The sequence below is a fragment of the Aquiflexum gelatinilyticum genome (assembly GCF_024741135.1).
Classification (GTDB): Bacteria; Bacteroidota; Bacteroidia; order Cytophagales; family Cyclobacteriaceae; genus Cognataquiflexum; species Cognataquiflexum gelatinilyticum.
Genome location: NZ_JANSUY010000021.1, coordinates 1 through 57671, shown reverse-complemented (window position 1 = coordinate 57671; position 57671 = coordinate 1). Strand labels below are relative to the sequence as shown.

Below are 57671 nucleotides of genomic sequence, written 5' to 3'. Positions count from 1 at the left end.
AGTTTTTCATCTTCCATGCGAGAGTCAAATCTTGGTTGGGAGATCTCATTATTGATCAACAGATCAGCTAATAAAGTATAGCGTTCCTTGCGGTTTTGAAGAAAATTATTGGCAGGAGTTTTTACTTCATCCCAGTTTTCGGCCACATTTTGCTTGATGGCATCTGTCATCTGAAACAGGACTTCATTGATATCAAAGTTCATTTTCTAAGAGGTTAATTTGGTGGATTATCAGCTATCGCTTTTCCTTTTTCGGCAATCAGCATGGCATACATGAGGTCATTCATGGCCAGCATGTTTAATTTGATCAAGCCATCGGGAATGGCATCGTCTTCCTTGTGTTCCTGTTTGTATTTTCTCCAGATTTGCAATGTGATCTCACATATCCTAGTAGAGTGGGTATTCAGTGGCCTTACCTTATTCTTATTTAGAAGGGAAAGCAATTCAACTTCAATATTGATATATCCCTCCCTGAATTGGTCATAAGCCCGGCCACCTTCCGCATTGGAAGTCATGTCCATCATATTCAGGTAAAACCTGTCAATCTCTTTGGAAGTACTTTCAATCTGTTCTTTGAGCTGTGCATCATAACTTGGGACAAGTGTGATTTTACAACCTGAAATTCCAAAAAATAACCCCAAGAAAAATAAGGCTAAGGATCTATTTAGAAGTACTGTTTTCATAAGATTACAAAATATAGGAGCTTTTTGTATTACACAATCTCTTTCCAATACGGTCAGCTAAAGCCAAAATGACCATCAAATAAATATATGAAAATCAACAGATTAAAAAAAACAAAAACTTGATCAACCTTTTTCCCAAACGAAAACCCCCATTGCCCTTTGGCCATGTACCAAAACACTCTTGGCAGGTTCTAGGTATTGGAGTTTGTATTTTGAAACAATCTCTTTTTCCAATGAATCAGTCAAAAGAAACCGCTCCGATCCATCCGGTAACAAATAAACCCCATCTCCTAAATGCGGAGATTTTTCCTGAATTTCTCCCTGGCCTGTAGTCATTCTCAAGAAAAAAATGCCTCCGGGCTTCAATACACGCATCATGTCATCCATCATTGTCAAAAAATGGGTTTCACTTGTGGCAAAATGCATCACTGCTGAACTGATGACAACATCAAATGCTCCTTTATGAAATGGCATGTTCCCTACCAAAGATGTCTGAAACCTGAAAACATCATATTCCTTCTGTATGGTCTGGGCATAGATCCGCGCCATTTGGATGGCAATAGGATTACTGTCTACACCAAATATTTGGTAGCCCCCTTGCAGAAAATAGATCGTGTTTCTACCCTCTCCGCAACCTGCATCGAGGATCTTCATTTCCTTTGTAAATCTCCCTTTCAGAATTTGGTCAAGCAGATAGATGTCAATATTGCCGAGAAGTCGGTTGAGGGAATTAATGTCCATTTTCGTATTTTTCTATGGCTGCAAAGGCCTTTTGTCTTCCGATTTCAATCAATTCGGCTGCCCTGTGAAATTCCAGAGTTCCTGCCTGGGTTCGTGAAATTTCAACAATTATATCTACTTGGTGTCTTTCTAATACCAACTCCGAAAGTTTGTCCTGGAGAAGATCAAAAGAATAATTGAGCAGGTCTAAGGAACTCATTCCTTTAATTTTTTCCTCTTTCTCATTGGAAGAAAAATAGGTGGAAAACTTTTGCCGGTATTCTGTCAGCCAATTGGGAAGCTTAACTTTAGAATTTTCACTTTCTTTCTTTTCTTTTTCTTTTAAATTTTCCACAAAAGCAGTTTTGGGACCGTTCAAATCAACTGCAAAAACCAAGTCAGCAATCTTCTCCTTGGGAATCAGATTCAATGGAATCGGATTCAAAATACTGCCATCGATGTATTCTTTACCATGGATTTTTGCGGGAGTAAAAGCCGTCGGAATCGATGCTGAAGCACGGATAGCTGCGTACATGCTTCCCTTTCGGAAAACATGTTCTTTACCTGTGGGAATTTCTACAGCGGTACAAACAAAAGGAATGTCCAATTCCTCTATCAATCTGTCTTCAATGATTTTTTTGAGTGCAGCAAAAACTTTGTCTCCCTTGATAAACCCTTTGCTTGAAAGTGTAAAATCCATCAAGGAGAATACATCTATTCGGTCTAGGTTACATATCCAATCTTTGAATTTGGGAAGATTGCCACTTGAATGCATGCCTCCGATCAGGGCTCCGGCAGAGCAGCCTGCTATTGACGCAATTTCATATCCGGATTCTTCAAGCGCCTCAATGACTCCGATATGTGCCATTCCTCTTGCTCCGCCACTTGATAGTACCAATGAAACTGTTTTTTTGCTCATGGTTTAAATAAATTATGAAAAATGAATGCTACTTTTCTATTTCGAAAAACGAAATTAAGCAATTATGGGTCAATTTAAGCCTTTTCACCTTGCTTTTCCTATCAGAGATATCGAGGAAACGCGTCAGTTTTATGGAGATCTTTTGGGCTGTGACATCGGCAGAAGTACAGACAAGTGGATAGATTTCAATTTCTTTGGACATCAGCTTTCGGCGCACATCAAGCCTGAAGAACTTACCCTTGCTAAAGCCAACGAAGTGGATGGAAAAAATGTGCCGGTGAGGCATTTTGGAGTAATCCTTCCTTGGGAGGAATGGCATTCACTCGCAAACAAGCTTCGGGATTACAGGATCGAATTTGTGATTGAACCTTATATCAGGTTCAAAGGGGAAATTGGCGAGCAGGCTACCATGTTCTTCTTGGATCCCTGCGGCAATGCTTTGGAGTTCAAATCCTTTCAGGACGAAAGTCAGATCTTTGCCAAATAAATTTATCATCCTGTGGCACAAAACCACAGGATGACATTTTTAGATAAATGATTCTCTCAGGTACTTACCTGTATAGTTATCTTCCGTTTCCATTAGGGCTTCCGGCGTTCCCTCAAAGGTTACGAAACCTCCTTTTTCTCCCCCTTCAGGTCCCAAATCAATCACCCAATCAGCCGCTTTGATCACCTCGGTATTGTGCTCGATGATGATGACCGAATGTCCTTGATCTATCAAAGCATTGATAGAATGGAGCAACTTTCTGATGTCATGAAAGTGAAGTCCTGTCGTAGGTTCATCAAAAATAAACAAGATGTGATCGCCAGGTTTGGTACCTCCTTTTCCCAAGAATGAAGCGAGTTTTACCCTTTGGGCTTCACCTCCGGAAAGCGTGTTGGATGATTGTCCCATTCCTATATACCCCAATCCCACTTCCTGCAGCGGTTGGAGTTTGTTGATGATTTGGGTTTTCCCTTTGAAAAATTCCATGGCCTCATCGATCGTCATGTCTAACACATCGGCGATGTCTTTGTCATGGTATTTGATATCGAGGATTTCATTTTTAAATCGTTTTCCTTTGCAGGATTCGCATGTCAGATGAATGTCCGCCATAAACTGCATCTCGACGGTCACCGTACCTTCTCCCTGACAGGCCTCGCATCGTCCGCCATCCACATTGAAGGAAAAGAATGCCGGTTTGTATCCTCTTTGCTTGGCCAAAGTCTGGTCGGAATACAAGGTTCTGATCGCATCGTAGGCTTTTACATAAGTGACCGGATTGGACCTTGAGGATTTGCCGATGGGGTTTTGGTCGACAAATTCAATCTGTGTAATCTTTTTATAACTGCCATCCAATTTGTCAAACTTGCCTGTTTCATCGATGACGGTGCCTAGTGTTTTTCCCAGAGCAGGATATAAAACCTTTTTGATCAAGGTGGATTTACCTGATCCGCTGACACCTGTGACGCAGGTCAAGGTGTTCAATGGGAATTTGACAGTCAGGTTTTTGAGGTTGTTTTCCCTTGCCCCTTTGACGATAATCGTATCCCTGAATTTTCGGTTCTGGGCCTTATTTTGGATTTTTTCTTCGCCTTTCAAATAGCGTGCGGTGTAGGTATTTCCCTTGATCATCAGTTCGGTCAGGTCTCCCTGAAAAACCAACTCCCCACCCAAAACACCTGCATCAGGTCCGATATCGATGATTTGATCCGCTGCTTTCATGACCTTTTCTTCGTGCTCCACCACGATCACGGTATTTCCCATATCCCTCAGGGCTTTCAACACTTCAATCAACCTGTCGGTGTCCCTTGGATGAAGGCCGATACTTGGTTCATCAAGAATGTACATAGAACCCACCAATGCCGAACCCAAGGATGTCGCCAATTTGATCCTTTGGTATTCCCCACCTGAAAGTGAGGAAGTGAGACGGTTTAATGTCAGATACCCCAACCCTACTTTATCAATATATTCCAACCTGTTTAGAATTTCCTTGAGGAGACGGTTTGCTACTTTATGTTCTGCCTCGGTCAACTCAATATGTTTGAAAAAGTCAAACGCCTTTTCAATTGGTAAAAGGACAATATCTGTGATCGACTTTCCATTGATTTTGACATAGGAGGCATCTTTTCTCAACCTTGTCCCCCTACAATCCGGACAGGTGGTTTTGCCCCTGAACCTGGAAAGCATGACGCGGTATTGGATTTTATGTGTTTTGGTTTCCAAGTCTGCAAAAAAATCATTGAGCCCTTGGAAGTAGGAATTCCCTGTCCAAATGAGTTCTTTTTGCGCTTCATCCAAATCTTCGTATGCCCTATGGATCGGAAAATCGAAGTAGATTCCCTTTTTGATCAATGGCTCAAGCCACTTGCCTGAACTTTCTCCACGCCATGGAGCGATAGCACCTTCATAGACAGAGAGGCTTTTGTCGGGGATGATCAAGTCCGGATCAAGTCCTAGTACTGACCCAAATCCCTCACATCTTTTGCAGGCCCCGTAGGGATTGTTGAAGCTGAAAAAGTTGACTGATGGGAGTTCAAAACTCATCCCATCCAATTCAAAACGATCGGTGAATGTTTTCTTTTCCTTACCGGGAATGGTAATCAAACACTCGCCGTGGCCTTCATAAAAAGCTGTTTGCACCGAATCCGCAATTCTAAAGTGGTTATCTTCATCTTCTTTTTGGATAGAAATACGATCGATCAATATTTGATAACTTCCTTTTGGAAGGGAAGGAGCACTTACCAAATCCTCCACAAAGTATGCATCCCCATCTACAAGTACACGGGTGAATCCTTTCTGAAGCAGCAGTTCCATTTCTTTGAGCATTGTCCTGCCATTCATTTGCTGAAGGGGACAAGAGATCATTACTTTTTCTCCTTCTTCAAAGGTGTGGATAAAATCTACCACGTCTGTGACGGTGTGGTGCTTCACCTCATCTCCGCTGACAGGAGAAATTGTTTTGCCGATTCTGCTAAAGAGCAACTTAAGGTAATCATATATTTCGGTTGTCGTCCCCACTGTTGACCGGGGATTTTTGGTACTTGCTTTTTGTTGGATGGCTATGGCCGGGGAGACACCTTTGATGTATTCGACATCGGGTTTTTCCATTCTGCCAAGGAATTGACGCGCATAGGAACTCAGACTTTCTACATACATCCTTTGGCCTTCGGCAAACAATGTGTCAAATGCGAGAGAGGATTTGCCTGAACCTGAAAGTCCGGTAATTACCACAAGTTTGTTTCTCGGGATGGCTACACTCAGGCTTTTGAGGTTGTTGACCTTGGCATTTTTGATGATGATGTATTCCTTGGGATCAAGGTTTTCTATGGAAGGAGATTGAAATTCGGTGCTTACACTCATAAATGCAAAGTTACCCAAACAACAGCTCAAAAGGTAATTTGTTGGAAAGTTTACATCTCAATCATCCAAAGTATATAAGCGTAAACAAAATACCTCAATATCCTGAAAAGGCTATAGAGGAGGTAAATTGTTTTGTCAAGTCCACCTGCACCAGCAAGCAATGCTACAGCGGAAAATGGTATTGGCGTGACGGAAGCCACAATCACCAAATAGCTTCCATACTGTTCAAACATTTTTTGGTATTTTTTGAGGTATTTGTTTTCTCCATTTAGCCATCCGACTTTTCCTTTGAGGAACTTTCCAATAGTAAAATTCAGAAATCCTGCCGCATATGAGATAAGAGAGAGCGTGCCTATACTGAGAAAATAGGGCCCTAAATACCCGGTTTCCATCGACCATAGCATAAAAATCTCAGGGGGGATGATCCCGAATATTATCTCTGATCCGACAAAAACTGCCAAAACCAAATATGGATTATTGTAAATTGATCCAAACCAAAGCAAACGGTCTTCCTCGGTGGTCCCTCTTCTGAGGAGATAAAAAATGAGAATCAAGATTGCCAAAAAGAAAAAGCCTTTCAGGATATTCTTTACAAGAAAATCGGTTTTTTCATTTGAAAATTTCATCCATTTCATGATTGCCAGGTTTTATTACTCAATAAAGTTAGAAATGAAATCCAATGATTTCCTGTTTTTGCTGAACGCGTTTCTTCAATTTTGGCTTAATTTGAAAAAAAATGTCAACCAACAATATCATGAAAATAGAGAAAAACAAAGTTGTGGCTATCAGCTATGAGCTGCATGTCGACGACGGGGAAAACGGGAAGGAGCATTTTGAAAGTGTAAAAAAAGAGCAGGCTTTTCATTTTCTTTTTGGCACAGGTCACGTACTCCCGGCTTTGGAAGCTGCTTTTGAAGGCAAAGAAGCAGGGGATAAGTTTGAGGTTTTTATAGATTTCGAACACGGCTATGGTGACTATGACGAAAGTAAAAAAGTGATCGTCCCAAAGGCCAACTTCAAAGAGGACGGTAAAAAAGCCAAGAATTCCCTAAGGATCGGACAGGTTGTTCCGATGCAGGATGATCAGGGGAATCAGCTAAGGGGAGAAATCACCAAGATTGATTTTAGAGGAGTACATATGGATTTCAATTCGCCGTTGGCGGGGTTGGATCTCTACTTTGAAGGGGAAATAATATCCGTCAGGGATGCTTCACCAGAAGAAATTGACCATGGTCATGTGCATGGTGAAGGTGGACATCATCATTGATTACCATTGACAATTTCGCCCCCATTTTTCGAAAAAATGGGGGTTAATTTTTAGTATATTTTTATCTCTCTAAATTGAATTAAAAATGATATTTTTGTACTAAATTACGTACATAAAAACGTACAAGATAAAATTAACTTATATGAAAGCAATTTCCATTTCCACGTTGAGAAAAGACATGAAAGAGTATTTTGATTATGTCTCAAAAAGTATGGATGTGATTATTGTCCCTAGAAACACAGAGGAAGAAGCTGTTGTAATAATGTCCATCAAAGAATATAATGCCTTGAAAGAAACCGAATACCTACTTTCGACTGATGCCAATAGAAATAGGCTTCAAGAATCAATCGAACAATCCAAATCGGGAAAGACTGTTGCCTTTGAAATTGATTAAAATTTTTTTAGGATAATGAATATAGAATTTACATCTCATGGTTGGGAGGATTTTTCATATTGGATAGAATATGATAGAGATATAGTTCTAAAAATCAAAATACTCATCAAAGCCATAAGACAAGACCCTTTTAATGGAATTGGGAAACCGGAACCGCTAAAATTTGGATTGAAAGGATATTGGTCTAGAAGAATTACCGGTGAACACAGGTTAGTTTACTTAATAACTGGAACAAAAGGAATTGACCAGAAATGCATCATTATACAGTGTAGATTTCATTATTAGAATTAGTACCAAATAAATCAAAAAGGCAATTTTCCCAAATCCACATTTCCTCCCGAAAGGATAATACCTACTTTTTGACCCTTGAATCTTTCTTTGTTTTTCAGTAATGCAGCCAAAGGTACAGCACAGCTTGGCTCAATGATGATTTTCATCCTTTCATAGACAAGGCGCATCGCCTCGATGATTTCTGCTTCACTGACCGTGAGGATGTCGTCGACATATTCCATGATGATCTCAAAATTGATCTTTCCAAGGGAAGTAAGTAAGCCATCGGCAATGGTTTTGGGACCGACCATCGGAATCAATTCTTTTGCTTTGAATGAGCGGGAAGCATCATCGGCTCCCTCTGGTTCTCCGGCAATGACGTTTGTTTTTGGGGAAATATACTTTGAAGTCAGCGCGGTTCCGCTGAGCAATCCCCCGCCGCCTACCGGTGCCATCACTGTATCAAAAGGAATCCCTTCTTCCCACATTTCTAGTGCACATGTCGCTTGTCCTTCTATCACATCCAAATAGTCATAAGGAGGTATAAAAACCGCTCCTGTTCTTGCCACTACTTCCTTCAGGGTGGTTTCTCTTGCAATCAATGTAGGTTCACATTCTATGATTTCACCACCATAACCTGCTACAGCCTTTTTCTTGATTTCGGGTGCATTAGAAGGCATGACAATGTAGGACTTGATCCCTGCGACAGACGCAGCCCTTGCCAAAGCTGCGGCATGATTGCCGCTTGAGTGGGTGGCAACGCCATTTACCTTTTGCTCCTCAGTCAGTTTCATTACTGCATTGGCAGCACCGCGGGCTTTGAAAGCACCTACTTTTTGGAAGTTCTCACATTTGAAATAAATCTCACAACCTGCGATTTGGTTGATGGCTTCAGATGTCAGGATAGGTGTACGATGGATAAATGGCTGGATTCTTTGATGCGCAGCCATGATATCATCAATAGTGGGAAACACAGTAATGTCATTCATGGAAATAAAGATAAGCGAAGGTCTTAAAACTGACAAAATTTTTATCTTGCAGCAAAATGAAAGCCATGCCTTCTTTAGAAAACTTACTGTTGGATGTTTCGATTTTTCCGGTAATGGGAAAATGGTTGGATGCTTCCAATTCCATCAAAATGGACTTTTCTCCTAAAAATAAAGAATTGCCAACTGTTGATATTTCCAATACAGAAACTTTTAACCGCTATGTTTTTGGATTGCTGGAAAAGGCCGGAAAAAGGTTTGGCCATGGTGGATATTTCGAACACCGTGTCATTTACAGCAGGAGTGCAGTTTTTGCAACGCAAGAATCAGATTTCCGGGATATCCATATGGGCGTGGATATCTGGGGGGAGGCAGGAACCCCGGTATTTGCGCCATTGGATGCCATGGTCCACAGTTTCCATGACAATGCAGGTTTTGGTAACTATGGCCCGACCATCATTTTACAGCATAAAATCAAAGGGACAGTATTTTTCAGTTTGTATGGTCACTTAGCCAAAAGTGATTTGGTACATCTAAAAATTGGTCAAGCCATTTCCAAAGGAGAAAAATTTTGCCATCTCGGCCCCTTTCCTGAAAACGGAGATTGGCCCCCGCACTTGCATTTTCAATTAATGTGGGACTTGATGGGAAATCATGGTGATTTTCCGGGAGTATGTTCACATCGGGATATTGACAAATTCAAAACAATCTGTCCTGATCCTGCGATCATGATCGGTCATTGATTTGCCAAAGTGATGAGGCGGATCCCTTCTAAGGTAAGGTTGCGGTCGATAACTTCAAATGATCCTTCCAAAGTGGAGATGATGGAAGAGAGTCCTCCTGTGGCAATGATGTGACAGGAATAGCCCAACTCATTTTGAATGGTTTCAAGCATTCCCTTTACAAGAGAGGAATAACCATAAAGAATTCCTGCCTGAATGGAATGGATGGTGTTTTTCCCCAAAGCAGATTCGGGCAATTTCAACTCCACTTCCGGCAATTTCGAAGTATTGGTAAACAAGGATTTGATCGCCGTTTTCAGTCCGGGGGCAATGTTGACGCCCAAAACTTTTCCTTCATTTCCGACCACAGAAAAGGTCAGGGCGGTTCCAAAGTCCACGATAATTGTTGCAGATTTGAATCTATTGAACGCTGCAGTCACGTTACACATCAGGTCGGTACCGATTTCATTTGGCCTAGAAGTGCTTACCGCTAGTTTTTGGTAGCTTTTTCCATGAATTAGATAGCACTTTTTTTCAAGATATTCTTTGCAGAATTGTTGTAAAATGGGATTGATTTCGGGCACAACAGATGAAATACCAATAGCCGTGATTTTATCTGTTTTGATACCATTTTCTAAAAAAAACAGATGAATCTCTCTTTCAATATGAAGTACGGTAAGTTCTTTCAGGGTATTGATCCGGAACTCATGGATCCATTTTTTTAAATCTTCATCAAAAAACCCAAAGGTAATGTTGGTATTGCCGGCGTCAATCGCTAAAAACATGATTCTATCAAGGTTAGGTATTCTGGTTCGTATATGGCACCTTACCAAAGCGCCATATATCCAAATATATAAATTGATTTTTTGCCTTTGTGTTTTTTGGTAATTTTCCATCATGTATACCATCAGAGAAGGAAAAATAGAAGACCTGCCAAGGGTTTTGGAACTGGTCAAAGAACTTGCTCTTTACGAAAAAGCCCCTGAGCAAGTAACCAATACATTGGAAATGATGCAGGAAGACGGATTTGGACCAAATCCCATATATGGACTTTTTGTTGCAGAAAAGAATTCCACAGGTGAAATCATTGGTATTTCTATATTTTATTACCGCTACAGTACCTGGAAAGGAAAGCGGCTATACTTGGAAGATATCGTGGTCACAGAAACCGAAAGAGGTCATGGTGCAGGCAAATTGTTATTTGACCGCACGATGCTGAAATGTATCGAGGCCAATTGTACCGGCATGATGTGGCAGGTTTTGGATTGGAATACTCCTGCAATCAACTTCTACCAAAAATACGGGGCTGAACTCGACAGCGGTTGGATCAACTGTAACTTACAATCAGAAGATATTAAGAAGATTCTGTAAATTTATTGCAAATGCAATATAATATTATTGCAAATAACAAAATCTTATTATCTTTGAAGAGGATATCAATGGATCAGCTATGACCATCAGTTACACTTATTCACTCTCAGGTTACCGGGATACATCCGATGTTCCGGATTTATTTGCTTCCCAATACTTTTTCAAAGCGCCAAATGATAAGGTTGCAGAGCCAAGTGCTTATATGGAGGTTTCGATGTCTTTTGCAGATACCAAGCCGTTGTTTGACTATTTGGGTTACAGTCAGCATGATGTGTCAGAGCTTATGGAGGTGGATCCAAGCACACTATCCCGTTGGAAAAAAGAAGACAAGACATTGACCCGATTGCTTACCAAAAGTATCATGGATATGGATAAGATCGTATTTAAAGGAGTCCGGATTTTTGGATCTGAGGCGTTGTTTTCTGAATGGCTCCACACCTCAAATGTCTCATTGGGAGACAGGATTCCTGCTGATATGATGCGGGATCCTTATGGTTTGGAATTAGTAGAGGAAGCTTTAGAAGCTTTGTCTTGGGGTAATTTTATGTAATCTCCATTTTGAAATACTACCGACTTATAGAAAATCTGCCCGGAAGAAGTCCATTGGGCTTTGGATTGGGGGCAGGTAGATGGAATCCTTATGGTACGCCTTTGATTTATGCCTGCAACCAAATTTCCCTTAACTTTTTGGAATTGCTCAGCATCAAAGGCCCTACTGTAAGTCAGGCATCCTGGTCATTGGTTACCATGGAAATCTCAGGGGAAATCCCTTATTTGGAACCTTCTGACTGGCCTTCAGATTGGAAAAGACGTCCCCATCCGGTCAGCACACAGCAATTGGGAAATTACTGGGCGAGACAGATGGCATCTGTTGCTTTACAGATACCCTCCGGAAGGATTCCTGCAAGTTCTTTTCCCATTGAACATAACCTCTTGATCAATCCTTTGCATCCTGATTTTACTCAAACCGTAAAAATAGTATCCCAGGAAACCGTAAATTTTGAAATCAATTATTAGAATTTAATCCTTATGAACATAGACCTAAGTAACCATCGAATCCTTGTTACAGGAGCTTCCCGTGGTATAGGAGCAGCCATTGCCTCCCAACTTTCAAAATCCGGAGCAGAAGTTTTACTCCATTTCAACAAGAATGTTACTGAAGCAAAAAAACTTCAAGATTCTTTACCAAACCCTTCACACCTTGTTCCGTGTGACTTATCTGACCTAGAATCGGTTAAAGGTTGGATACCAGAACTCATCAGGAACTATGGGAAAATCGACGCAGTGGTAAACAATGCCGGTATCGCAATCGGAATTCCAGACAATGCCCCCACCGCAGAATGGATGGATGTCTGGCATAAAACCATGGATGTTAATATCCATGCCCTGGCCATTATCAGCAGGGAATTTATCGAGCATGCCCGCCAAAATAAAAACGGAAGAATAGTAAACATTTCTTCCCGTGCGGCATTTAGAGGAGATACGCCTGATTATCTGGCTTACGCTGCTTCCAAGGCCGCTATCGTGAGTTATACCAGATCAATCGCCAGGTATTATGGAAAAGAAGGTATCAAGGCTTTTCTAATAGCACCTGGGTTTACTAGGACTGACATGGCCAATGAAATCCTTTCTCAATATGGTGAGGAATTTGCATTGAACGACATTGCCCTTAATCAATTAACCGAACCAAAGGATATTGCCCCGATGGTGACTTTATTATGCTCAGGTCTTGCGGACCATGCTACCGGCTGCACGATAGATATCAATGCCGGTTCCTATGTACATTAAATGATATATGGTAGATATAAATTGATATAAAGTAGATATAATTTTCTTTACCAATTCTTTTTAGGATTTTATTATTGGCTTAATGGTTTTCGGATTTCTCTGAAAATTTAGGTCCTCAATTACTTTGCCATGGCAAAAAATAACAAAGACACCCTATCACCGGAACTGATTCGATTATTGAAAATCTTCGGAATAGGATCTTTGGTTTTTGTTTTGGTGATGTCATTTTTCAATGAGAAAAGAGCCAACAACTCAGGGAAGGAACCGAGTCCGATGAGAATGACCGATTCAGAAAGAATTTATTTCAAGAATGTACGGTCGGCATATTATGATATAGAAAACCGGAGAGATGCAAAAATGACTGTCTACCGGCATGGAAAGCGTGCGAAAAATCCAGAGGAGCCAACCCTTGTTTTTTCTATCATTCTCAATCAAGTCAATGACGAAGCCTATATATTTTTAGAACCCAATTTTGAAGATCTTCCTATCCGTATTAAGTGGCTTGGTCCTGAAAAAAATCAGGAAGGGGAAATTACCTTTAAAGGAGGCGATAAATTTGCGCATTTTGAATTTGCACAAAAAATTACTCCTTTACTTTTAGATAATGCCATTTTTGAAATTTTGGTAAATGAGAGCTGGATTCCTTTATGGGAGGATGAAAAGGAGAAAAACGCTGTGATGGTAACCATCGAAGATTATCAAAAGTTGATTGGGAAAACCAAATAAATTTCTTGCCCAAATCAAATGGAATTTCAATTGATTTTTCTTTTTGAAAATTGACCCCAAACCAGAAGATTCAATTCCGTGTTTGGGGTCAAATAAAAATCCTAAAACCTCACTTTAACCCCTGCAAGAAAATTGGTGCCGGCTTGGGGATAGAAGAAATTCTCGGTAACCAATTCCCTTCCTGTCGTTCCTTCAAGTGGTAGGAAATAGCTGAAAGTATAGCCGTTTGGTTCATACATCCGGTTAAAGATATTGTTCACCAAAAGCGTAAATTCAAGGTTTTTGACAAACCTTGGTCTCAATGCATAATTGAACCTGAGGTCATTGGTCATGAAGGAATTCAACATCCGGCTTTCATTTTGGGTATTGTCCAAAAATTGATTCCCCACATATTTGTTAAGAAGGCTTACTTCAAAGTTTTTGAAAGGCCTGAAATCTATGATCGCTGCACTGATGATTTTGGGAGAAAAAGCAATATCCGTATTGGTGTGGACAATCACTTCCTGTCTGAAATCCTCCACTGAATAATCGTCAATGTATTCGGTAAACTCCTCGATTTTGTTTCTGCTCAAAGTCAGGTTACCGGATATCGTCCACTTTGGCGATAACCTATAGGCAGCATCCAACTCAATTCCTGTGCGGAAAGAATTGGCTACATTTTCACGGATATATGCACCGACATCATTGAGTTGTCCAGTCAAAACCAATTGGTCTTTGTATCTCATGTAAAAGAAGTTAGCGTTGTAGCTCAGATTTCCTTTTTGGGTACGGATCCCTGCTTCGATATTCTGAAGATTTTCATGTTTGGGTGTTCGGTCTACCTGACTGTCGGTAAAGTCATTTCTTACAGGTTCTCGGTTGGCAACGGCATACGAAACATACCAGGTTTCTCCATTTCCGGTTTCATAGGACAAGCCTAATTTGGGATTGAAGAACCTGAACTGATAGTCTCCCTCTATATCCCTCCTGTCATCATTGACGCCGACAAAGGAGTAATCTATTCCTCGGAATTGCATGTCTGCGAAAAGGAATAATCCTTTTGAAGCTTCCCATGTGGCTTTTGCATAGAGGTTGACATCATCTTTGACAGCAGTATTCTCATAATACCGGTCACGGATTTGGGTATTGCCTGCTGTTCCCATCCAAATGATTTCCCCGAAATGGTCTCCGTCATACCGGTTGGCACCACCGCCAAAAATCACATTCCATTTATCATCATCCGTGACATAATTGAAGGAAAAAACACCTCCAAAAAAGTCATTGTCCAACCACCTTCTTCTGATGATATCTGTTCTTGAAATAGTTTCCCCCCCAATAACAATTGGATCCAAACCATAATTGGAAAGTCTGTCATTTTCCCTGAACTGCTCATAATACCCTCTTCCATAAGTATAATGCAATCCAGCATTTGCTTTCCAATTACTCCCCAAATTTCCGGTATAAATCAGCTGGTAATGATCCTGTTGGTAGTTGTCAGTCTGGTTGTCGTAGGTGTAGGGATTGAAAGTTCGGTTAGTCTGGAGCAGGGATTCCGGAACACCCTCCCAAGCTTGATAGGTTTGCTCTTTGCCGGAAATGATGTTCATCTTGACGACATGGTTTTCTCCATAATACCCTCCTGTCAGGAAATAAGATTTCAAATCCGAAAAAGCCCTGTCAATAAACCCATCTGAGCTGATTTGGGATAATCTCGCATCAAATCCCCATCGATTGTTGATCAAACCACTTCCGACTTTGACCATATGCCTCCGGGTATTGAATGAACCGAAGGAATTGTCCACCTCCCCGTAAGCTTCTTTCTCATGGCTGTCTGTTTGGATATTCATACTTGCTCCAAAAGTAGCCGCTCCGTTGGTGGATGTTCCGACACCGCGATGGATCTGGATATTCTCTACAGACGAGGCAAAATCCGGTTTGTTGACCCAAAATACACCATGGGATTCGGCGTCATTCAAGGGGATACCGTTGATGGTAACGTTGATCCTGGTCTGGTCCGAGCCTCTGATCCTCAATCCGGTATAGCCTACTCCAGCTCCTGCATCCGAAAAGCTGACTACCGAAGGAGTGAAGTTTAGCAAAACAGGGATGTCCTGACCCAAATTGAGTTTGGCTATGTCGCTTCTATCCACCATTTTGAAAGTAGTGGGGGTCCTCTCAGAGGCACGTGTAGCGTACACGATAAACTCCTCAGTAAGCAAGCTACTTGGTGAAAGGACTACTTGGAGTTCTGTAGGATTTGGTAGTTGGATTTCCTGTGAAAATGATTCAAAACCTAAGTAGGAAATTCTCAGCGTATATTTTCCATCAGGAATATTTCTGATTTCAAAATTTCCGTTGAGGTCGGAATTGGATCCTCTTCCCGTTCCCAAGAGGACCACATTGGCCCCCAATAATCCTTCTCCGGAAGTGCTTTTGACTATTCCCCGGAGGCTTGACTGCGCAAAGGCAGACAAGGATACCAGCCAAATGGCCAGCATAAAAACTGATTTTTTCATGGTTAATTTAATACATATTGCCTTAGCAACATTTGGTTAAACATCAGAAAACCAGGGGAGATTTTCTGTTTTGTGTTTACCCTTTTACCCAAATCAAAAAAATCGACATAGTGTTTTGCATGCATGCTTGGACAGGAATCATCCCAATCCGGACTTTAGTCCCCTATGTTCAATAATTTAATTTGAGTTACTCATTTCCCTTCGCCGGCACTACCCGGATCAGGTATTGTGGGTATGATCTCAGCCCGATTTGTTAAGGCACCCCTAATGATCTTTACGCAAATGTAATTGGAAATGTATCAGATGCAAAAAAAAAGCCGGAAGGAATCTTTTGGGTTTTTGCTTCCTTACCATTTCCTGAAATGAAAAAAGCCATGGATTTAGTCCATGGCTTGATTTCTTTTTTTCAAAAGAAAACCTTTTAATTTTTAATAGCTATTTCCAAGATGTTTCAAATGATTCACATGGGAGGAGAAAGCTAATCTCATCTTTGGATGCTCCAGGTAAGGAATATTGTATTCCAGGCAAGTTTCCTTGATGATTTTACTGATGGCAGGATAGTGTACGTGTGAGATGTTTGGGAAAAGGTGGTGTTCCACCTGAAAATTCAATCCACCGACAAACCAAGAAAGGATTTTGTTATCCGTAGCAAAGTTAGCCGTGGTCCTCAATTGATGGACAGCCCACTCATCTTCAAGTTTATTAGCCTCCGTCGGCAAGGGAAATTCTGTCTCTTCCAAGGAATGCGCCAATTGGAATACTACGCTTAGGAAGACGCCGGTTGAAACACCAAAAACAAGGAAACCTACCAACCAAGGCATAAAACCTACCATGTAAATGGGCAAAGCAATGAACAGGAAAAGGTTGGTTACTTTGAATCCCCAAAAAGAAACATGGTCTTTCCAACTCATTTTTTGGATGGGTACGGAACCGACTCTTTTCTGGACATATTTTTTATAATCTGTAACAAATACCCAATACAGGTATAGCAATGCATATACAAACAAGAAGTAATGATGCTGGTATTTGTGAATTTTGAAGTGTTTTTGGGATGGGTTTAGCCTCAAGAAAGGTCTAGCATTCATGTCATCATCGTGGTCTGCCACATTGGTGAAGGAGTGGTGGGCGACGTTGTGTTTTGTCTTCCACATGAAAACATTTGCTCCAAGAAAATTGATAGTGACTCCAGCAAGTTCATTAACCCATTCTTTTTTACTGAAGCTTCCATGTGCGCCATCATGCATCACGTTGAATCCTATGGCGGAGGCCAAACCTCCAAGCAAGATTGCTTCAAGAAGTGCTATGGCCCAAAATGGGGTAAAGAAAACAAGATGGACATAAACAGCCACAAACAACACCACAAATAAGATGGCCTTGAAGTAGAGTGAACCGTTACCGGTTGGTTCTAGGTTTTTTTCGGTAAAGTAATTTTTGATTCTGGACTTCAGATCGGCATGAAAGGAAGTTGCTGTGCTAAATCGAGGCGGACGCATAATGATTTATTGTAGAAATTGTATTGGTTATTTTTATAAAACAGGTGAAATTCTGTTAGTTAAATGTAAAGGTAGGCTTATTTATTATAATTCTAAATTAAGAATGATGAGTGGCGCTATAGTTAGGATTTTTAACTTGATCAAAAGGCGACTCCCAATTGCAAAGCAAATTCCAGAGAACCGGGATCATCATTTCCAAATCTGACCGGCATCGGAACTGTCACAAACCAACTGCTGAATTGGCCAGTTTTGATGGTCTTGCTGATTACGGGTGTAAAGCCATACCTTCCTGAAGATTCAAACGACAATAAGGCATTGAAGTTCCATCCTTTTGGATAATGAAACTGAACACCGGGATTGAAAACCAGATTTGCCATTCTGCTTGACCCTTCACTGAACTGGATCAAAGGAACCAATTCAAAGATAAATCCTGCTTTATTGCTTTTTCCCATCAGTACAAATCCTGACGGAAATCCTATCACGTAGCCATCACTGAAATTATTGGTGGTCTCCCCACCACTGAATTTGACCAAGGGATTAAGTACACTAAAGTATCCTGCCAATCTTGAAGGCTCGGTAGGATTGGGTTTGTCTTGGGAAAAAGCCCGGGTAGAAAAAATCAATCCCAAGGCAAAGATCAGAATGATGGTTTTTTTCATTTTGGGTTAGTTTAAAAGTGTTTTTGAAAAACCCGGTTACGGACGGTTCCAATAGGTTTTATCATGCTTAGAGTCTTCAAAACTATTTCATAAATTACAATTTTATCCTGACAAAAATCATCTTTTGAAAAAATTTTGACTAATCCCGTATTTTTGATTCTGACTCAAATCAATTTTTCGTGGATAAAATCTATGGAAAGTTGCATCCTATCTTCCTGATTTCCGGATACGAGAGCAAAAGGAACCCCGGATTCAAGAAGGATTTTTTGGTAAAGGTCAAAGAAATATTTCCTCATGAAAGGATCAGGATGCTCCCGTTGCGGGTCATCCTTCCAAGGAATATCGATGTCCGTCAATAGGTATAAATCGTATTTGCGGGTTTTGATCTGATCCTCAATCCATGGATGAACTCTTCCGTATTTATGATTACTCCAAACTTTGATCACATTCAGGTCGGTATCACATACCAAGAGATCTTTGGATTTCAAGCCAAATTCATCCTCGAGACCAATCTGTTCCTTTGCAATTTCAGTCAGATCATCATAGGCGTAGGGTCGGTCCAGGTTGTCAAGGTATTCTCTTGCGAATTCGGGAACCCAAAGGCAGCCAAAATGATCTGCAAGGTTTTTTGCCAAGGTGCTTTTTCCTGTAGATTCCGGACCGATGATGACCACTTTTTTAAGCATATGCCTCCTTTTCTACTTTGGCAGTTTTGATCCAGGCAATCAAACCGAGGACGGCCAAAATTGTGAAAAACAAAAACTGAAAAGAAGTCAACATCAGTCCTTTGTAAAAATACAAAGGCACTGAAACAATATCTGTAACGATCCAGGCAATCCAGTTTTCTACTTTCTTTTTGGCCATCAGCCACATACCGACAAAGGCTGAAGCAGTCGTAAAAGAATCCCATGCCGGCACATCGCTATCGGTAATGTTTTTCAACACCAAAAAAAGTACTGCGTATGATCCGAAAAACAGTAACACAGATTGAATGATGCCCTTTTTGTCCAGCCATGTGACCGGCAACTCTTCCTTACCATCAGTAGGTCTGCTCCAGAGATACCAGCCGTAGATCGACATGGCAAAGTAATATGCGTTAATGCCCATGTCTGCATACAGTTTATACTTCAGGCAGATATAGACATAGATGATCGTGCTGACCATGCCGGTCGGGAAAACAAGGATGTTTTTTTTGATGGAATAATACACACTCGCAATCCCAAAAAATACTGCAAAAGCCTCCAGCCAGGTCATCTGCGCGACTCCCGCCTTCATTCCTTCCCAAATCCATTGTAAATCCATAGAGCGAATTAAGGTATAAAAAGACTATGAGACCAAGTAGTTTATTTCAATGCAGGAAATTTCTTGATCTCCAACAGGTTTTCTTTTGTCAAAAACTCCTGTGCTGCTTTTTGGATCCTTTCCTTGGTCATTGACTCGATGGCTTTTTGCCCGTCCAACAATGCTTCCCAAGGCAAATTGTACGTCCTCACCGCAGAAAGCTGTCCAAGCCAATAATTATTTCGCTTGAGGTTTTCTTCCAAAGATATCCTTCTTTTCTCCTTGACTTTGTTCAGGTCTTCGTCTGTCGGACCGCTTTCCTGGATCTTTCCGACTTCTGTCCAAGCTGCTTCGATCAGTTTGTCCACCATATCAGGACTGCAAGGAAAACCGATCGAAAAAGAAAAATTCCCCACCGGAAAGATTCCCATGCTTCCATTGGCACCCACACCATAAACTCCGCCGATTTCCTCCCGAAGGGATTCGATCAGCTTGATGGTCAGGATTTCTCCAAGGTAAATAAGATCCGCAGCTTTCTTTCGGTCGTAATCCGTCTCCCCTGTGAAAAGCATGATAACCTGAGACTTTTCATCTGTACCGACATGAATGCTTTCAGACCTACCCTTTGGCGTGCGGATCCCCAAATCCCTGAATGTATCAAGAGAATCAGGTTTGGAAGGAAGGCTTCCGATATATTGTTCCAACATTGGCTTGAAGGTCTCCAAATCAATATTTCCTGTGAAGAAAAACTCAAAATTTGTAGCATTTGAAAACCGTTCGGCATACATTTCCAAACCCCTGTCCAAGTCAATTTTATCCAAATCCTCCGGATCAAAAATCCCGGCTGCCCGTGGGTGTCCGTCTGCCAAAATTTTATTTACCTGCTTTGAAAACTGGTAATCCGGATTCGCCTGTGCACTTGCCAATTGGGTCTTTTGGTTGGCGATATAGACATCAAAGAGCTCTTGGTCTTTTCGAGGAGCAGTAAAATTCAGGTGGATCAATTGCATGGCCGTTTCCATTTCTTTTGGTGAAAATGAACCGGCAATATTCTGAGAATACAGTCCAATATTTGGTGTTACTGACACGGTTTTTCCTGCCAAAACTTTTCTCAGGTCCGATGGCGAAAAATCCCCGATTCCCATCACATTCACCAAGACCCCTGCATAATAGGCTGTGTGGTGATCTTCCTCCCCATACAGGGAAATTCCCCCTTTTCCCGTAGCTGTAAACAGGATCTCGTCATTCTTGAAATCGGTGGATTTGACAAATACTTTGACACCGTTGGAAAGCAGGATTTCATGGATGTCGATAGAAGGCACATGTTTGATTTCTACGATTTTACCCGGTTGGGGCAGGTTTTGGATCAGCTTGTCTGCCAATAATTTTTCTTGGTAGGGTTCAAGGTCCATTTGGTCTATGGCATCGAAAAGCGCCAAAACAGCTTCCTTGGAGGGCAGGTTTTCCTTTTCTGAATCAGGTGCAGTGATGACGATCACACGGTTTTCATCTCTGACCAATTGCTTGGCAAGGGCATTGATTTCTTCCAGTGTGATATTTGGGATGATCTCTTTGTAAAACTCATATTTCCACGCTTCACCATCTGCAAAATTTCCTTCCAAAAAATGGTTGACATAGCGGTTCACTATGGACCGGGATTCTGCTTTGTCCATTTCTTTGAAAGACCTCTCGGCATTGTTGAGCACTGCACGCTTCACCCGGTCGAGTTCAACCTGAGTAAACCCGAACTGTGCCACCCGCTCATTTTCAACAATAAGGGATTGGATTCCTGCTTCTATTTTTCCAGTTGCCACCACGCCCGAAGCTGAGAAATAGTCGAGGTCACGGACAAAATTCCCATATCCTGTTCCGGCAAATATGAAAGGTGCGTCTGGTTTCTGACGGATTTCATCCAACCTTTGCGTCAGCATGCCCCCATAAAATGTACGCAAGAGAAAGTTGCGGTAATCTGCTTTGGTTTGGGTGGGAAGGGCTTTATGTTTATAGAAAAGCTGGATTTGGATGCCAGGAGCTTCCTTGTCGGTCACGATACTGACGAAGGTCTCCTTGTGCTCGGGAACTTCAAAAAGCTTTCTTTCTTTAGGATTGGCAGGGTTTTCAAGTTTTCCAAAATATTCCAGAATCAAAGCTTCCAATTTTTCCGGTGCCATATCTCCGACAGCCACCACCGCCATGTTATCCGGCCGATACCAATCTCTGTAAAACCTTCTAATGGTTTCATATTCGAAGTTTTCGATGACATCCATTTTCCCGATCGGTAGTCTTTCCGCATAGCGGCTGTTGTGGAAAATGACTGGAAAATATTGGTCGCGCATCCTTTGGGTATACCCCTGACCCGTGCGCCACTCCTCGACGATGATGCTTCGTTCGCTGTCGATATCCTCCTCATTCATCAGAATTCCCCCTGCCCAATCACTCAAAACCAAAAACCCATTCCTCAGCTTTTCTTCATCATCAGAAGGAATAGGCAGGATATATACCGTCTCGTCAAATCCCGTATAGGCATTCAGGTCTCCCCCAAAAGATATCCCGATAGATTGGAGATAGGAGATCAATTCATTTTTTTCAAAGTTCTTCGTTCCATTGAAGGCCATATGCTCCGTAAAATGCGCCAAACCTAATTGGTCATCATCTTCCAGGATAGAGCCTGCATTGATTGCAAGCCGAAGCTCCACTTTGTTTTCAGGCTTTGGGTTTTGTTGGATGTAGTAAGTCAGGCCATTTTCTAGTTTGCCTACCTTCACCCTTGGATCGAGCGGTACTTTTTGGTCAAAGTTGCTCTGTGCAAAAAGCGAGGAAAAGGGTAAAAAAATGAATAAGAGTACCTGGTATATATTTTTGAACTTCATCTTTGATGTTGGATTTTTGGATATTTGACTATAAATCAAGTCAAAATTTCGGGAAAATGTTTCATGAACCTAGGAAGGACAGTGCCATTTTTAGGTTTTGTTCCATTTAATTTCTCTAATTTTAATTCCATACAGGTTTTTACATTCTTAAAAATCAACATTCATACAAATTTGAGTTCATGAAACAAATCATTTTGGTAGGCATCGGCGGCGGTGTAGGGAGTATATTCCGTTACCTGATCAAAATATGGACCGCTAGATTTTCTGAAGAAATTCCCCTCGCTACTTTTTCAGCAAATATCATTGGTTGCCTGCTGATCGGTCTGTTGATGGGTTATTTTACCAAAAATGAACATATTCCAAATGATTGGTCTTTGCTGTTGATCACCGGGTTTTGTGGTGGATTTACGACATTTTCAACTTTCTCCTCTGAAAACCTGAATTTGCTTCAGGCAGGAAATTACCTCACCGCCTTGACTTATATTGTTGGAAGCGTGGTTATTGGAATATTGGCTGTGTTTTTGGGATATGTGTTGACGAAGTGAATTGGGTTGTTGCAAAGAGAATTTACTAAGTAGGTTAAAAATAGTAAACAAAAGCCCTTCAATTGGTTTATAACCTAGAGAAAAAGAAACATGAAAAATATATTGATCACAGGAGGTTCGGGTTTGGTTGGGAAAAAAATCACCCAAAAATTGGAATCGGAAGGTCTATCTGTCGCCTGGCTAAGTAGGGATCCCAAGAAATACACCCAAAAATCTTTTGCTTGGGACATAGATAAAAACACCATCGACAAGGTTGCTATCGAATGGGCAGATGGGATTATCCACCTTGCCGGAGAAGGAGTTGCTGAAAAAAGATGGACTGAGGAAAGAAAAAAAGCCATTTTGGAAAGCAGGACCCAATCCTCTGCCCTGCTTTACGAAGCGATAAAAAACGCTAAAAATAAACCTAAAGCTTTTATCTCTGCATCGGCGGTGGGATATTACGGTTTTGATACCGGAGACAAAACTGTGGCTGAAAATGAAAAACCCGGAACTGACTTCCTTGCACAGGTTGTGGTGGCTTGGGAAAATGAAGTGAAGAAAATAGCAGATTTGGGTTTAAGGACAGTCTTGCTACGGATCGGCATTGTCCTTGATAAAGACGGCGGTGCGCTCAAAGAAATGATGAAACCCCCCATTGCCGCGCCACTCGGAAGTGGCAAGCAATGGATGAGTTGGATCGTAATCGATGACTTGGCGCAGATGTTTTATTTTGCTGTTAAAAATGAAAAAGTCTCAGGGATTTACAACGCCGTAGGACCCCATCCAGCTACCAATGCGGAACTTACCAAAGCGGCTGCGAAGAATGCAGGCAAACCCTTTATCGGTTTTGGTGTTCCCGGTTTTGGTTTGAAGTTGATCTTGGGAGAAATGGCCATGATGGTCTTGGGAGGCAACAAAGTCTCTTCCAAAAAAATCCAATCCGCAGGGTTTGAATTTAAATATCCCGAATTGGATGAGGCGATGAAGGGGGTTTATGGGTGAGGTGGAATTTTAGCTAAAAAAAGAAACTCAAATGTCCTAATTTTAAGCTTTTGGGAATCAAAAGATTTACTTAAACTAGTTTCTCAATTACTTTCATTGGCAAAAACATTTTTCCACTATCTGAAAGCAGTTCAAATCCATAACTTGAATAAAAATTTACGGCTTTTTCATTGATAGGATCAACGACAACTGCCATTGCGCCAATACTCTTGTTGGATAAAACAAAGCTACGAAACAAGGCATCTAATAGCAGAAATTCTCCAAGCCCTGTACCTTTTTGAGAAATATCTCTTGCCAACCTTCCCAACAAAATAACAGGTGCATTGTAGCTTTTGGGAATTTGTTTGATGTATTTTTCTGGTATTTGGTCTCTTCCAAGACTTTCACTTGTAAGTGTATAGTATCCTAAAACTTTTCCTCCTTCATCGACTGAAACGAAACAAGTCGCAAGTCGCTTTCTAATATCTTGGCTAACTTGGTTTTTGATATAATCAGTCAATGATGCTTCCTCACAATTAAATTCCTGTCTATTGTGGGTTTTTTCCAATAATTCAATTTTCACAACAACGCTGTTTGTGATTTATACTTATTGGCTGCGTCGATTAATTTTTGGTTTGGTTGGGGGTTTCCGAATACCGCCTCAAAAAATTTCTCTTTATCCTTTTCGCTAGCAATTATTGATTCATTTTTTGCAACAATTTCTTCTGCCTTTTCTTTGACGACTCTGACGATAAAGCTACTAAATGTCTTATCCCCACTAAGCTTTTGCGCTTTCATAAATACTTGCTTGTCTGAAGATGATAGCCGAATTTCAATTCTTTCATCTTTATTCAGGGAAGATTGTGTTTCCATGATATTATCGTTTTCACAAATGTACGGTATTTTATCGTACAAAAATGGAGTTTTATAAATTAAAATGAATTCCTTTTTCTCTATCCTATTACCTACTCGCCGTCTTTCTGCCCATCAAAAACCAAAGTATCGTTCCAATCAATGGAAGAAAAATCACGATAAAAACCCAAACAAGTTTGTCGTTATTGCCGGCAAACTTACTGCTCACTACATCATAAATGGTGTAGACATATATTGCCAATCCAAGAAATCCCAGTCCAAACATATTTTATCTGTTAAAGTAATTGCTGCGACGGCGTGATCCTTTTTGGTTTTTTGCCAAGCCAAAATAAACAAATGGCCCTATTGGATTGGCAAAAAGCAATACAATGATCCAAATCAATTTCATGTTTGGATCTTTGAAATCTGACTTCACCACATCCACCAAAGCATAAATCCAAAATGCTAAAAACAATAGTCCGAATATCATCAGACCACCCGGAAAATTTAAAATAAACATCACCATAGTACATCATTTTTTTACCTCTTAAACGAAATTACTCATTTTTCTGAAAACATTACCTTAAAATTGGGTCCCAATCAAAAACTATTGTAGCATGAAAACCACCAAAATTTTTATGATTGCCTTAATGGCATGGATGATCTTACCTGTTCAGGCACAAAATAGCTTAAGCTATTACCTGCCAGAAGGATACACCTATAATCCTGCCATCCCTACTCCAAAACAGGTCCTTGGATTTGAAGTCGGAGACTGGCATGCCACCCATGACCAAGTGGTCATGTACATGCAGGCAGTCGCAGCGGCATCGGACAGAGTGAGCATTGAAGTCATAGGTAGAACCTATGAAATGCGTCCGCAAATCGTCCTGACTATTACCTCTCCGGCCAATCATGGCAAGTTGGAACAGATCAAATCTGAAAGAAAAAAGCTCCGGGACCCTTCGTCCAATGTGAATATTGAAAAAATGCCATTGGTCATGTGGGCGGGATATTCTGTCCATGGCAACGAACCAAGTGCGGTAAATGCCTCCCTTTTGGCAGCTTACTACTTTGCAGCGGCGAACGAAATTGCTGGGGACCTTGAGAACATTGTCATTCTTTTGGACCCGGCACTGAACCCAGATGGGGTCAACAGGTTTGCCTCTTGGGTCAATTCGCACAAAAGTTATAACATGAACGGAGATCCGGTCAACCGCGAACTCAATGAAGCTTGGCCAAGAGGACGAACAAATCATTATTGGTTTGACCTGAACAGGGATTGGCTGCCTGCACAGCATCCCGAATCAAGAAACCGTGTGGCCAAAGTTCAGGAATGGCTCCCTAACGTACACCTTGATTTCCATGAAATGGGAGCAAACAGTACCTTTTTCTTTCAGCCTGGCGTTCCTGCTAGAAACCATCCTTTGACACCAAAGAAGAGTTTTGAACTGACCGAAAAAATCGGACAATACCATGCAAAGCATTTGGATAAGATCGGTTCTTTGTATTACACTCAGGAAAATTTTGATGATTTCTACTTTGGAAAAGGATCTACCTATCCAGATGTGCAGGGTTCGATCGGGATTCTTTTTGAGCAGGCAAGCTCAAGGGGACACCTTCAGGAAACCATCTATGGCCCATTGTCTTTTGCTTTTACGATCAGAAACCAGTTCACCACTACCCTTTCTTCTTTCGAAGCCTCAAGGGAAATGCGGGTGGAATTGAATACTTACCTCAGGGATTTTTACAGAGAAGCAAAGTCAGAATACGATGCCGATACCAATAAAGCTTACATCTTCGGAGCCAAAGAAGATGCCGGAAGAACCTACCACTTGGCAGATTTGATCCTTCAGCACGACATAGATTTATTTAGCCTCAAAGAGGACATCTCTGTAAACGGTGTAGAATTCAAAAAGGAAAAAGCCTATATCGTGCCCCTCAACCAGCCACAGTATAGGTTGATCAAGTCTTTGTTTGAAACCCGGACTTCGTTTACTGACAGCTTGTTTTACGATGTATCGGCTTGGACAATGCCTATGGCTTTTAACTTAGACTATATGGCACTGAGCAGTAAGATTCTAAATCTTGCCAATGTGGAAGAAGTGCCGAAAAATTCACCAAAAGCAAAAGGAAAAGTCATTGGTCAACCTGGAGCCTATAGCTACATGTTTGGATGGAGCGAATATTATGCTCCAAAAGCAGCGTATGCGCTGATGGACAAAGGATATTTGGTAAGGGTAGCTCATGAGGAAATCACTTTGCCTGATGACGTCAAAATGAAACGTGGAAGTATCATCGTGGGTAAGGGACAATCAGATGCTACCGACCAACAATTATACAATGACTTGGTAAAATTAGCTGAGGAATCCGGAATAGAAATCCATGCAGTAACCACCGGGTATACAGGAGGAGTCAATATCGGTTCGCCGAGTATAGATGTACTACAAAAACCCGAAATCGCCATCTTGGTAGATGGAGGAGTCAGCAGCAGTGATGCAGGTGAAGTCTGGCACTTGTTAGACCAAAGATTCCAAATGCCTGCGACACTTCTTCCGGTTGACCGATTCAATTTTACAGATTTGAGCAGGTACAATGTCATTGTTTTCTCTGACGGCAATTACAACCAACTTGGAAAATCAGGCGTCGAAAAAACGAAAGATTGGGTTAGGGCCGGAGGAACTGCCATCGCAACAGGAAGAGCTTTGAACTGGTTTGGTCAAAATGAAATTGCAGCCTTCAAATTTAAAAATGAGGAGGGCAAAGACACCGTGGTGCAAAGAAAATATGCTGATTTTGAAAGGGCAATGGGGGCAAAAGTAACAGGAGGAGCGATTTTCAATGTCCATCTTGACATTACACACCCAATAGGATATGGTTACGAAAAACCGGAAATGTTCACATTCAGAGGTGATAACCTCTTTATGGTTCCTTCTGAAAACGCTTATGCCAATCCGATGGTGTATACGGCCAACCCTTTGGCAAGTGGTTACATCCATCCGAGTAACCTTGAACAGATCAAAAATTCCGGAGCGATACGAGTATCAGGAGTTGGGAGAGGCAGGGTAATCGGATTTGTGGACAATCCCAATTTCAGGGGATTCTGGTTTGGTACTAACAAACTGTTTTTGAATGCCATCTTCTTTGGACAGACGATTCAGTCAGGTACAGCGAGATAATTTTGGATATCCTAAATTAAATCCTCCAATGGCGAAAAAACCTTTGGAGGATTTTTTTATCCCTTAATCATATCAGTCATGATCTTGGCAGAAAGCAGACAAAGGGGAATCCCTCCCCCCGGATGTACACTGCCTCCGCAGAAATAAAGGTTTTTGATCTCCGAAGAGAAATTAGCATGCCGAAGAAAAGCAGCATATTTGTTGTTGGAACTGTTACCATAGAGTGCCCCGTTTGCACTTGAGGTTTTGGATTCAATCGTTCTGGGTTCTAGGATTTCCTCCACTTCGAGCAGGTTCTCAATGTCGGTTTTTAGGATCCTGTTGACTTTTTGGATGATGCTTTTCCTTGCCTCTTGGATGAGTCTGTCCCAATCCTGCCCTTGGTTATTGGGGACGTTGATCATCGTAAACCAATTCATGCATCCTTCGGGTGCATCGTCCGGCTTGTTGACAGAGGTGATGTTGATATAGACTGTGGGGTCTTGGTAGATGGACTTTTTATTGAAAATATGGTCAAATTCCTCTTTGTAATTTTCTGAAAAAAGGATGTTGTGCAAGTCGAGTTCAGGGAATACCTTTTTGATTCCCCAATAGAATATCAGTGCAGAACTTGATTTTGGCTGGTCAAGCAATCGGTTTGGTTGCTTTTCTTTCTTAAGGATGGTCTTGTAGGCATTGACCATGTCCATGTTATTGATTATGACATCTGCAAAATGGGAATTGCCGGAAACGATGACTCCTATTGCTTTTTTGTCCCTGACAATGACCTCCTCCACTTTGGAATCGAAATGGAACTTGACACCCAGGTTCACCGCAAGTTTGTATAAACTCAGGGTAATGTCATGCATGCCTTTTTTGGGAAAAAAGGCCCCGATATTGAATTCAAGGTGGGGGATGATATTTAACGTGGCAGGAGTTTCATAAGGATTGGAGCCGTTATAGGTAGCGTACCTATTGAATAGCTGAACCATTTTTGGGTTTGAAAACTGCTTTTCATTGGCCTTATTCATGGTCGAAAAAATCCCCAATTTGCCCAATTTGAAATAGCATTTTATCGCATCTTTATTTGCCCAAGTCCCAAACCGATGCAATGATTTATGCATAAATAAGGGCGCAAGGTGGTCATAGATAAAAGCCGATTTTTGAAGCGATTCAAAAACATACGAGGCGGGTTCGCCCAACTTGGACTCGACCTCGGCAGCAAATTTTTTGGTATCGCCAAAGGCTTTGATCTGTGTCCCGTCTTCCCAAAAATAATGACAGGCAACAGGCAGGCGGATGTAGTCAAAGTGGGCTTTCGGATCTTTCCCTGAAATATGAAAAAGCTCCTCGACCTGATCGGGAAGTGTAAACAGTGACGGCCCCGCGTCAAATCGATAACCTTGGATTATAATTTCTGAAAGTTTGCCACCAGGATAAGAATTGGCTTCAAAAACGTTCACTTCAAAACCTTTGTTTCTGAGACGGATGGCAGCTGCCAAACCTGCTATTCCTGATCCTATGATGATCGATTTTTTATTCATATTGCAATTACTCTTTACCCAAGTAAAAGAACAAAAAATAACTGAAAAGGATATTTGAAATCTTGCTATTGATTGGTTTAAACAAAAATCCCTCTGAAAGTTGCCTTCCAAAGGGATCTATTTTAACAATTCGCTTTCTTAAAACTTTTCAAAGATTCTTTTATAGCTGCATGCATGACTTAATCTTGCATGAAGGTCAGAGATCAGCACCCTTTCCTGCTCGGTGGTATCTCTGTGTCTTATCGTCACCATATTGTCTTCTAATGTCTGATGATCGACAGCAATACAGAATGGCGTTCCTATCAAGTCCTGACGGGTATATCGCTTTCCTATGGAGGCTGCTTCTTCATAGATGATATTGAAATCATACTTCAATAATTCCACGATCTCTTTTGCTTTTTCAGGCAGTCCATCCTTTTTGATCAAAGGAAGGATGGCAGCTTTTACAGGAGCGATGGCAGGGTGCAATTTAAGATAAGTCCGCTGCTTTTCTTCTGACTGTTCGTCAACAAAAGCATTGCACAAAGTCATCAAAAACAACCTATCCGCCCCGATTGAGGTCTCAATGACATAAGGAATGTAATTTTGGTTGATCTCCGGATCAAAGTATTGCTGCTTCTTTTTGGAATATTCCTGATGGCTTTTCAGATCAAAATCCGTTCTCGAATGGATTCCTTCTACTTCTTTGAATCCAAAAGGAAACTCATATTCGATATCCATGGCAGCATTGGCATAATGTGCCAACTTCTCGTGGTCATGTCTTCTCAGCTTTTCTTCAGGAATTCCCAAAGCCTTGTGCCATCTCATCCTTGTATCAGCCCAGACTTTGTACCATTCCAGTTCCGAACCCGGACGTACAAAAAACTGCATTTCCATCTGTTCAAATTCCCTCATTCGGAAAATAAATTGGCGGGCAACGATTTCATTTCTGAAGGCTTTTCCAATCTGTGCAATTCCGAAAGGAACCTTCATCCTGGCGGTTTTCTGGACATTCAGGAAATTGACAAAAATACCCTGAGCTGTCTCGGGTCTTAAATATATCGTCGTGGAATCCTCCGCTACGGAACCAACTTGCGTGGAGAACATCAGGTTAAACTGACGGACTTCAGTCCAATTGGAAGTTCCGCTGATCGGACACTTGATACCTTCATTGGTGATCAAATCCCTAACTCCGTCCAAATCTTCGGCTTCAAGCAACCTTGCCAAAGCCCCTGTCAAACTATTGGCCTTTTCAATGTCTCCGGCTCTTTCATAAACCGCTGCATGCTCCTCAACAAGCACATCCGCACGATAACGCTTTTTGGAATCTTTGTTATCGATCATCGGATCGTTGAAGCTGTCTACATGTCCGGAAGCCTTCCAAGTGGTCGGGTGCATAAAAATCGCTGCATCTATCCCAACGATGTTGTCGTTGAGCCTCGTCATGGTTTCCCACCAAAGGCGCTTCAGGTTATTTTTCAACTCTACGCCATAAGCCCCGTAATCATATACTGCCTGAAGGCCGTCATAAATTTCAGAGGAAGGATACACAAAGCCATATTCTTTGGCATGTGCGATTATATCTTTCAATTGCGTATTTTCTGTGTTGGATTCAATTTTTGCCATGGGCGCAAAATTAAAGAAAATGACTGAATAGCAAGGGGAAGAATAAAAAACAAAAGACCAATTACCTAAATACTTCCTCTTTGTAGACCCTTCTTCCTTCTTTGTTGCTTAAAAAAGCTGCTTCGATGATTTTCAGTACATCAATGGCTTCACTCATTTTTACGTCCAGGGATGTTTTACCATGGATCGCATCAGCGATATTTTGGTAAAAAATCCTGTAATCTCCCCTTTCTGTTGGATAGGAAACGGTTGCTTTTTCCAAGTGAAGTTTGCCCCAAACTTCTGAATTTTCCATTCCCCAATTGACTCCTACAGGGATTTGTCCGGCTTTGAAAGCTTTCTCCTGCACATCCAACCCGTATTTGGCATAGGAACCTTTTTCTCCCAAAATCAAAAATCTCGGAATCGGTGCATTGGCCAAAACACTTGCCGTCAACCTCACATTGATCCCATCATACATCATCGTAATGTCAAAAAAATCGTCCGCTACGGCACCGGTCCTTTGCTTCAGAATTTCCGCATAAATCCAAGCAGGCCTACCAAAAAGCATCACTACCTGATCGATCAGATGAGTTCCGAGGTCATAGGTGATGCCGTTTCCTGGAACTTCCTTTTCTCTCCAATTGTCTACCAAATTCGGCCTAAACCTGTCAAAATGAGATTCAAAATGGACTATCCTTGCCAAGATCTGCTCCCTAAGGATTTTTTTGATGGACAGGATATCTCCATCAAGCCTGCGGTTTTGGAATACTGACAGGATCAAATTTTTGGATTCTGCCAACTCTTTCAATTCCTTGGCTTCTTTGGAATGGATGGTGACGGGCTTGTCGACGACTACATGCTTGCCTGCTTCTAAAGCCAATTTTGCCTGTGAAAAATGGAATTCATTGGGAGTGACGATCACGATCAAATCCGCTGCATCATTTTCCAATAATTCCTCCAGACTTTTGAAGACCTGAACACCAGGATATTTAATTTTTGATTTCTGTTGGCTTCTTTCCACTACTGCCACCAACTCCAAATCATCACACACTGAAATCAAAGGTGCATGGAAATTTTCAGCCACAGAACCATATCCTACAAGTGCTGTTTTGATTTTGCTCATATCCCGATTTCAAAAGCTTTTTTTACAAGTTCAGCCACAGAACTTACACCCAATTTGGCATGGATTTTTTTGCGGTGGGCTTCGACAGTATGTACACTCAGGTGGAGTTCTTTGGCAATCTCCTTGTTGGTCAATCCCTGTTTGATCATTCTCACCAATTGTAATTCACGTTTGGAGAGTTTGAATTTTTCTTTATAAAAATCTGAATATCCGTCATCAATATTCTGTTGGAGCACTTTCTGGAAACTCATGATATGGTTTCCTTCGTGAACTTCCTTGATGGTATAGATCAATTCGTCTGAATCAGCGTTTTTCAAGACATAGGCGTCGGCGCCAAGTTTTTGACATTTTAGAAAAATGGCCTCATCATCATACATGGAAAGGACAATGATTTTTGAATTGGGAATCAATCTTTTGACAGATTCTATTACACCTGCACCATCCAAAAAAGGCATATTCATATCCGTAAGGATCACATCCACTTCATTGGACTTCAGAAACTCAAGCAGCTCAAGTCCATTTGAAAAAACACCTTCAACCCTTAAATCGTCATCATCATCCAAAAGACTTGCTATCCCTTTGGCAAACATTTTATGGTCATCTGCTAATGCAATACGGATCATAACTTTATTATTGTTGCAGGAAGATAAATCAAGCTTTTTGATTTGGCAATATTAGTTTTATTTCAGTCCCTTTACCTGGGATAGAGTGTAATTTCATCTCACCACCGATTGTGGCCATTCTGTTTTTTAGGTTATAAATTCCCGATCCTGAGGATTCGCCGGTGTAGTCAAAACCTTTGCCGTCATCAATTACCTTGATCAAAGATCGGGATGTGTCAGAATCGATGGAAATTTCAATCATTTTGGGTTGTGCATGCTTGATGGCATTATTGAGACTTTCTTGGATGATTCGGATCAAAACAAGCTTCTTGTCTTTTTCTAAGTGGAGTATATCGCCGGATTGGTGAAATACAACTTTACAGAATTCGGAAGATTCCAATTTTTTAAGCTCTCTTTGGATGTAATCCTCCAAAGAAATCTTTTCTACCCAGTCAAGATTCAAGGATTTTGACAAGGCCCTGACTTCATGGATGATTTCGTTGACTATACCCTTCCCTTCGCTGACTTTCTCAGGTTTGGAACTTGAGAGATTCATTTTAGCAAGAGAAAGTAACTGTCCTACATTGTCATGCAATTCTCTCCCAACATAAGAAAGGATATCTTCTCTCAGTTCTTTTTCTACATTCAGAATGGTCTTTTCATATTCAGCTTGGATTTCCTTAACCAATTGTTGGTTTTTGATCTGACGCTGTCGGTGAAAAACAACCATGATCACGATAAATGACACCATCACAATCATTAAGAAAAAACCCAATAGGATGATTAAAAAAAGATCAGAGCCGTCATTTTCCATGGGTGTTTTTTTAAACTAAAGATGAATAATCCAAAATAGCAGAATCATATTTGAAAACCAAAGGGACTTTTGTGGCAAAACAAAAACTTTGGTAGGGGAATTCTTAGAGTTATTTTAAAACTTCGGTAGGGGTATTTAATCCTCCATTTACATTGGGTTGCTTTCCTTCCAACCAAAAAGGGATATAAAAGGCAGTTCCCATCACCCAATACATCAACACACTTAGGAATTGGATAATGTAGTTGATTTTTATCATCAATTCAATATTTGCTCCTGAGATAAACCTAAATGAAGCGAAATATAACAATGATCCGGAGTAGAAAAACATGATCATGGTCACTATCCAAAATATTGGGAGGATAAGCAAATTTTTATCTTGATACCAATCTTCTTTCATCAGGCCATAAAAAAAATACATACAAAAAGAAATCAACAAAACTCCTCCTATGACATAAGAGACATTATGGAAAACAAACAAGGATTGGAAGAAAATGGAATAAAATAAAGCCCAAAAGAAAAACCCTCCAATGGCTAAAGAGACAATTTTTTTTGCCTTATCCGATAAGAATGCAATTTGAAAGAAGTATAAGATCAAAATTGTCTCCAAATAAACAAATGCCAAATTATAATAGATTACATTCTGCATTCCATTGCTTGCTGTGTAAGTTCCGAGTGTTTCAAGGATCGTTATCAAAAAGATGACAACAAACATGATGCGGTGTAATTTCCTAAACTCGAAATCCCTAACAAAAAATAATGGGACACTAAGGAGCATCCCAATAAATAAGAAAGCAGAATATAAATAATCAGACATTGATTAAATATTTATCGGAGGCTGGCAATATGGGGGACAGATTTTGCCACCATTGGCGATTGAATTTGTATCTGAAACCTCTTCTGACTGGTTATCAAAAACATCAAAAATACCATCTTCTTTTTGATTTGCAGCAGAAAGTGCCAAAGAAACCATTCCTATATAATCCTCGCGGTCTTTTCTGTCTTTTGGTACCAAATCAAGGTTTTCCTTGTCATATTGTCCGAAATAAATCTTTATTCCTCCGGATTTAGGATCAGTTATCTCCAAAAGTCTTTCTATTTCCTCTCTGGTAAAAAAAGCCCAAGAGGTCTGTTCTTGTACATCTTTGCCTTCTTTGTTTTTTCCTTTGATTCCTTTCCGGACCGATTTATTATATACAGAAACAAAATTTTTTAATTCTTCTTTAGTCATATTTTTTTTGATTTGTTTTTCAGCCACCTAAGAAAGAAAATAAAAACGAATAATTTGAAATGATTTGATCAGTATTTCAAATTAAAATACTCTTTTTAAGATGATAGACGAATAAAAATCTAAAATCTGACTTTTCAAATTTATTGAAAATACAAAGAGCTATTTTTTTGAAAAAGCAGGAATATAATAAACCAATCCAAAAACCAGATACATAGTACCACCGATGACTTTTAAAACAAAATTTAACTGCTTCCACATGGCATCTTCCATTTCAATGATGTTGTACAAAAATGTAAAAAAAAGCATCGATGCGCTGTAAAAGAGAAGAAAAAAAGATACACACCAAAAATCAGGAACCTGCCATAATTTTTCATCCCAATAGGTGTCCTCCGTCATGACAGCAAAGAAAAAATAAAAACATCCAAAAATGATCAGAATACTTCCAATTGTGAGGCTATAATTATGGAAATTATCAATCGGGGTAAAAAAAAGAGAATTCAGAATCCCAAAAATTCCAAATAGCAAAGCTGTAAAATTCAAAATCACTTTGCTTTTTTGGCCATTCAAAACCAGAGAAAGATAAATTAAAATTAAAATCGTTTCTCCGTAAGCAAATCCAATATTATAAACCCAATGATTTCTAATCCCTTGCCTTGCTAGAAATGCTCCAGAAAATTCAACAATCGACACCAAAGCCAAAATAAAAAAAACCATTTGGTGCCCTTTTTTGAAATTTTTTAGATCTAAAAAAAAACAGGGTATACTCAATAGCAAGCCCGTAAGGATCATTATGGTATACCAATTGAATAAGTTCATATGAATTATGGCTTGCAGTTAAGGGAACAAAGTTTGCCTCCATTTCTCGTGGGAGCACCGAAATCAAAGGCTAAATCAGTTGAATTTTTTTGATTCTGTCTCTATGTCGCAGTTCACTTTCGATAATATTTGCCGCAGCGATCACGATGGAAATCCTTCCAATATAATCATCCCTGTCCTTTCTGTCGACCGGCAGAATATCGAGAATATTTTTTCATATAGTGCAAAAACAATTTGAAGCCGCCGCCTTTGGGGTTGTTGCACATATCAAGCAAATAAGGAATCAACTTCCTTTCAAAAATACCCAATCAGATTGTTCTGCTATATCCTTTCCATTTTTGTCTTTTCCTTTGAGGCAATTTTTTACAGATTTTGCATATGCCAATCTAAAGGCCTCCACATGATCTTTGGTCATTTTCTTTCATTTGAGATTTACATATCCAATAAAGAAAAAATTAATAGATTTTTATAATGCTACCACTGAATTTCCTTCATCAAAATAAGATTTGAATACCTTAGGAATTAAAAATGAAAATCCAAAGATCAGGTACATTGTTCCCGCCATAAGCCTGTTAAACCCAAAAATTACAGCTACATTTTCAATCACGAATTGGGGAGAAAACTGGTATAGTCCAAAAACAAAGATCGCTTCAACATAAAAAAACAAAATGCCTGTACAGATCCAAAAATGAGGAAGAGTTATCAAATTCCAATCCTTAAAAATCCGGAGATTCAGCATATTGTAAAGAAACCGGACACAGAGAGTAAGAATAAAAAGACTGATGGGAAAAAAAGAATAAAATTGAAAGACTATGGAAATAGACTGGAAAAATACTGAATTGGCAATTCCCCAAAGGAGTAAAAGAAATGAAGTGGTGATGATATATCTTTTAGCGGTTTTGCTTATTTCAAACTTGTAGAAATACATGACCAAGAGCAAGGATTCTACATAAACCCAACAGATATTATAAAGCAAGGAATTGTTGATATTCAAATCCGCAGTATAGCTACCGATTGATTCAAATACCAATACCAAAATCAATAAACCCAAAATAATACCTTGGCCTCTAGTCTTGTTTTTTTTCAGACCAAAATTAATGAGCGAAAGCAATACACTCAATCCAATCACAAGTAGGTAAATCGTCCCTGACATATCAGCTATTTTTATTCCCCAAAATTATAAGTAATAGAAATGCCAAAAAATCCCGTGATTGGGGTATTTTTTATGGAAAAGGCAAAAAAAAGGAGTCAAATCGCTTTGACTCCTTATATTTTTTTGAAATTCTTTAAATTAAACTGTCTTTTTTGCTACTTCCTGAGCGCTTTCTGCTTCGATTTCTTTTTTCATCAAATCCACCACAATCGGTGAAGCGATATAAATTGATGAGTAAGTACCCACCACAATACCAATGAACAACGCAAAAGAGAAACCTCTCAAAACTTCACCCCCAAAAATAAGGAGTACCAAGACAACAATAAGCGTTGTCAGTGAAGTGATCAATGTTCTTGCCATGGTTTGGTTGATCGCATCATTGAACATTTTTACCAACTTGGATGTACCTCTAAGTTCAATGTTTTCCCTGATCCTATCAAAAATGATTACCGTGTCATTGATGGAATAACCCACCACTGTCAAGATTGCAGCAATGAATACTTGGTCAATTTCGAAAGTAGCTCCGAAGGCACTTGCAATGGCAAAGGCTGCGATAACAAAAAGTACGTCATGCGCCAATGCGATGATCGCTCCCAAAGAAAACTGCCACTTGCGGAATCTCAAAAGGATGTAAAGGAAAATTGCTACCAATGCGAAGAACATGGCTTCTGCAGAGGATTTTTTTATATCATCCGCGACTGTGGCTCCTACTTTGGAAGAGCCTGTAATAGAAAACTGACCATCCTGAATATTTGCTGCATCTGTAGAATAAGTCAGTCCCATTATGTTTGCAATGCCTTCTTTCACTTTGCTTTCCACTTCAGCATTGGAGGCATCATCATCCTCATTGATCAAATATGAAGTAGTCACTTTCATGATGTTGCTGGCACCGTAGGATTTGACTTCCACTGATCCGTCAAATTCTCCATCAAGACCCACTTTCAATTCAGAAGCGACCACAGGCTCTGCAAAGGTCACGATATAGGACCTACCACCTGTAAAGTCAACACCAAATTTCAATCCGCTGATCAATGCAATGGCAAGGCCTATGACAATAATCCCGGTAGAGAAAATATATGCTACTTTTCTTTTGCTCATGAAATCAATATTCAGGTTACTCAAAAGACCTTTAGCCAAAGGAGTAGAGAATGAGATATTGCTATCATCACCTTTTTTGCTCATCAGGTGCACAATCAGTCTTGTGATAAATACAGCTGAGAAGAAAGAAGATGCAATACCGATCATCAATACGATGGCAAATCCTTTAACAGGACCTTGTCCCACTGCGTACAAAATCGCGCCAACCAAGAAGGTTGTAACGTTTGAATCCAAAATCGCGGAAAATGCCTTGTTATAACCCTCATTGATAGCAGCTATCAAACCGCTGCCATTGGCTAGTTCCTCTTTGATTCTTTCAAATATCAATACGTTGGCATCAATGGACATACCGATCGTCAACACGATACCCGCGATACCGGGCAATGTCAATGCTGCTCCCAACTGAGCCAAAATACCAAGGATGAAGAAAATATTGAATATCAAAGCTGCAATGGCAACAAATCCACCTTTAGCATAATATGCTACCATGAAAACCACAACCAAAAGCAAACCTGCCACCATGGAGATGATACCTTGGCTTTGAGCCTCTTTACCTAAAGTCGGACCGATAATGGCTTCTTCTACGATCTTTGTGGGTGCAGGAAGTGAACCTGACTTTAGGATGTTTGCCAAATCTTTAGCTTCCTCAATGGTGAAATTTCCTGTGATTTCTGACTGACCTGAAGGAATTTCTCCTTGAACCATCGGTGCAGTATACACGAAATCATCCAATACAACTGCGATTCTTCTACCGATATTATCACCCGTAAGTTTTCTCCACCTTCTGGCACCGTCAGCGTTCATCTGCATACTTACCGCAGGACGGGAAGTCTGGTCTAAAGTCTGGCGGGCATCTGTGATGACATCCCCTTCCAAAGGTGCTTGATCACCTGTTCTGCTCTTTTTTATGGCATATAACTCCAATAATTCAAGGTTATCCGCTACTTCAGGTTTAACAGACCAAAGGAATTTCACATCTCTAGGCAATACGGCTTTCACATCTTCTCTGGCAAAAATCCTGTTGATCGCTACAGTATCCCTGATTTCATATACCAATCCTTGCTGGGATTTGGTCAAAGAAAAAATCGGTGAAACAGAAGTAGAAACGTCAGTAGAATCTGCTGTTCCGGCCAGTTGCTTTTCAAGTTCTGATAATGCTGCAGCAGCTTTAGCTGAATCTGTCTCGGCAATTTCAGGCTTAACTGCAGCTTTTTTTGCTTGAGCTTCTGCTACCAAAAGGCTGTTCGCAGCTTCTAATTCTGACAAATACTCATTCACCTCAGCCACTTCCCAGAATTGCAACTTTGCAACTCCTTGAAGTAAATTTCTCACCCTGGTAGCATTGTCCACTCCGGGAAGTTCAATTTGAATCCGGCCTGAACCTTGGATTCTCTGAATATTTGGTTGAGAAGTTCCAAATCTATCAACCCTCGTTCTCAAGATATTGAATGACCTTTCGATGGCATTTTCAACCTCTGTATCGATGATCTGAAGAATGTCAGAATCAGAAGATTCCAATGAAATTCGGCCCCTGTTAGCTGCGGTAGCAAATATTGCACTCAGTTTTTGACCGGGAGCCTGATTTTGCCATGCTCCATAAAACAGATCTACAAACTTGCTGTTGCTCGTTTTAGATGCTTGATTTGCTTCTTCAAGTGCAGTATTGAAGGCAGGGTCCTTACTGTTGCCAGAAAGACCTTTAAGGATTTCAATAGGAGAAACTTCCAAGGTAACGTGCATACCGCCTTGTAAGTCAAGGCCAAGTCCCAATTCAGTTTCTTTGATTTCTTTATAGGTGAATTTGGCACCTAGAAAATTATAAACCGGCTCTCTGTAGATAGAGTCGAGGTAGGATTGCTTTTTTGCAAAATCCAGATTCCCTGCATCGTCAGTGGCAAATTCCACGGCCTTCTGCTGGATATTGTTTGATACGAAAGTGAATGACAGGTAATACAGGCACAAAGCTGTGACTACCACGGTCAAAAACACAATGACTCCTTGGTTACGCATATGATTGATTTTTGATTGTTTGATTATTTATTCTAAGATTTTTGGATATGCCGATAGCGGCTCAGGTATTCTGAGATGAAAAAAATCAGGGAGCATTGGGTGAAATAATCCTTTCCAATAGGATCTCCCAATAGGGAAAATTCAATGGAAGGGTAACACTGACCCCGTTTACTGTAGGCTTTTCAATAGTGAAAGTTTCATAAATCAGGTAAAAAACCTGTTGAGAAACCACAGTCACAAACGGGACTACAGCGTCAACGGCAACATTTAAAAAAGTCTGATTTTCTGATGAAGAATCTGATTCCTGTGATTTTTCCTGCTTGGATTTATTGTCGTTATCTGCAGGTTTTGGAAAATATTCAGTACCGCTTACCAGCATGCAAAAGAACAGGACCAACAAAATTGTTGCTCTCTGTCTCAATAAGCCGATATTTTTGGTTGCTTTTCTCACGGGGGAGCAAATATATAAAGTTTTGCAATTACAAAAGGCCTACACTAAAAAAAACTGACCCTTAGACATTTCCGCTTATTTTGCTTTTAACCTCAGGTAAGTCCTGATTACATCCAAGGCATGGTCAAAATTCCTGTTGTTTGGTATGATCAGATCTGCATCATTCTTGAAAGGCTCGATATACTTTTCATAAGTAGGCATTACATGCATCTCATACCTGTACAGAACATCATCGAGGTCATAGCCACGCTCTACTTTATCCCTGACAATTCTTCTTTTTAGTTTAATATATTCTTTGGCATCGATAAAAACCTTCAGATCCAACAAATCCGCCAACTCGGGATAATAGAGCACAAAAATTCCCTCCACTACCACTACAGGCGCGGGAGCAAATTCCAGTGTTTTGGGCTTTTTGTTGGGATTATTAAAAGTATATTCTTGTCTGTAGACGGTTTCGCCTTCCCGGATTTTTTTGATATCCTCGGCATATTGTCCAAAATCTATGGAATTTGGGGTATCAAAATTATGGATTCCTTTCTCGTCTACAGGCTGAAGATGCCTTGGTTTATAATAATTGTCCTGGGAGATCAAACAAACTTCCCCGGGTTCAAATGAATGCAGCAGCTTGTCTAAAAATAAAGTTTTGCCTGATGCGCTTCCCCCGGTAATCCCTAGAATAAATGGTTTGTTCATGGGGTACAAATTTAAAAATTTATTTGAGAAAGTCTGCCAAAGCTTTTACAGCCTTGCCACGGTGGCTGATTTGGTTTTTTTCTTCCAAAGTCAATTCTGCAAAAGTCTTTTCAAATCCATTTGGTACAAAAACAGGATCATATCCAAACCCCCCTGTACCAGTTCTCTCATAAATTATTTTTCCCTCAGCAATTCCTTCAAAGGCATGCTCCTCTCCATTCATAATTAGTGCAATGACGGTCCTGAACCTTGCTTTCCTATTATCCTTTCCAGCCATTTTGCTCAAAAGCAGGTCTACATTCCTCTCATCACTTCTTGGCTCGCCGGCAAATCTCCCTGAATACACTCCCGGCGCGCCATCCAAGGCTTCCACTTCCAATCCGGTATCGTCTGCAAAGCAATCCACTCCATAGTTGTCTTTGACATACCTGGCTTTTTGGAAGGCATTGTGTTCCAAGGTGTCACCTGTTTCGGGAAGTTCTTCCTTGCAGCCTATTTCCTCCAAGGAGACTATAGTAAAGTCCTCTCCAAGGGCAGATTTGACCTCTTCTATTTTCTTTTTGTTGTTGGTGGCAAAGCAGATTTTCATGGGGTTGAAATTAAGGAGAATAATTGAAAAAGGATAAAATGACCCACGCCCTGAAAATATCTCCCACGGATTTCGCAGACCTTCGCAGAAAAAAAAAATCAGGTATACTTCTTTATGGCTTGCTAAGAATATGCCTGCGGACATCTGCGTAGTCTTCGGGAAAAAATATTTACCACTGATGAACACAGATTTTCACAGATGATAATTGGTTATTCTTGAAAATTTTTACCGCAATGACCCAAATGGCTTAGCTATTACCGGAAGGTGCATTTCTTATGGGTTTTGCTCTTTTTTTCTCAGTGTGATATAATTCATGATTTTTTTTCTCCCTGCCCTCCGCGTCCTCTGAGGTAAATTTTTTTCTTTGCATCTTCGCGGGACACCTTCTATTTATTTTGCGGACATCTGCGATGTCTGCAGGACTTTAAATACTCAGAATTCAAAAAATTACTCCCGCGGATTTCGAAGACCTTCGCAGAATAGGGTAAATACAATTACTTTTGTCCAAAAATCAACTTATGAAAAAAATCACCATCTACTGCGGTTCGAACAAAGGCAAAAATCCTGTTTACGAAGAAGGCGCAAAAGCTTTGGCAAAGGAAATGGTCAAAAGAAACATGGCTTTGGTCTATGGTGCCGGGAATGTCGGGTTGATGGGCGTCATCGCCGATGCCATGCTGGAAGCAGGGATGGATGTCTATGGAATCATTCCCCAAAAACTCGTGGACATCGAGGTAGCGCACCGAGGATTGACCGAACTGACTGTCGTCGAAACCATGCGCGACCGCAAATGGCTGATGGCCGAAAAAGGAGACGGTTTTATCGCCATGCCTGGTGGAATCGGGACATTTGAGGAACTGTTTGAAATCATGACCCTTAACCAGTTGGCTTATATCAGCAAGCCTTTGGCACTCTACAATGTCAATGGGTATTATGATGGGCTGATTGCTTTTCTTCAGCATTCGGCTAAAGAAGGATTCTTGCACCAAGCGCAGTTGGACTTGTTGATTGTCAGCAGTGATCCTGTGGAACTGTTGGATAAAATGAGTTCTTTTGAACCAAAGTATATCGAAAAGTGGGAGGTGAAGTAGGCTTCACTTAACAGTATTGGTCCACCAAGGCCATCAATTTTTCGAGGTAAAAAGCATCGCTTTGGTCAAAATCGTCTAATTGATCACTGTCGACATCAAGGACTATCCAAACTTTCCCTTCTTTAAATCCCGGAACTACGATCTCAGACCGGGAAGCAGAACTGCAGGCAATATGACCCGGAAAAGCATCCACATCCGGTACTAATTGGGTCTTAGCTTCTTTCCAAGCAGTCCCGCATACGCCTTTTCCAAATGCTATCCTAGTACAGGCCAAAGGACCTTGAAATGGTCCCAAGACCAATTGTTCGCCTTTGACAATGTAAAATCCTACCCAAAAAAAACCGAATGCCTCTCTCAATACCGCTGCAACATTGGCGAGATTGGCGTAGCTATCTGTCTCTGAGGAGATCAAAGACTCAATCTGTGGAAGAATGACTTGGTATTTTTCTGCCTTCGTGGCGACTTCTGGTAAGTAGAGTGATTCGGACATGGTTTATAACAATTTGTGGGTATAACTAAATGTTGAGCGATTACGGATGGCTGATGTTGTCTCGGCCGTCACTCTGAGTGAAGCGAAGAGTCTCTAATTTTTTGAGATCTTTCATCCTCGTACCTCGGATTCAAGATGAGCCCACACCAAGAATAATCACCCTTTCTGTAAAACCATTTTTATCAACTTGAAATGACATTTACAGGAATAATTTGAATTATCTTTCAATTTCTTTCCCAGACAGCCAACCTATCCCCCACGATTTCTGATTCGGAAAGCAATTTACCTTTGATCAAGGGTGCCGGAATGCCTTTTCCAAATTGGACCTGACCTGTAAAAACCCGAGCCTCGTCCCAAAGTTCATTTTCAATAAAACTTTTCAAAACCTGTGCCCCTCCCTCAACGATTAGGCTCTGGATTTTCCTTTGGTACAAATCCTCCAAAACCTTCTCCAAGCCAAATCCTGAATCCAATTTTACCAAATCAAGGTTCTCTGAATTTTCAGTTTTGACCTGATTGTAGCAAATCGTTTTTTGGCTGCGGTCGAAAAGATTCAGATTTGGATCTAAAGTCAAGTTTCGGTCCAAAACAATCCGAAGTGGATTTCTTCCTTCCCAATCCCTCACATTCAACTGTGGATTGTCATAGTTGGCAGTGGAAGTTCCGACCAAGATGGCATCTTCCTCAGACCTCCATTTATGGACAAGCTGTCGGCTATATTGGTTGCTGATCCATTTGGAATCAAAGTTTTCCCGAGCTACAAAACCATCTCGGGTTTGGGCCCATTTGAGAATAACATAAGGTCTTTTCTTTTCGATAAAAGTAAAAAAGCGCTTGTTCTGCTCCCTTACATCTTTTTCTAAAATTCCCGATACAACTTCAATTCCTGCTTCTTTCAAAAGCTGAATCCCTTTTCCTCCCACCAAAGGATTGGTGTCGACCGCTGCAATCACAACCTTCTTCACCTTTTTTTCTATCAAAAGATTGGCGCAAGGAGGAGTTTTGCCCCAATGGGCGCAGGGCTCAAGGGATACATAAACAGTCGATTCCGATAATAAATCCTGATACGCAACCGAATTGATGGCATTGGGTTCGGCATGTGGACCTCCATAAACCTGATGGTATCCTTCCCCAATGATTGTATTTTCATGCACAATGACACAACCGACAATGGGATTTGGGCTTGCATTCCCTCTCCCCAACTCCGCCAATTCTATGGCTCTTCGCATGTACAATTCATCCTGAGTCATGGGAATTATGGTTTTAGCCGGAGTGTAATGGCATTTATTTGGGTAATTTCCCGTTTTTCAACATTGACATTGGGGATTGTCTCCGATTGATAGTTTGTATTGAAAGGAATGATCGAAACGGTATGGGTTCCCAAAACACCTCTCAGTTTGAATTTTCCTGTTGCAAGGTCAATAGCAGTGGAGGAAACGGTGTCCTTTCCTTGAATAGCATAGACGACCGCATTTTCCTTTACAGGAAGAATTGAACCGGCTATTTCTCCGGTATCTGCCCTCGTGAAGGAACGAAGTTTGGGCTTCAGAACAAAGCCATTTGCAGGATTGGGTGAGGCTGTAATTGATCTAAAAACTTCAAAATCAATAAAGATATCATAAGAAATTCCTGGATCTAAAGGGTAATTGACTGTTAAGGAAGGATTTTGATTCTCAATATTTTCAATCACCAAAGGAATCCTTGCTCCATCAATGACGACATAATGGTCTGTCCCCAACTTTAAGGTCAATTCTGTGATTGCTCCAACTAATAATTCTCCCCTACCTACCAAAAACTGTTTATCCAAAATAAGGCTTGAAAGGTTGACCTGTTTATTGCTTTGGACATTTTCAAAAAAGATAGGATTTGCATTGTCCTGACCCCTTGTACCGGTGGTTTTGACTTCCACACCCAAAATTTCCACCCAAACCTCTTCAAAATCTCCCGGCGCATCAATCACAAATACGTTGACAAGCGCAGTACTTCTTTCTCCATCTGTCATGCAGGAAGTTAGAAACAGACAAATAAAAATCTGGATGAATAAAGAGAATTTTTTCACACTTCAAAAATAGGAAAAGTTATCACAATGGGAGTTTGACATCTACGAAATAAAAAAGCCCAAAGTTTTTCAACTTCGGGCTCTCTGTCTTTCACATTAAATATATGAGATGATGAGGATTAATTCTCTGTATCAATTACAACCAAATCAAGTTGGATAGGTTCCGGCTTTGTAACCACCCCAATTGTGGTTTCTACTCCTTCAATTTTTTTGACTTGATACAATTCATTAGGTTCTACGAGCAAAGAATAACTCCCTGTTTTCAATCCTCTGATCATGAACATGCCATTCTCGTCTGTGAAAGTGCCCACGGTGTCTTCATCAATAATGGCTGAAACCTGTACAGGAAATGCCTCCAATGGCAATACGGTACCCTCAATAGTAGCTGAGGCTTCCGCAATCACTCTCAAAACAGGCTTAAGGATATAATTACCTGAATTCCCAGCTTTCACAATCGATTTTGAAGCATCAAAATCTATCACCAAATCATAAGAAATTCCTGCCTCTAATGGTTTGTCGATTTTCAATTTCAATCCACTTTGTTGGGCGCTAGGAGTGGTAAGGTCTATGCGCTGCTCCCCATCCATGATGTAATTGTCATCGCCTAGCAATAACCTTATTTGGGAAATTTCCCCTGCAGGGACTTCAATTTCTCCAAAGTAAAATGGGTTATCAGCTACCAAAGAAAGAAGATTAAGCTTTTTATCTTCTCCTTCATGTCCCAAAGTAATCCATGCACTTCCATTTTCTTCACTTTCGCCTTTTGGAAGAAATTCGACTCCCAATACCTCAACCCACACTTCATCATAAGCTGCGGGTGCGTCAATCAGGTAAACATTCACTTTTGCATTAGCAGAGGATTGCATGTCATCCTCGTCATCACAAGAGACCAAAAAGAACACTGTAGCCAACATTGCTGAGATAGAATAAATGTGTTTTTTCATAAAATTTAAAATTTAAATGGGTTTTAACTTGTAGCCATACTTCCAATCATTGTGCCAAGATGATTTCTTGGTTAATTTTTTGACGATGATTGGTCTTAAAACACATAGCTTTAGTATTTTTGGAGATGATGAATTGGGAAAAATTATTGAGTTCGGACAGGTTTGATTCTTCGAAAAAAGAAAATTCCTCACCTGAATCTTTTAGAAGTGAGTTTGAAATAGATTACGACCGGATCATTTTTTCTGCTCCGTTTAGAAATCTTCAGGACAAAACCCAGGTTTTTCCGCTTCCTGAATATGATTTTGTCCATACCAGACTTACCCATAGCCTCGAAGTATCCAGCGTAGGCAGGTCTTTGGGAAAATCCGCCGGTGAATACCTCATCAATAAATATCCCAATCTCGCCGAAAAAGGTATCCATTCCTCTGATTTTGGTGCCATCGTGGCAGCAGCGGCATTGGCACATGATATTGGTAATCCACCTTTTGGACATGCCGGTGAGGAAGCTATTTCTGATTTTTTCAAGCATCATCCTTATGGTTTCATTTGGCGCACCCATGTCAAACCCCATGAATGGGATGATTTGACAAATTTTGAAGGAAATGCCCAGGGCTTTAGGATGTTGGTTTCCAAGGATAACGGATTGAAACTTTCGTATGCAACCTTGGCTGCCTTTACAAAATATCCAAGGCCATCCCATATTTTCAAAAGAGACCACAACCGCAGAAGTCAGAAGAAATTTGGGTTCTTTACCGACCAGCAAAAAGACTACGCCCAACTCGCCTCAGAATTGGGTCTGACCAAAATAAACGCAGAATGTTGGTTGAGGCATCCACTTGCTTTTTTGGTGGAAGCAGCCGATGATATCTGCTACAGCATCATTGACCTCGAAGACGGCTGCACCATGGGTTTGGTAAGTATTGAGCAGACCGTTGAATTGCTTGCCGAGATATTGGGGGACAAATTCAAACCTGAAAAATTAGAGAAATACAAAACAGACTCTCAAAAATTGGCCATTCTGAGGGCCATGACGATCGGAAGTCTGATCAGCGAAGCGGTGGAAGCTTTTTGTGCCAATGAAGAGGCGATTCTTAGCGGCGACTTTGACCAGGCTCTCACTGACATTATTCCATCCGCCAAACCGCTTGAAAAAATCTCCCACCTTTCTGTGAAAAAAATCTACAGGTCCAAACCTGTTTTGGAAAAAGAAGCTGCAGGTTTTCAGGTTTTGGAGGGATTGCTTGAAGTTTTTTCAAAAGCGCTGAACCATAAATTCTATCAGACCGAACTGTATTCAGGCAAAGACAAAAGTATCCTGAGGTTGCTGCCAGAAGATTTCCCTTTAGATGGATGGGAAATCAAAGTCAATCCCTATCCGTTGCTTCGGGCTTTGGTGGATTTTATTTCAGGAATGACGGACAGGTACGCGCTATCCCTTTACCGGAGAGTAAAAGGTATTTCACTTCCGGGCACCTGATTCAAACAGAAAAAAATTACCGATTTAAACTCCGAATTGCCTGAGGTGGTGGTCCACATGCCTCCACACAAATATTCCCCATTGCTGGTGGGTCAGTGGACCAAAAACGGGATGGGACGCATCCAAGGCATAATCTATTTTAGGAAATTTGCTCAGGATGTGAACAAATTTTGACTTTTCTTCTTCAAAGGAAGCGTCCGGAGCATTTCCTGCAGTTTGAAATCTCTTTGGACCTTTGGCCAGCTTTGGGAATTCACTTCTGATATTGAAGAAGACAAACTTGAACATCAGTTGTCTGAATGTCGCGCTTTTGTCAGATTTGGGAGCTTTGAGAATTCCCTGATGTGCCAAATTACAGTGGACAAGCATCTCGGTAGCGGTCATCAGACCCCAATTGGCTTTAATATCGGGATTCAATTTTTCTGTTCTGACAAGAAGTTCATTGACTGCTTGGGAGGAAAGGATCGTTTTGCTCATTCTTGAAATGCTTTAATTTCCTGAATATCCGAGGATTCCTCCAGTTTCTTTTCCTCCAAATCATAATCCATCTGAAGGCCAAGCCAAAATTTAGGACTTGTTCCAAAAAACTTGGAAAACCTTATGGCTGTATCTACCGAAATACTCCTTTTACCATGTATGATTTCACTCAATCTATTTTGGGGAATGAATATCGCCTTGGCCAGCTTGTAAGCTGTCAGTCCCAATGGCTCGAGAAATTCCACTTTCAAAACTTCTCCCGGATGTATATTATTCAATTTTTCCATACTCAAATATTGCTTAATGGTAATCTATGATTTCCACTTCATTGGCGTGGCTACCATCCCATTGAAATATAATTCTCCATTGATCATTTATTCTGATGCTATAAAATCCAACAAGGTTGCCGCTCAATTTTTCCAAATGATTTGCCGGCGGAATTCTCAAATCATTGATGTTTGCTGCGTTATTGATCATTCTCAACTTTCGCCTTGCCGTATTTTGGATTTCAAATGGAAGCTTTTTGGAAACTTCTCCCTGCCAAATTTTTTCTGTTTCCCTGCTGCCAAATGAGTTGATCATTCAAAAATAAGTTTACTTACGTCAAACATAAGTAATTGGTTTAATTTTCACAAACCTTCATTAAATAAAATATGTCCTGATGATCATTTTCCTAAAGTATTCCTTCTTAACCCCAAAATCTCTTAACTTTGTGCCTGCTTTTGAAAGGGTTAGTTATTTGACCCTTTTCATATAGACAAATCCACCCAAGGATCAATTCAGAAATCTGGAGTTTTGGGTGGGAAAAAATAAAACCCCAAGGAATACCGTGAAAAAATACCAGGAGTTCAAACAAGTTGATTATCCCAAAATAGGAGTAGATATCCTCCAATTCTGGAAAGAGAATGACATTTTTAAAAAATCTGTGGACAACAGAGAGGGTTTCGAAACCTTCACTTTTTTTGAAGGACCACCGTCCGCCAACGGTACGCCTGGTATCCACCATGTGATGGCAAGGACCTTGAAAGATATTTTCTGCCGGTACAAAACACTCAAAGGATTTCAGGTAAAAAGAAAGGGGGGTTGGGATACACACGGACTTCCTGTGGAATTGCAGGTTGAAAAAGAACTCGGCATCACCAAAGAGGATATCGGAAAAAAAATCTCCGTCGAAGAATACAACCAAAAATGTCGTGAGACGGTCATGCGTTTCAAACATGAATGGGATGACCTCACCGAGAAAATAGGCTATTGGGTAGATTTGGATGATCCTTATATCACTTTCGAGCCAAAATATATTGAAAGTCTTTGGAGCCTTTTGAGGAAGCTGTATGACAAAGGCTTGCTTTATAAAGGATATACGATTCAGCCTTTTTCTCCTGCGGCAGGTACAGGTCTGAGTTCGCACGAACTCAATCAGCCCGGTACGTATAAGGACGTCAAAGACACTTCCATCACGGCGCAGTTCAAAGTCAAAGGGCAGGACAATACCTACATCCTTGCCTGGACGACCACACCTTGGACCTTGCCTTCCAATTCGGCTTTGGCCATCGGCGAAAAACTTGACTATGTCAAAGTCAGAACTTTCAATCCCTACACCTTCGAACCGGTCAATGTCATATTGGCAAAAGCCAGAATGGGCGCCTACCTCAATCCAAAAGCGCTGGAAATAGCCATGTCGGATTTCAAAGCCGGAGACAAATTGATCCCTTATGAGATCATAGAGGAATACAAAGGCAAAGATCTTTTGGGTTGGGAATATGAGCAGCTTTTCCCCATCGAAGGTTTGGCATTGCCAAACCCTGCATTTACAGTAGTGGCAGGGGATTATGTCACGACTGAAGACGGTACCGGAATCGTGCACTTGGCAAAAGCCTTCGGTGCGGACGATTTCAGGACTTTGGTTCAACAAAATATTCCGGGAGTTTTTGTCAAAGACGACTTGGGAAATGAGATTCCGGTCGTAGACAGACAAGGAAAATTCCTGCCTGTTGTCGGTGAGTACCTTGCTGCAAAAATGAAAGAACATGGCATCAGCGCCCACAAGGAATTGGGAGCGAATGATTTCTATGTCAAAAATTACCTCGAAGACGATGAGAGCAACAAGGAGTACAAAAACACCGACGTGATCATCTCCATCATATTGAAGAATGAAAACAAGGCTTTCAAAGTAGAAAAATACGAGCACACCTATCCGCATTGCTGGAGGACTGACAAGCCGATCCTTTATTATCCTTTGGAAAGCTGGTTTATCAAAACCACAGCTTACAAGGACAGATTGGTAGAACTGAACAAAACCATCAACTGGAAACCTGAAGCAACGGGTACAGGCCGATTTGGCAACTGGCTAGAAAATCTGGTGGATTGGAACCTAAGCCGCTCCAGATTTTGGGGTACGCCGCTTCCGATCTGGAGAACAGCAGATGGAACCGAAGAGAAGTGCATCGGTTCGATCGCAGAACTGAATGAAGAAATGGCGAAGTCCATTTCTAAAGGATTTATGACAGCTTCTCCTTTTGAAGGAAAAGAAATTGACCTCCACCGTCCATATGTGGATGATGTGGTGTTGGTGTCGCCGAAAGGAGAAAAAATGTTTCGTGAACCGGATTTGATCGATGTCTGGTTTGATTCCGGGGCAATGCCTTATGCACAATGGCATTATCCTTTCGAAAATGAGGACATCTTCAAAGCCAATTATCCTGCAGATTACATTGCCGAAGGCGTGGATCAGACGAGGGGTTGGTTCTTTACTTTGCATGCCATCGCGGGGATGCTCTTCGATTCGGTTGCTTTCAAAAATGTCATTGCCAATGGTTTGGTCTTGGATAAAAACGGCAACAAAATGTCCAAGCGATTGGGCAATGCTGTTGATCCATTCAAAACCCTGAATGAATATGGCCCAGATGCGCTCAGGTGGTATATGCTGAGCAATGCCAATCCTTGGGACAACCTGAAATTCAACCTTGAAGGAGTTGCGGAAGTACAAAGGAGATTCTTTGGTACACTCCAAAACACCTATAATTTCTTTGCCCTCTACGCCAACCTGGATCATTTTGTCTATGATCCTGCCAAAAAAGTACCTATAATCGAAAGAGCGGAACTGGACCAATGGATCATTTCCAAGCTTCAGTCCCTGATCTCCGAAACGGAAGCGGCCATGGACAATTACGATGCCACGAAGGCAACCCGTGCGATCATGAATTTCACGGTCGATCAGCTTTCCAACTGGTATGTAAGACTGGCTAGGAAAAGATTCTGGAGAGGAGAAATCAACAAAGACAAGCAGGCAGCCTATGAGACTTTGTATGAATGTCTGGCAAGCCTTGCGCAGTTGATGTCTTCCTTTGCGCCGTTCTACGCTGATTGGTTGTACCAAAACCTCACTGAAAGTAGCAGGGAAGCGGGACAGGTTTTGCCTGAATCCGTCCACTTGGGAGATTGGAATGATGCTGATCCAAACCTGATCAAAGAAGACCTAGAAGCAAGCATGCAGTTGGCGCAGGATATTTCTTCTTTGGTGCACTCGCTGAGGAAAAAGGAAAAACTCAAAGTAAGACAGCCTCTACAAAAAGTATTGATCCCTGTTTTGAATGAGAAAACCAAAGCACAGATCCAACATGTAGATGACCTAATCAAATCTGAAGTCAATATCAAAGACATTGAATATATAGATGACACTTCCGGTATTTTGGTAAAATCTGTTAAGCCAAATTTTGCGCTTTTAGGAAAAAGATTTGGTCCGAAATTGAAGCAGGTGTCTGCTGCGATTAATGCTTGGGGAAAAGAAGAAATTACCGCAATCGAAAAAGAAGGCACTTATTATCTTGATTTGGATGGAGAAACAGTTGCATTGACTTTGGAGGATGTATTGATTTCTTCGCAGGATATCCCTGGTTGGTCTGTAGCGTCTGATTATGGGGTGACGGTGGCTTTGGATGTGACTTTGACAGAAGAACTGAAGCAGGAAGGAATTGCAAGAGACTTGGTCAACAGGATCCAAAATCTTCGTAAGGACATGGGTCTGGAAGTTCAGGACAAAATCACCATCAAAGTGGCCAAACATGATGACATGGTCAATAGCGCTTTGGAAAATTTTGCAACTTACATCCAAACCGAAACACAGGCGCTCTCGTTGGAAGTGAACGGTTCGGTGAGTGACGGAACCAAACTTGACATGGATGATTTTGAGTTGACAGTCAAGGTAGAGAAAGTATAAAATCAAATTAACACGCCACAGATAGGGGAGATTCTATAAAAAATCCTTAAATCTGTGGCTTTATAATGCTATCGATGAAGTATTTGAAATATTTTGGAATCGCCCTATTGGTGATTATCATTGACCAAGCTGTCAAAATGATTGTCCATTACGAGATGGATTTTGGGACACCTGGTCAGATTAAGGTCATTGGAGAATGGTTTAAGCTACATTATACCACCAATCCCGGGATGGCTTTTGGGATGCAGATAGGATCCGAATATGGAAAACTTCTGCTTACCTCCTTCAGGTTGATCGCCATGTTTGGGATAGGATACTACCTCTATTACATCATCAAGAAAAATCTTCATCCTGCTTATATCGTCTGTATTTCCATGATTTTGGGAGGAGCGATAGGAAACCTGGTGGACAGTGTATTTTATGGTGTTTGGCTGAACAATGCGCCATACAACGCTCCTACCCCTTGGCTTCACGGTCAGGTGATTGACATGTTTTATATTGATATCTGGGAAGGGTTTATTCCGGAATGGGTACCGATATGGGGCGGAAGTTATACTGCCCTTTGGCCGATTTTCAATATCGCAGATGCTTCGATATTTGTAGGAGTTACTATCATTCTGATATTCCAAGGAAGATTTTTCAAAGAGGAAATCGCTCCCAAGAAAGAAGAAGATGTGGATGAAATCCAAAAACAGTTTATAGAAGGCGAAGAAAACGCCTGACTCCAAAACCCTTCAGATGAAATTCTGAAGGGTTTTTTTTGGCCTATTGTTTCAAGTGTTCCCTAAATTTTTTCTACATTTCGAGACTTATCCAACCTATGCCTGAGTTCCCTTTTATTCAGAACCCTGACCAAAAAATCAACCTTACCAAAAAAGTCTTTTATTGGAATGATAAAATATTACAAGTCTTAAGTTTCCTCGCTTTTGGTATTTTGGTTTTTGATATTGGTTTCAGCAAAGTCGTCCAAAGCGGCAAACTCGCGGTTTTTTATAATATCTTGTTGATTGCACTTTCTGTAGGCTATACCATCCGGCTGTTTTCAAAATCTGAAAAATACAAGACTCCCAGATTAATCATCGAAATATCCATTATCCTTTTTTTGCTTACAGCAGCAGTCTTGAACCTTACAGGTATTCAGCTTGATAAAGATTTTAGGATTGCAAATCTTCAGATAAAGTCTTTTTTGGTAAACCTGCTTATCTTCATCCTTTTTCTGATCGAATTGAGTAGGTTGAGTTTGGCGATCAATAAGCTGAAAGTACATCCTGCTGTGGTATTCATTTTGAGCTTCCTGCTTGTCATCATCATTGGTACGGGAATGCTGATGCTCCCAAATGCGACAAAAAACGGGATTTCACTTGTAGATGCGTTATTCACCTCGACTTCTGCAGTGTGTGTGACCGGTCTAATTGTATTGGATACCTCCAAGGACTTTACATTTATGGGGCAATTCATCATCATGGTTCTTTTCCAGGTTGGTGGATTGGGAATGATGACATTTACGAGTTTCTTTGGATTCTTTTTCAAAGGGGGCTATTCACTCCAAAATCAGCTTTTTCTCAAAGACTACATCAACGAGGATAATATTGGTAGAATCAATTCCACCCTTGTCAAAATCATCGTATTTACTCTTGTGGTTGAAGGAGTCGCAGCTCTGCTTGTCTATTCTCTTGTGGACAAAGGTTTGTTTCAAGGGGCGGGAGACAGGCTGTTCTTCTCTGTTTTCCATGCTATATCCGGATTCTGCAATGCCGGATTTTCCACCTTACAGAATGGATTGTATGAATCGGGATTTAGACTACAATACAATGTCCATCTGATCATCGCCCTGACCATTATTATTGGGGGAATCGGATTTCCGGTAGTCGTTGGCTATATCAATTATCTCAAACATGTTTTTGTAGGCACGAGTAAAATGATCTTCAAAGGCACAGAATTCAAACATGTTCCAAGGGTGGTAAATATCAATATCAGGTTGATTGTCTACACTACCTTCATTTTATTGTGTATTGGCTTTGTTTCCTACTACTATTTCGAATCTGAATATACCCTCAAAGGATTAACGGGATATGGTAAATTTGTAACTGCATTCTTTGGTTCGGTCACTCCTAGGACGGCAGGATTCAACACGGTGGACATGTCAGCATTAGCTTTACCTACGATATTAATCTATCTGATTTTGATGTGGATAGGTGCCTCTCCCGGTTCCACGGGAGGTGGACTCAAGACGAGTACCTTTGCAGTAGCCGTTCTCAACACCCTAAGTGTGGCCAAAGGAAAAGAAAGGGTGGAAGTTTTCAGCAGGGAAATCAGCAGCGACACCATCAAAAAAGCATTCGCAGTAATCCAACTTTCTTTTCTTGTTATTGGTTTGGGGGTATTTTTGGTAATGCTTTTCAATCCTGAAATGAATATTCTTGATGTGGCATTTGAGATATTTTCAGCTTTCTCCACAGTAGGATTAAGCTTGGGCATAACCGCAAGTTTGTCCACGGGCAGCAAAATCGTAGTGACCCTGATCATGTTTTTGGGCAGGGTAGGGACACTGACAGTACTCGTGGCCGTGGTCAAAAAAGCGAGGAGCCAAAATTATAAGTATCCTGAGGAAAGTGTCTTTATAAGTTGATTTAAATCCTTTAGTTATGAAATATATCATCGTTGGTTTGGGAAATTTCGGAGGTTATCTCGCTACCCGTCTGACTAATTTGGGTCATGAGGTGATTGGGATTGATACCCGGGAATCAAAAATCGAATTTTTCAAGGACAGCATCACACACGTCATCATGATGGATGCCACAGATGCACAGGCGCTTAAAACGCTGCCTTTAAAAGATGCGGATGTTGTCATTGTCGCCATTGGAGAGGATTTTGGTGCTTCCATCATGGTGACGGCTTTGTTCAAACAACTGAAAGTCAAAAGACTGATCAGCAGGTCGATCAACAAAGTCCACGAAACTGTCATTAATGCTATCGGTGTGGACGAAATCATTCATCCTGAAGAAGATTCTGCAGAAAGAATGGCAAAAAAACTTCAGATGAAGGATGTTTTGGACTCTTTGGATGTCTCAGAGGATTATAATATCATTGAAGTGAAAACTCCAGCCCGTTACGTGGGTCTGACCGTGGCAGAAACCGAAATCAGGCAAAATTACAATATCAATATCCTCACCATTATCAAAATGGAGGAAAAGGCCAACATTTTTGGGAACAAAACTAAAGTAAAAAAGGTACAGGGCGTACTCACGGGAAATACCAAAATCGAAGAAGGTGATATCCTTTTGCTATTTGGACATATCAAAGACCTGAGAACAGTCCTGAGTATGGATTAAACCGACCTAAAATCCCTCTCCGCATACTTTGCAATAATTGGCATCTGCCTCATTGAAATTCCCGCATGTGCCGCATTTTTTCTTTTTACCATCGGCTTGGTCTCTTTTGACTTGGGTCAGTTCTGAGCTCACAATCCCTGTGGGAACAGCGATTATCGCATAACCCAAAAGCATAATGACGGCGGAGATGAATTTGCCCAAAGCTGTCACCGGCGTGATATCTCCATAACCGACTGTAGTCAATGTCACGATGGCCCAATACATCGCAATCGGTATGCTGGTAAATCCACTTGTCGGCCCTTCCACAATAAACATCAGGGTCCCGGCTATCAATACTATTGTCAAAACTGATCCTACAAAAAGCTGGATTTTGGCCCTGCTGCTTCTCAAAGCACTTTTCAAAGTTTCTGCTTCCTTGACATAGCGGCCAAGTTTGAGGATCCGGACAACCCGCAACAACCTCAACCCTCGTATCACGACCAAAAACTGCGTGTTCAACAAAAACAAACTGAGGTAACTCGGGATAATCGCCAGTAGGTCAACAATCCCATAAAAGCTGGTGATATATCCCCATTTTCTATTGCTCAGCCATAGCCTCAGAATATATTCTACAGTGAATAAGGCTGTAAAAATCCATTCCAACAAATGAAGGATATCATGGTATTTCTTGTTGATCGACGGCTCCGAATCCAATATGACCACCGCTACACTCGACAAAATCAAGACCAAAATAAATACATCAAAATTACGTGAAGCCCTGTCGTTATGTTCAAAAACAATATGCGCCAAGCGGGCTTTGGAAGGAAAAATTGCCATAGGAATCGGTTTATCCGAATTTAGCCTGATAGAGTAATAATTCCAATAAAAGCACATTTTACATCAAGAAAATGGCAAATTAAAATCGCTTTATCTCTTTATTAAAAAATTAATCCAACACTGTTTGAATATCAAATTTTCAACTAAATTGGCACCTTTAATCCCCCAAAATATGAAAAATTCATTCATCGTTCTGTTCTTTTTTTTTGTCACTCTTTATTCTACTATAGCCCAGCAGATCATTGATTGGAGCCCGGAATATGAACTGACTTTTGATGATTTTCTTTCCAAAAAAACAAAAATCGGATTTGGGGATACTTATCAGATCAATTCCACTGCCGGAATGGGATTTTCATTCCAAATGACTAATTATGAATGGATGTTTACCAAGAACTTTAATTCAAAAGTCACAAATACATTTAATAAAAATGCTGCTGTATTGGTTGCTCCGAATCTTGAAATTGCAAACAGTTTATTGGCATTTGCCAATTACCAATTTGACTTGGTGGAACTGTATGCAAGGAAATTCAGACAAAAATTATATGAGAATAAAGGAGCCTTTTCCAATCCGACTTTTTTCCAACCGATTTATAATGAAATCCAATCAGAATTGAATGAAAGGCATTCAGAGGCAGGGGAGGTAAGCAATCTCGGAATAAAATCAGAAGTTTTAAAAGAACTTCATCAAGAAGTCTTGGCTGAAATTGCTGAATTGGGAGATTTCTGCAAAGATTGTAAGCCACCGAAAGCGAAAAAAAACATTGAAGAAAAAGTACAGTAAAATTCAAAAATACCATCCGAATGAAAATCTTTCACATAGCAGCAATTTTTATATTTTCATTTTCCTTGATCTTCAGCTCAACAGCCCAGGAATTGATATATCTGAACAAATTCAGAAAGCCGATTTATGATACCAAAAAATATGAACCCCAATTTTACTTGATACAAGAAAATGGAGGAGAGAGAACTTTGGTTGAAAAAGTGTTTACAATGGAAAAGATCATGGTGGAAGAAAATGTTTTCTCAAAGGATAGTCTTGGAAACATTATCAGAGCACTAAAAAAAGGATATTCAGACAAGGGAGTGTTAGAATATATCGAGCAGGAAAATATCAAATCAGTAGTAAAAGTAAGAACTGAATACTTTGAAAGTGGAAACATTAGATCCCTCACCAAGACCAGGAATAAAGAAGTATTTGAAGAAACATACTATGATGAATCGGGCAATCAAGTACCTCCTACAATTTTTGTAAGCCCAATGGCGTTGAAAGGATTGGAAGGATGGAATGAATTCCTTGGCAAAAACCTGATCTATCCGATTGATGCCAGAAGGGCCGGTTTTGAGGGAACAGTTTACATCCATTTTATTGTGGATGAAGAAGGTAATATAGAAGAGGCAGAAGTTATAAATCCGGAGGAAGTTCACGAACTATTGGCGAGGGAAGCTTTACGGGTGGTCACAAAATATCCTTACAAATGGAATCCCGGGACCAAGGATGGAGAACCTGTGAGGATGAGTATGAGGGTTCCGATCAGATTTAAACTTGGATAATAACTAGC

General features: G+C 40.7%; 61 protein-coding genes and 1 riboswitch (1 of these 62 running past the window's edge). Of the genes, 21 read left to right on the top strand and 40 right to left on the bottom strand.

Annotated elements, in window-relative coordinates:
• The 4 genes from NU887_RS18055 to NU887_RS18040 all read right to left on the bottom strand — a co-directional run.
• Nucleotides 1-203 carry the 5' portion of a hypothetical protein gene (locus NU887_RS18055; protein ID WP_258424785.1) on the bottom strand. Its footprint begins 124 nt before the window's first position, so only the first 203 of its 327 coding nucleotides appear in the window; it begins with the start codon at nt 201-203; its stop codon lies beyond the left edge, outside the window.
• A gap of 11 nt (nt 204-214) precedes the next feature.
• Nucleotides 215-682, bottom strand: coding sequence for a hypothetical protein (locus NU887_RS18050; RefSeq protein ID WP_258424784.1), 468 nt, complete (start codon nt 680-682; stop codon nt 215-217).
• Between the two features lie 123 nt (nt 683-805).
• Nucleotides 806-1423 carry a class I SAM-dependent methyltransferase gene (locus NU887_RS18045; RefSeq protein WP_258424783.1) on the bottom strand — a complete coding sequence of 206 codons (618 nt, stop codon included), beginning with the start codon at nt 1421-1423 and terminating at the stop codon, nt 806-808.
• Entirely contained in the window at nt 1413-2321 is a 909-nt protein-coding gene (locus NU887_RS18040) for a patatin-like phospholipase family protein (protein ID WP_258424782.1), read from the bottom strand. The genes NU887_RS18045 and NU887_RS18040 overlap by 11 nt, the downstream gene beginning before the upstream one ends.
• A 64-nt stretch (nt 2322-2385) precedes the next feature.
• Between NU887_RS18040 and NU887_RS18035 the strand changes: the two genes are divergently transcribed.
• Nucleotides 2386-2808 (top strand): VOC family protein, encoded by a 423-nt coding sequence (locus tag NU887_RS18035; RefSeq protein WP_258424781.1) that lies wholly within the window; start codon nt 2386-2388, stop codon nt 2806-2808.
• 39 nt (nt 2809-2847) lie between these two features.
• Here the strand turns inward: NU887_RS18035 and uvrA are convergent, their stop codons facing one another.
• Both uvrA and NU887_RS18025 read right to left on the bottom strand, forming a co-directional pair.
• A complete protein-coding gene (uvrA, locus tag NU887_RS18030) occupies nt 2848-5664 on the bottom strand; it encodes an excinuclease ABC subunit UvrA (protein ID WP_258424780.1) in 2817 nt (938 codons plus the stop codon).
• Nucleotides 5665-5714: 50 nt separating this feature from the next.
• Complete coding sequence (locus tag NU887_RS18025) at nt 5715-6299, bottom strand: YqaA family protein (protein WP_258424779.1); 585 nt, start codon at nt 6297-6299, stop codon at nt 5715-5717.
• 119 nt (nt 6300-6418) lie between these two features.
• On the opposite strand from NU887_RS18025, the gene NU887_RS18020 reads away from it, so the two are divergent.
• From NU887_RS18020 to NU887_RS18010, 3 genes are all read left to right on the top strand, one after another.
• On the top strand, nt 6419-6931 hold the full coding sequence (locus tag NU887_RS18020) for an FKBP-type peptidyl-prolyl cis-trans isomerase (RefSeq protein ID WP_258424778.1): 513 nt from the start codon (nt 6419-6421) through the stop codon (nt 6929-6931).
• Nucleotides 6932-7073: 142 nt separating this feature from the next.
• Entirely contained in the window at nt 7074-7325 is a 252-nt protein-coding gene (locus NU887_RS18015) for a type II toxin-antitoxin system Phd/YefM family antitoxin (protein WP_258424777.1), read from the top strand.
• 15 nt (nt 7326-7340) lie between these two features.
• Entirely contained in the window at nt 7341-7610 is a 270-nt protein-coding gene (locus NU887_RS18010) for a Txe/YoeB family addiction module toxin (RefSeq protein ID WP_258424776.1), read from the top strand.
• Nucleotides 7611-7627: 17 nt separating this feature from the next.
• Here NU887_RS18010 and NU887_RS18005 read toward each other — a convergent pair whose 3' ends face one another.
• On the bottom strand, nt 7628-8584 hold the full coding sequence (locus tag NU887_RS18005) for a threonine ammonia-lyase (protein WP_258424775.1): 957 nt from the start codon (nt 8582-8584) through the stop codon (nt 7628-7630).
• Nucleotides 8585-8649: 65 nt separating this feature from the next.
• On the opposite strand from NU887_RS18005, the gene NU887_RS18000 reads away from it, so the two are divergent.
• Nucleotides 8650-9324: a peptidoglycan DD-metalloendopeptidase family protein gene (locus tag NU887_RS18000; protein ID WP_258424774.1), complete on the top strand. Its 675-nt coding sequence runs from the start codon at nt 8650-8652 to the stop codon at nt 9322-9324.
• Here NU887_RS18000 and NU887_RS17995 read toward each other — a convergent pair.
• Nucleotides 9318-10088: a type III pantothenate kinase gene (locus tag NU887_RS17995; protein ID WP_258424773.1), complete on the bottom strand. Its 771-nt coding sequence runs from the start codon at nt 10086-10088 to the stop codon at nt 9318-9320. The genes NU887_RS18000 and NU887_RS17995 overlap by 7 nt on opposite strands.
• Before the next feature lie 112 nt (nt 10089-10200).
• Here NU887_RS17995 and NU887_RS17990 point away from each other — a divergent pair, with 112 nt between their 5' ends.
• The 5 genes from NU887_RS17990 to NU887_RS17970 all read left to right on the top strand — a co-directional run bounded on the left by NU887_RS17990 (nt 10201) and on the right by NU887_RS17970 (nt 13188).
• On the top strand, nt 10201-10674 hold the full coding sequence (locus NU887_RS17990; RefSeq protein ID WP_241125420.1) for a GNAT family N-acetyltransferase: 474 nt from the start codon (nt 10201-10203) through the stop codon (nt 10672-10674).
• A 79-nt stretch (nt 10675-10753) separates the two neighbouring features.
• The gene (locus tag NU887_RS17985) at nt 10754-11224 is read left to right on the top strand and encodes an MbcA/ParS/Xre antitoxin family protein (RefSeq protein WP_258424772.1); all 471 of its coding nucleotides are present in this window, start codon (nt 10754-10756) and stop codon (nt 11222-11224) included.
• 8 nt (nt 11225-11232) lie between these two features.
• Entirely contained in the window at nt 11233-11691 is a 459-nt protein-coding gene (locus tag NU887_RS17980) for an RES family NAD+ phosphorylase (protein ID WP_258424771.1), read from the top strand.
• 12 nt (nt 11692-11703) lie between these two features.
• The gene (locus tag NU887_RS17975; RefSeq protein WP_258424770.1) at nt 11704-12462 is read left to right on the top strand and encodes an SDR family NAD(P)-dependent oxidoreductase; all 759 of its coding nucleotides are present in this window, start codon (nt 11704-11706) and stop codon (nt 12460-12462) included.
• 129 nt (nt 12463-12591) lie between these two features.
• Nucleotides 12592-13188, top strand: a complete 597-nt coding sequence (locus NU887_RS17970) for a hypothetical protein (RefSeq protein WP_258424769.1) — start codon at nt 12592-12594, stop codon at nt 13186-13188.
• Between the two features lie 101 nt (nt 13189-13289).
• Here the strand turns inward: NU887_RS17970 and NU887_RS17965 are convergent, their stop codons facing one another.
• The 6 genes from NU887_RS17965 to NU887_RS17940 all read right to left on the bottom strand — a co-directional run bounded on the left by NU887_RS17965 (nt 13290) and on the right by NU887_RS17940 (nt 21986).
• Entirely contained in the window at nt 13290-15683 is a 2394-nt protein-coding gene (locus NU887_RS17965) for a TonB-dependent receptor (RefSeq protein WP_258424768.1), read from the bottom strand.
• A gap of 179 nt (nt 15684-15862) precedes the next feature.
• A riboswitch (TPP riboswitch) is annotated at nt 15863-15959 on the bottom strand.
• Nucleotides 15960-16111: 152 nt separating this feature from the next.
• A complete protein-coding gene (locus NU887_RS17960; RefSeq protein ID WP_258424767.1) occupies nt 16112-17176 on the bottom strand; it encodes a fatty acid desaturase family protein in 1065 nt (354 codons plus the stop codon).
• A 140-nt stretch (nt 17177-17316) separates the two neighbouring features.
• A complete protein-coding gene (locus NU887_RS17955) occupies nt 17317-17835 on the bottom strand; it encodes a hypothetical protein (RefSeq protein WP_258424766.1) in 519 nt (172 codons plus the stop codon).
• A 164-nt stretch (nt 17836-17999) separates the two neighbouring features.
• Nucleotides 18000-18521 (bottom strand): ATP-binding protein, encoded by a 522-nt coding sequence (locus NU887_RS17950; RefSeq protein ID WP_258424765.1) that lies wholly within the window; start codon nt 18519-18521, stop codon nt 18000-18002.
• Nucleotides 18514-19137, bottom strand: coding sequence for a nicotinamide riboside transporter PnuC (gene pnuC / locus NU887_RS17945; RefSeq protein ID WP_258424764.1), 624 nt, complete (start codon nt 19135-19137; stop codon nt 18514-18516). Before pnuC ends, NU887_RS17950 begins: the two co-directional genes overlap by 8 nt.
• A 41-nt stretch (nt 19138-19178) precedes the next feature.
• On the bottom strand, nt 19179-21986 hold the full coding sequence (locus NU887_RS17940; protein WP_258424763.1) for a M16 family metallopeptidase: 2808 nt from the start codon (nt 21984-21986) through the stop codon (nt 19179-19181).
• 179 nt (nt 21987-22165) lie between these two features.
• Between NU887_RS17940 and crcB the strand changes: the two genes are divergently transcribed.
• Both crcB and NU887_RS17930 read left to right on the top strand, forming a co-directional pair.
• On the top strand, nt 22166-22531 hold the full coding sequence (gene crcB, locus NU887_RS17935) for a fluoride efflux transporter CrcB (RefSeq protein ID WP_258424762.1): 366 nt from the start codon (nt 22166-22168) through the stop codon (nt 22529-22531).
• A gap of 90 nt (nt 22532-22621) precedes the next feature.
• Nucleotides 22622-23515: a TIGR01777 family oxidoreductase gene (locus NU887_RS17930; RefSeq protein ID WP_258424761.1), complete on the top strand. Its 894-nt coding sequence runs from the start codon at nt 22622-22624 to the stop codon at nt 23513-23515.
• Between the two features lie 70 nt (nt 23516-23585).
• Here NU887_RS17930 and NU887_RS17925 read toward each other — a convergent pair whose 3' ends face one another.
• From NU887_RS17925 to NU887_RS17910, 4 genes are all read right to left on the bottom strand, one after another.
• Nucleotides 23586-24077 (bottom strand): GNAT family N-acetyltransferase, encoded by a 492-nt coding sequence (locus NU887_RS17925; RefSeq protein ID WP_258424760.1) that lies wholly within the window; start codon nt 24075-24077, stop codon nt 23586-23588.
• Nucleotides 24074-24367 (bottom strand): type II toxin-antitoxin system TacA family antitoxin, encoded by a 294-nt coding sequence (locus NU887_RS17920; RefSeq protein WP_258424759.1) that lies wholly within the window; start codon nt 24365-24367, stop codon nt 24074-24076. Before NU887_RS17920 ends, NU887_RS17925 begins: the two co-directional genes overlap by 4 nt.
• Nucleotides 24368-24455: 88 nt before the next feature.
• On the bottom strand, nt 24456-24632 hold the full coding sequence (locus NU887_RS17915; protein WP_258424758.1) for a PLDc N-terminal domain-containing protein: 177 nt from the start codon (nt 24630-24632) through the stop codon (nt 24456-24458).
• Nucleotides 24633-24635: 3 nt separating this feature from the next.
• Complete coding sequence (locus tag NU887_RS17910; RefSeq protein ID WP_258424757.1) at nt 24636-24866, bottom strand: PLD nuclease N-terminal domain-containing protein; 231 nt, start codon at nt 24864-24866, stop codon at nt 24636-24638.
• Between the two features lie 97 nt (nt 24867-24963).
• Between NU887_RS17910 and NU887_RS17905 the strand changes: the two genes are divergently transcribed.
• Nucleotides 24964-27522 carry a M14 family zinc carboxypeptidase gene (locus tag NU887_RS17905; protein ID WP_258424756.1) on the top strand — a complete coding sequence of 853 codons (2559 nt, stop codon included), beginning with the start codon at nt 24964-24966 and terminating at the stop codon, nt 27520-27522.
• A 56-nt stretch (nt 27523-27578) separates the two neighbouring features.
• On the opposite strand, the gene crtD is transcribed toward NU887_RS17905, so the two are convergent.
• The 14 genes from crtD to NU887_RS17835 form a co-directional block, all read right to left on the bottom strand.
• Nucleotides 27579-29045: a 1-hydroxycarotenoid 3,4-desaturase CrtD gene (crtD, locus tag NU887_RS17900; protein WP_258424755.1), complete on the bottom strand. Its 1467-nt coding sequence runs from the start codon at nt 29043-29045 to the stop codon at nt 27579-27581.
• A 138-nt stretch (nt 29046-29183) separates the two neighbouring features.
• On the bottom strand, nt 29184-30650 hold the full coding sequence (locus tag NU887_RS17895; protein WP_258424754.1) for a glycine--tRNA ligase: 1467 nt from the start codon (nt 30648-30650) through the stop codon (nt 29184-29186).
• Between the two features lie 61 nt (nt 30651-30711).
• Nucleotides 30712-31755: an oxidoreductase gene (locus NU887_RS17890; protein WP_258424753.1), complete on the bottom strand. Its 1044-nt coding sequence runs from the start codon at nt 31753-31755 to the stop codon at nt 30712-30714.
• Entirely contained in the window at nt 31752-32378 is a 627-nt protein-coding gene (locus NU887_RS17885) for a response regulator (RefSeq protein ID WP_258424752.1), read from the bottom strand. Before NU887_RS17885 ends, NU887_RS17890 begins: the two co-directional genes overlap by 4 nt.
• A gap of 28 nt (nt 32379-32406) precedes the next feature.
• On the bottom strand, nt 32407-33171 hold the full coding sequence (locus NU887_RS17880; RefSeq protein WP_258424751.1) for a sensor histidine kinase: 765 nt from the start codon (nt 33169-33171) through the stop codon (nt 32407-32409).
• A gap of 109 nt (nt 33172-33280) precedes the next feature.
• Nucleotides 33281-33985, bottom strand: coding sequence for a hypothetical protein (locus NU887_RS17875; protein WP_258424750.1), 705 nt, complete (start codon nt 33983-33985; stop codon nt 33281-33283).
• A gap of 3 nt (nt 33986-33988) precedes the next feature.
• Nucleotides 33989-34399: a hypothetical protein gene (locus tag NU887_RS17870; RefSeq protein WP_258424749.1), complete on the bottom strand. Its 411-nt coding sequence runs from the start codon at nt 34397-34399 to the stop codon at nt 33989-33991.
• Nucleotides 34400-34558: 159 nt separating this feature from the next.
• Nucleotides 34559-35113: a hypothetical protein gene (locus NU887_RS17865; RefSeq protein ID WP_258424748.1), complete on the bottom strand. Its 555-nt coding sequence runs from the start codon at nt 35111-35113 to the stop codon at nt 34559-34561.
• Between the two features lie 385 nt (nt 35114-35498).
• Nucleotides 35499-35630 (bottom strand): hypothetical protein, encoded by a 132-nt coding sequence (locus NU887_RS17860; protein ID WP_258424747.1) that lies wholly within the window; start codon nt 35628-35630, stop codon nt 35499-35501.
• Nucleotides 35631-35681: 51 nt separating this feature from the next.
• Nucleotides 35682-36368 (bottom strand): hypothetical protein, encoded by a 687-nt coding sequence (locus NU887_RS17855; protein WP_258424746.1) that lies wholly within the window; start codon nt 36366-36368, stop codon nt 35682-35684.
• A 138-nt stretch (nt 36369-36506) separates the two neighbouring features.
• On the bottom strand, nt 36507-39476 hold the full coding sequence (gene secDF / locus NU887_RS17850; protein WP_258424745.1) for a protein translocase subunit SecDF: 2970 nt from the start codon (nt 39474-39476) through the stop codon (nt 36507-36509).
• 85 nt (nt 39477-39561) lie between these two features.
• Entirely contained in the window at nt 39562-39927 is a 366-nt protein-coding gene (locus NU887_RS17845; RefSeq protein ID WP_258424744.1) for a hypothetical protein, read from the bottom strand.
• Between the two features lie 75 nt (nt 39928-40002).
• Nucleotides 40003-40620 carry a uridine kinase gene (udk, locus tag NU887_RS17840; protein ID WP_258424743.1) on the bottom strand — a complete coding sequence of 206 codons (618 nt, stop codon included), beginning with the start codon at nt 40618-40620 and terminating at the stop codon, nt 40003-40005.
• 19 nt (nt 40621-40639) lie between these two features.
• Nucleotides 40640-41209, bottom strand: a complete 570-nt coding sequence (locus NU887_RS17835; protein WP_258424742.1) for a non-canonical purine NTP diphosphatase — start codon at nt 41207-41209, stop codon at nt 40640-40642.
• Nucleotides 41210-41727: 518 nt separating this feature from the next.
• Between NU887_RS17835 and NU887_RS17830 the strand changes: the two genes are divergently transcribed.
• Nucleotides 41728-42300 (top strand): LOG family protein, encoded by a 573-nt coding sequence (locus NU887_RS17830; protein WP_258424741.1) that lies wholly within the window; start codon nt 41728-41730, stop codon nt 42298-42300.
• A gap of 7 nt (nt 42301-42307) precedes the next feature.
• On the opposite strand, the gene NU887_RS17825 is transcribed toward NU887_RS17830, so the two are convergent.
• From NU887_RS17825 to NU887_RS17810, 4 genes are all read right to left on the bottom strand, one after another.
• On the bottom strand, nt 42308-42790 hold the full coding sequence (locus NU887_RS17825) for a GAF domain-containing protein (RefSeq protein ID WP_258424740.1): 483 nt from the start codon (nt 42788-42790) through the stop codon (nt 42308-42310).
• Between the two features lie 224 nt (nt 42791-43014).
• A complete protein-coding gene (gene ribD, locus NU887_RS17820; RefSeq protein WP_258424739.1) occupies nt 43015-44040 on the bottom strand; it encodes a bifunctional diaminohydroxyphosphoribosylaminopyrimidine deaminase/5-amino-6-(5-phosphoribosylamino)uracil reductase RibD in 1026 nt (341 codons plus the stop codon).
• A gap of 5 nt (nt 44041-44045) precedes the next feature.
• Nucleotides 44046-44792: a DUF4382 domain-containing protein gene (locus NU887_RS17815; RefSeq protein ID WP_258424738.1), complete on the bottom strand. Its 747-nt coding sequence runs from the start codon at nt 44790-44792 to the stop codon at nt 44046-44048.
• A gap of 176 nt (nt 44793-44968) precedes the next feature.
• Entirely contained in the window at nt 44969-45793 is an 825-nt protein-coding gene (locus NU887_RS17810) for a DUF4382 domain-containing protein (protein ID WP_258424737.1), read from the bottom strand.
• Between the two features lie 125 nt (nt 45794-45918).
• Here NU887_RS17810 and NU887_RS17805 point away from each other — a divergent pair, with 125 nt between their 5' ends.
• Complete coding sequence (locus NU887_RS17805; RefSeq protein ID WP_258424736.1) at nt 45919-47271, top strand: deoxyguanosinetriphosphate triphosphohydrolase; 1353 nt, start codon at nt 45919-45921, stop codon at nt 47269-47271.
• Between the two features lie 24 nt (nt 47272-47295).
• On the opposite strand, the gene NU887_RS17800 is transcribed toward NU887_RS17805, so the two are convergent.
• Genes NU887_RS17800 through NU887_RS17790 form a run of 3 tightly spaced genes read right to left on the bottom strand, consistent with a single transcriptional unit; the run spans nt 47296 to nt 48330 of the window.
• Nucleotides 47296-47748 (bottom strand): DUF1569 domain-containing protein, encoded by a 453-nt coding sequence (locus NU887_RS17800; protein WP_258424735.1) that lies wholly within the window; start codon nt 47746-47748, stop codon nt 47296-47298.
• A complete protein-coding gene (locus NU887_RS17795; RefSeq protein WP_258424734.1) occupies nt 47745-48035 on the bottom strand; it encodes a HigA family addiction module antitoxin in 291 nt (96 codons plus the stop codon). The genes NU887_RS17800 and NU887_RS17795 overlap by 4 nt, the downstream gene beginning before the upstream one ends.
• A 13-nt stretch (nt 48036-48048) precedes the next feature.
• Nucleotides 48049-48330 carry a type II toxin-antitoxin system RelE/ParE family toxin gene (locus NU887_RS17790; RefSeq protein ID WP_113923748.1) on the bottom strand — a complete coding sequence of 94 codons (282 nt, stop codon included), beginning with the start codon at nt 48328-48330 and terminating at the stop codon, nt 48049-48051.
• A 247-nt stretch (nt 48331-48577) separates the two neighbouring features.
• Here NU887_RS17790 and ileS point away from each other — a divergent pair, with 247 nt between their 5' ends.
• From ileS to NU887_RS17770, 4 genes are all read left to right on the top strand, one after another.
• A complete protein-coding gene (ileS, locus tag NU887_RS17785) occupies nt 48578-51964 on the top strand; it encodes an isoleucine--tRNA ligase (protein ID WP_258424733.1) in 3387 nt (1128 codons plus the stop codon).
• A 74-nt stretch (nt 51965-52038) separates the two neighbouring features.
• Entirely contained in the window at nt 52039-52686 is a 648-nt protein-coding gene (locus NU887_RS17780; RefSeq protein ID WP_258424732.1) for a lipoprotein signal peptidase, read from the top strand.
• 98 nt (nt 52687-52784) lie between these two features.
• Nucleotides 52785-54593, top strand: coding sequence for a TrkH family potassium uptake protein (locus tag NU887_RS17775; protein WP_258424731.1), 1809 nt, complete (start codon nt 52785-52787; stop codon nt 54591-54593).
• Between the two features lie 16 nt (nt 54594-54609).
• Complete coding sequence (locus tag NU887_RS17770) at nt 54610-55296, top strand: potassium channel family protein (RefSeq protein ID WP_258424730.1); 687 nt, start codon at nt 54610-54612, stop codon at nt 55294-55296.
• A gap of 6 nt (nt 55297-55302) precedes the next feature.
• On the opposite strand, the gene NU887_RS17765 is transcribed toward NU887_RS17770, so the two are convergent.
• Nucleotides 55303-56112, bottom strand: coding sequence for an ion transporter (locus tag NU887_RS17765; protein ID WP_258424729.1), 810 nt, complete (start codon nt 56110-56112; stop codon nt 55303-55305).
• Between the two features lie 172 nt (nt 56113-56284).
• On the opposite strand from NU887_RS17765, the gene NU887_RS17760 reads away from it, so the two are divergent.
• Both NU887_RS17760 and NU887_RS17755 read left to right on the top strand, forming a co-directional pair.
• Nucleotides 56285-56893: a hypothetical protein gene (locus tag NU887_RS17760; RefSeq protein WP_258424728.1), complete on the top strand. Its 609-nt coding sequence runs from the start codon at nt 56285-56287 to the stop codon at nt 56891-56893.
• A gap of 20 nt (nt 56894-56913) precedes the next feature.
• The gene (locus NU887_RS17755; RefSeq protein ID WP_258424727.1) at nt 56914-57663 is read left to right on the top strand and encodes an energy transducer TonB; all 750 of its coding nucleotides are present in this window, start codon (nt 56914-56916) and stop codon (nt 57661-57663) included.
• The last annotated feature ends 8 nt before the right edge of the window (nt 57664-57671 follow it).

Coding starts and splice junctions, on each gene's coding strand:
- NU887_RS18050 (WP_258424784.1), bottom strand. CDS start 682: ATGAAAACAGTACTTCTAAATAGATCCTTAGCCTTATTTTTCTTGGGG.
- NU887_RS18045 (WP_258424783.1), bottom strand. CDS start 1,423: ATGGACATTAATTCCCTCAACCGACTTCTCGGCAATATTGACATCTAT.
- NU887_RS18040 (WP_258424782.1), bottom strand. CDS start 2,321: ATGAGCAAAAAAACAGTTTCATTGGTACTATCAAGTGGCGGAGCAAGA.
- NU887_RS18035 (WP_258424781.1), top strand. CDS start 2,386: ATGGGTCAATTTAAGCCTTTTCACCTTGCTTTTCCTATCAGAGATATC.
- uvrA (WP_258424780.1), bottom strand. CDS start 5,664: ATGAGTGTAAGCACCGAATTTCAATCTCCTTCCATAGAAAACCTTGAT.
- NU887_RS18025 (WP_258424779.1), bottom strand. CDS start 6,299: ATGAAATGGATGAAATTTTCAAATGAAAAAACCGATTTTCTTGTAAAG.
- NU887_RS18020 (WP_258424778.1), top strand. CDS start 6,419: ATGAAAATAGAGAAAAACAAAGTTGTGGCTATCAGCTATGAGCTGCAT.
- NU887_RS18015 (WP_258424777.1), top strand. CDS start 7,074: ATGAAAGCAATTTCCATTTCCACGTTGAGAAAAGACATGAAAGAGTAT.
- NU887_RS18010 (WP_258424776.1), top strand. CDS start 7,341: ATGAATATAGAATTTACATCTCATGGTTGGGAGGATTTTTCATATTGG.
- NU887_RS18005 (WP_258424775.1), bottom strand. CDS start 8,584: ATGAATGACATTACTGTGTTTCCCACTATTGATGATATCATGGCTGCG.
- NU887_RS18000 (WP_258424774.1), top strand. CDS start 8,650: ATGCCTTCTTTAGAAAACTTACTGTTGGATGTTTCGATTTTTCCGGTA.
- NU887_RS17995 (WP_258424773.1), bottom strand. CDS start 10,088: ATGTTTTTAGCGATTGACGCCGGCAATACCAACATTACCTTTGGGTTT.
- NU887_RS17990 (WP_241125420.1), top strand. CDS start 10,201: ATGTATACCATCAGAGAAGGAAAAATAGAAGACCTGCCAAGGGTTTTG.
- NU887_RS17985 (WP_258424772.1), top strand. CDS start 10,754: ATGACCATCAGTTACACTTATTCACTCTCAGGTTACCGGGATACATCC.
- NU887_RS17975 (WP_258424770.1), top strand. CDS start 11,704: ATGAACATAGACCTAAGTAACCATCGAATCCTTGTTACAGGAGCTTCC.
- NU887_RS17970 (WP_258424769.1), top strand. CDS start 12,592: ATGGCAAAAAATAACAAAGACACCCTATCACCGGAACTGATTCGATTA.
- NU887_RS17965 (WP_258424768.1), bottom strand. CDS start 15,683: ATGAAAAAATCAGTTTTTATGCTGGCCATTTGGCTGGTATCCTTGTCT.
- NU887_RS17960 (WP_258424767.1), bottom strand. CDS start 17,176: ATGCGTCCGCCTCGATTTAGCACAGCAACTTCCTTTCATGCCGATCTG.
- NU887_RS17955 (WP_258424766.1), bottom strand. CDS start 17,835: ATGAAAAAAACCATCATTCTGATCTTTGCCTTGGGATTGATTTTTTCT.
- NU887_RS17950 (WP_258424765.1), bottom strand. CDS start 18,521: ATGCTTAAAAAAGTGGTCATCATCGGTCCGGAATCTACAGGAAAAAGC.
- pnuC (WP_258424764.1), bottom strand. CDS start 19,137: ATGGATTTACAATGGATTTGGGAAGGAATGAAGGCGGGAGTCGCGCAG.
- NU887_RS17940 (WP_258424763.1), bottom strand. CDS start 21,986: ATGAAGTTCAAAAATATATACCAGGTACTCTTATTCATTTTTTTACCC.
- crcB (WP_258424762.1), top strand. CDS start 22,166: ATGAAACAAATCATTTTGGTAGGCATCGGCGGCGGTGTAGGGAGTATA.
- NU887_RS17930 (WP_258424761.1), top strand. CDS start 22,622: ATGAAAAATATATTGATCACAGGAGGTTCGGGTTTGGTTGGGAAAAAA.
- NU887_RS17920 (WP_258424759.1), bottom strand. CDS start 24,367: ATGGAAACACAATCTTCCCTGAATAAAGATGAAAGAATTGAAATTCGG.
- NU887_RS17915 (WP_258424758.1), bottom strand. CDS start 24,632: ATGTTTGGACTGGGATTTCTTGGATTGGCAATATATGTCTACACCATT.
- NU887_RS17910 (WP_258424757.1), bottom strand. CDS start 24,866: ATGTTTATTTTAAATTTTCCGGGTGGTCTGATGATATTCGGACTATTG.
- NU887_RS17905 (WP_258424756.1), top strand. CDS start 24,964: ATGAAAACCACCAAAATTTTTATGATTGCCTTAATGGCATGGATGATC.
- crtD (WP_258424755.1), bottom strand. CDS start 29,045: ATGAATAAAAAATCGATCATCATAGGATCAGGAATAGCAGGTTTGGCA.
- NU887_RS17895 (WP_258424754.1), bottom strand. CDS start 30,650: ATGGCAAAAATTGAATCCAACACAGAAAATACGCAATTGAAAGATATA.
- NU887_RS17890 (WP_258424753.1), bottom strand. CDS start 31,755: ATGAGCAAAATCAAAACAGCACTTGTAGGATATGGTTCTGTGGCTGAA.
- NU887_RS17885 (WP_258424752.1), bottom strand. CDS start 32,378: ATGATCCGTATTGCATTAGCAGATGACCATAAAATGTTTGCCAAAGGG.
- NU887_RS17880 (WP_258424751.1), bottom strand. CDS start 33,171: ATGGAAAATGACGGCTCTGATCTTTTTTTAATCATCCTATTGGGTTTT.
- NU887_RS17875 (WP_258424750.1), bottom strand. CDS start 33,985: ATGTCTGATTATTTATATTCTGCTTTCTTATTTATTGGGATGCTCCTT.
- NU887_RS17870 (WP_258424749.1), bottom strand. CDS start 34,399: ATGACTAAAGAAGAATTAAAAAATTTTGTTTCTGTATATAATAAATCG.
- NU887_RS17865 (WP_258424748.1), bottom strand. CDS start 35,113: ATGGTTTTTTTTATTTTGGCTTTGGTGTCGATTGTTGAATTTTCTGGA.
- NU887_RS17860 (WP_258424747.1), bottom strand. CDS start 35,630: ATGACCAAAGATCATGTGGAGGCCTTTAGATTGGCATATGCAAAATCT.
- NU887_RS17855 (WP_258424746.1), bottom strand. CDS start 36,368: ATGTCAGGGACGATTTACCTACTTGTGATTGGATTGAGTGTATTGCTT.
- secDF (WP_258424745.1), bottom strand. CDS start 39,476: ATGCGTAACCAAGGAGTCATTGTGTTTTTGACCGTGGTAGTCACAGCT.
- udk (WP_258424743.1), bottom strand. CDS start 40,620: ATGAACAAACCATTTATTCTAGGGATTACCGGGGGAAGCGCATCAGGC.
- NU887_RS17835 (WP_258424742.1), bottom strand. CDS start 41,209: ATGAAAATCTGCTTTGCCACCAACAACAAAAAGAAAATAGAAGAGGTC.
- NU887_RS17830 (WP_258424741.1), top strand. CDS start 41,728: ATGAAAAAAATCACCATCTACTGCGGTTCGAACAAAGGCAAAAATCCT.
- NU887_RS17825 (WP_258424740.1), bottom strand. CDS start 42,790: ATGTCCGAATCACTCTACTTACCAGAAGTCGCCACGAAGGCAGAAAAA.
- ribD (WP_258424739.1), bottom strand. CDS start 44,040: ATGACTCAGGATGAATTGTACATGCGAAGAGCCATAGAATTGGCGGAG.
- NU887_RS17815 (WP_258424738.1), bottom strand. CDS start 44,792: ATGACAGATGGAGAAAGAAGTACTGCGCTTGTCAACGTATTTGTGATT.
- NU887_RS17810 (WP_258424737.1), bottom strand. CDS start 45,793: ATGAAAAAACACATTTATTCTATCTCAGCAATGTTGGCTACAGTGTTC.
- NU887_RS17805 (WP_258424736.1), top strand. CDS start 45,919: ATGATGAATTGGGAAAAATTATTGAGTTCGGACAGGTTTGATTCTTCG.
- NU887_RS17800 (WP_258424735.1), bottom strand. CDS start 47,748: ATGAGCAAAACGATCCTTTCCTCCCAAGCAGTCAATGAACTTCTTGTC.
- NU887_RS17795 (WP_258424734.1), bottom strand. CDS start 48,035: ATGGAAAAATTGAATAATATACATCCGGGAGAAGTTTTGAAAGTGGAA.
- NU887_RS17790 (WP_113923748.1), bottom strand. CDS start 48,330: ATGATCAACTCATTTGGCAGCAGGGAAACAGAAAAAATTTGGCAGGGA.
- NU887_RS17780 (WP_258424732.1), top strand. CDS start 52,039: ATGAAGTATTTGAAATATTTTGGAATCGCCCTATTGGTGATTATCATT.
- NU887_RS17775 (WP_258424731.1), top strand. CDS start 52,785: ATGCCTGAGTTCCCTTTTATTCAGAACCCTGACCAAAAAATCAACCTT.
- NU887_RS17770 (WP_258424730.1), top strand. CDS start 54,610: ATGAAATATATCATCGTTGGTTTGGGAAATTTCGGAGGTTATCTCGCT.
- NU887_RS17765 (WP_258424729.1), bottom strand. CDS start 56,112: ATGGCAATTTTTCCTTCCAAAGCCCGCTTGGCGCATATTGTTTTTGAA.
- NU887_RS17760 (WP_258424728.1), top strand. CDS start 56,285: ATGAAAAATTCATTCATCGTTCTGTTCTTTTTTTTTGTCACTCTTTAT.
- NU887_RS17755 (WP_258424727.1), top strand. CDS start 56,914: ATGAAAATCTTTCACATAGCAGCAATTTTTATATTTTCATTTTCCTTG.